Annotated in this window: 35 protein-coding genes and 1 pseudogene; 22 read left to right on the top strand and 14 right to left on the bottom strand. The window is 60.2% G+C overall.

Translation table 11 applies throughout. From position 1 onward, the window contains the following. On the bottom strand, window positions 1-611 hold a 611-nt coding region (locus NW814_RS08785; protein ID WP_414405996.1), incomplete at its 3' end, for an SNF2-related protein. Window positions 612-766: 155 nt separating this feature from the next. On the opposite strand from NW814_RS08785, the gene NW814_RS08780 reads away from it, so the two are divergent. Next, a complete protein-coding gene (locus NW814_RS08780) occupies window positions 767-1,336 on the top strand; it encodes a DUF3727 domain-containing protein (RefSeq protein WP_414405995.1) in 570 nt (189 codons plus the stop codon). An 82-nt stretch (window positions 1,337-1,418) separates the two neighbouring features. Continuing rightward, window positions 1,419-3,200, top strand: coding sequence for an NFACT family protein (locus tag NW814_RS08775; RefSeq protein WP_414405994.1), 1,782 nt, complete (start codon window positions 1,419-1,421; stop codon window positions 3,198-3,200). A 3-nt stretch (window positions 3,201-3,203) separates the two neighbouring features. On the opposite strand, the gene NW814_RS08770 is transcribed toward NW814_RS08775, so the two are convergent. Together NW814_RS08770 and NW814_RS08765 are read right to left on the bottom strand one after the other, a co-directional pair. Further along, window positions 3,204-4,496: a serpin family protein gene (locus NW814_RS08770; RefSeq protein WP_414405993.1), complete on the bottom strand. Its 1,293-nt coding sequence runs from the start codon at window positions 4,494-4,496 to the stop codon at window positions 3,204-3,206. A gap of 120 nt (window positions 4,497-4,616) precedes the next feature. Next, window positions 4,617-5,831 carry a lipopolysaccharide biosynthesis protein gene (locus tag NW814_RS08765; RefSeq protein ID WP_414405992.1) on the bottom strand — a complete coding sequence of 405 codons (1,215 nt, stop codon included), beginning with the start codon at window positions 5,829-5,831 and terminating at the stop codon, window positions 4,617-4,619. A 148-nt stretch (window positions 5,832-5,979) separates the two neighbouring features. On the opposite strand from NW814_RS08765, the gene mrdA reads away from it, so the two are divergent. The 4 genes from mrdA (at window position 5,980) to NW814_RS08745 (ending at window position 10,783) form a co-directional block, all read left to right on the top strand. Beyond that, window positions 5,980-7,872 carry a penicillin-binding protein 2 gene (gene mrdA / locus NW814_RS08760; protein ID WP_414405991.1) on the top strand — a complete coding sequence of 631 codons (1,893 nt, stop codon included), beginning with the start codon at window positions 5,980-5,982 and terminating at the stop codon, window positions 7,870-7,872. A gap of 280 nt (window positions 7,873-8,152) precedes the next feature. Then, a complete protein-coding gene (locus tag NW814_RS08755) occupies window positions 8,153-8,461 on the top strand; it encodes an HU family DNA-binding protein (RefSeq protein WP_414393879.1) in 309 nt (102 codons plus the stop codon). A 60-nt stretch (window positions 8,462-8,521) separates the two neighbouring features. After that, window positions 8,522-9,703 carry a pyridoxal phosphate-dependent aminotransferase gene (locus NW814_RS08750; RefSeq protein WP_414405990.1) on the top strand — a complete coding sequence of 394 codons (1,182 nt, stop codon included), beginning with the start codon at window positions 8,522-8,524 and terminating at the stop codon, window positions 9,701-9,703. Window positions 9,704-9,871: 168 nt separating this feature from the next. Then, window positions 9,872-10,783, top strand: coding sequence for a hypothetical protein (locus NW814_RS08745; protein WP_414405989.1), 912 nt, complete (start codon window positions 9,872-9,874; stop codon window positions 10,781-10,783). Window positions 10,784-10,803: 20 nt separating this feature from the next. On the opposite strand, the gene NW814_RS08740 is transcribed toward NW814_RS08745, so the two are convergent. Both NW814_RS08740 and NW814_RS08735 read right to left on the bottom strand, forming a co-directional pair. Next, window positions 10,804-11,280, bottom strand: a complete 477-nt coding sequence (locus NW814_RS08740) for a bis(5'-nucleosyl)-tetraphosphatase (RefSeq protein ID WP_414405988.1) — start codon at window positions 11,278-11,280, stop codon at window positions 10,804-10,806. Window positions 11,281-11,428: 148 nt separating this feature from the next. Further along, window positions 11,429-12,850 (bottom strand): DUF2079 domain-containing protein, encoded by a 1,422-nt coding sequence (locus NW814_RS08735; protein WP_414405987.1) that lies wholly within the window; start codon window positions 12,848-12,850, stop codon window positions 11,429-11,431. Between the two features lie 360 nt (window positions 12,851-13,210). Between NW814_RS08735 and NW814_RS08730 the strand changes: the two genes are divergently transcribed. From NW814_RS08730 to NW814_RS08715, 4 genes are all read left to right on the top strand, one after another. Continuing rightward, window positions 13,211-14,935, top strand: a complete 1,725-nt coding sequence (locus tag NW814_RS08730; RefSeq protein WP_414405986.1) for an electron transfer flavoprotein — start codon at window positions 13,211-13,213, stop codon at window positions 14,933-14,935. A 142-nt stretch (window positions 14,936-15,077) separates the two neighbouring features. Further along, window positions 15,078-16,484, top strand: coding sequence for a sugar transferase (locus tag NW814_RS08725; RefSeq protein WP_414405985.1), 1,407 nt, complete (start codon window positions 15,078-15,080; stop codon window positions 16,482-16,484). Window positions 16,485-16,493: 9 nt separating this feature from the next. Beyond that, entirely contained in the window at window positions 16,494-17,246 is a 753-nt protein-coding gene (gene purC, locus NW814_RS08720) for a phosphoribosylaminoimidazolesuccinocarboxamide synthase (RefSeq protein ID WP_414405984.1), read from the top strand. Window positions 17,247-17,263: 17 nt separating this feature from the next. Beyond that, window positions 17,264-18,751, top strand: coding sequence for a DUF2157 domain-containing protein (locus NW814_RS08715; protein ID WP_414405983.1), 1,488 nt, complete (start codon window positions 17,264-17,266; stop codon window positions 18,749-18,751). 976 nt (window positions 18,752-19,727) lie between these two features. On the opposite strand, the gene hemC is transcribed toward NW814_RS08715, so the two are convergent. Continuing rightward, on the bottom strand, window positions 19,728-20,714 hold the full coding sequence (gene hemC, locus NW814_RS08710) for a hydroxymethylbilane synthase (protein WP_414405982.1): 987 nt from the start codon (window positions 20,712-20,714) through the stop codon (window positions 19,728-19,730). Window positions 20,715-20,979: 265 nt separating this feature from the next. Here hemC and NW814_RS08705 point away from each other — a divergent pair, with 265 nt between their 5' ends. The 6 genes from NW814_RS08705 (at window position 20,980) to NW814_RS08680 (ending at window position 26,835) form a co-directional block, all read left to right on the top strand. Beyond that, window positions 20,980-21,441: a YlqD family protein gene (locus NW814_RS08705; RefSeq protein ID WP_414405981.1), complete on the top strand. Its 462-nt coding sequence runs from the start codon at window positions 20,980-20,982 to the stop codon at window positions 21,439-21,441. Window positions 21,442-21,619: 178 nt separating this feature from the next. Beyond that, window positions 21,620-23,047, top strand: coding sequence for a glycosyltransferase family 2 protein (locus NW814_RS08700; protein ID WP_414405980.1), 1,428 nt, complete (start codon window positions 21,620-21,622; stop codon window positions 23,045-23,047). 70 nt (window positions 23,048-23,117) lie between these two features. Further along, window positions 23,118-24,110, top strand: a complete 993-nt coding sequence (ilvC, locus tag NW814_RS08695; protein ID WP_414405979.1) for a ketol-acid reductoisomerase — start codon at window positions 23,118-23,120, stop codon at window positions 24,108-24,110. A gap of 23 nt (window positions 24,111-24,133) precedes the next feature. After that, on the top strand, window positions 24,134-25,441 hold the full coding sequence (gene serS, locus NW814_RS08690) for a serine--tRNA ligase (protein ID WP_414405978.1): 1,308 nt from the start codon (window positions 24,134-24,136) through the stop codon (window positions 25,439-25,441). A 90-nt stretch (window positions 25,442-25,531) separates the two neighbouring features. Further along, window positions 25,532-25,966 (top strand): BlaI/MecI/CopY family transcriptional regulator, encoded by a 435-nt coding sequence (locus NW814_RS08685; RefSeq protein WP_414393902.1) that lies wholly within the window; start codon window positions 25,532-25,534, stop codon window positions 25,964-25,966. After that, on the top strand, window positions 25,963-26,835 hold the full coding sequence (locus tag NW814_RS08680) for a M56 family metallopeptidase (RefSeq protein WP_414405977.1): 873 nt from the start codon (window positions 25,963-25,965) through the stop codon (window positions 26,833-26,835). Before NW814_RS08685 ends, NW814_RS08680 begins: the two co-directional genes overlap by 4 nt. Here the strand turns inward: NW814_RS08680 and NW814_RS08675 are convergent. Continuing rightward, window positions 26,788-28,971 carry a tetratricopeptide repeat protein gene (locus tag NW814_RS08675; RefSeq protein WP_414405976.1) on the bottom strand — a complete coding sequence of 728 codons (2,184 nt, stop codon included), beginning with the start codon at window positions 28,969-28,971 and terminating at the stop codon, window positions 26,788-26,790. The genes NW814_RS08680 and NW814_RS08675 overlap by 48 nt on opposite strands. 105 nt (window positions 28,972-29,076) lie before the next feature. Here NW814_RS08675 and NW814_RS08670 point away from each other — a divergent pair, with 105 nt between their 5' ends. Together NW814_RS08670 and ilvB are read left to right on the top strand one after the other, a co-directional pair. Then, complete coding sequence (locus NW814_RS08670) at window positions 29,077-29,493, top strand: thioesterase family protein (RefSeq protein WP_414393908.1); 417 nt, start codon at window positions 29,077-29,079, stop codon at window positions 29,491-29,493. A gap of 243 nt (window positions 29,494-29,736) precedes the next feature. Further along, window positions 29,737-31,533, top strand: a complete 1,797-nt coding sequence (gene ilvB, locus NW814_RS08665) for a biosynthetic-type acetolactate synthase large subunit (protein ID WP_414405975.1) — start codon at window positions 29,737-29,739, stop codon at window positions 31,531-31,533. Between the two features lie 56 nt (window positions 31,534-31,589). On the opposite strand, the gene NW814_RS08660 is transcribed toward ilvB, so the two are convergent. The 5 genes from NW814_RS08660 to tatA all read right to left on the bottom strand — a co-directional run bounded on the left by NW814_RS08660 (window position 31,590) and on the right by tatA (window position 36,237). Further along, window positions 31,590-33,203: a glycoside hydrolase family 57 protein gene (locus tag NW814_RS08660; protein WP_414405974.1), complete on the bottom strand. Its 1,614-nt coding sequence runs from the start codon at window positions 33,201-33,203 to the stop codon at window positions 31,590-31,592. Between the two features lie 123 nt (window positions 33,204-33,326). After that, window positions 33,327-34,802 carry a glycogen synthase GlgA gene (gene glgA / locus NW814_RS08655; protein WP_414393913.1) on the bottom strand — a complete coding sequence of 492 codons (1,476 nt, stop codon included), beginning with the start codon at window positions 34,800-34,802 and terminating at the stop codon, window positions 33,327-33,329. 143 nt (window positions 34,803-34,945) lie between these two features. Further along, the gene (locus NW814_RS08650) at window positions 34,946-35,377 is read right to left on the bottom strand and encodes a DUF2996 domain-containing protein (protein WP_414405973.1); all 432 of its coding nucleotides are present in this window, start codon (window positions 35,375-35,377) and stop codon (window positions 34,946-34,948) included. Window positions 35,378-35,419: 42 nt separating this feature from the next. Continuing rightward, entirely contained in the window at window positions 35,420-35,785 is a 366-nt protein-coding gene (locus NW814_RS08645; RefSeq protein ID WP_414405972.1) for an NAD(P)H-quinone oxidoreductase subunit M, read from the bottom strand. 197 nt (window positions 35,786-35,982) lie between these two features. Continuing rightward, window positions 35,983-36,237, bottom strand: coding sequence for a twin-arginine translocase TatA/TatE family subunit (tatA, locus tag NW814_RS08640; RefSeq protein WP_414405971.1), 255 nt, complete (start codon window positions 36,235-36,237; stop codon window positions 35,983-35,985). A gap of 239 nt (window positions 36,238-36,476) precedes the next feature. On the opposite strand from tatA, the gene glgB reads away from it, so the two are divergent. Together glgB and NW814_RS08630 are read left to right on the top strand one after the other, a co-directional pair. Beyond that, window positions 36,477-38,777, top strand: a complete 2,301-nt coding sequence (gene glgB / locus NW814_RS08635; RefSeq protein WP_414405970.1) for a 1,4-alpha-glucan branching protein GlgB — start codon at window positions 36,477-36,479, stop codon at window positions 38,775-38,777. A 24-nt stretch (window positions 38,778-38,801) separates the two neighbouring features. Next, complete coding sequence (locus NW814_RS08630) at window positions 38,802-40,196, top strand: TldD/PmbA family protein (protein ID WP_414393922.1); 1,395 nt, start codon at window positions 38,802-38,804, stop codon at window positions 40,194-40,196. 23 nt (window positions 40,197-40,219) lie between these two features. Here the strand turns inward: NW814_RS08630 and NW814_RS08625 are convergent, their stop codons facing one another. Beyond that, a complete protein-coding gene (locus tag NW814_RS08625; RefSeq protein ID WP_414405969.1) occupies window positions 40,220-41,569 on the bottom strand; it encodes a class I SAM-dependent methyltransferase in 1,350 nt (449 codons plus the stop codon). Window positions 41,570-41,592: 23 nt separating this feature from the next. Continuing rightward, entirely contained in the window at window positions 41,593-42,975 is a 1,383-nt protein-coding gene (gene lpdA / locus NW814_RS08620; protein ID WP_414405998.1) for a dihydrolipoyl dehydrogenase, read from the bottom strand. A gap of 111 nt (window positions 42,976-43,086) precedes the next feature. On the opposite strand from lpdA, the gene NW814_RS08615 reads away from it, so the two are divergent. Together NW814_RS08615 and NW814_RS08610 are read left to right on the top strand one after the other, a co-directional pair. Continuing rightward, entirely contained in the window at window positions 43,087-43,869 is a 783-nt protein-coding gene (locus tag NW814_RS08615) for an HAD family hydrolase (protein ID WP_414405997.1), read from the top strand. Window positions 43,870-43,952: 83 nt separating this feature from the next. Then, window positions 43,953-44,232, top strand: a pseudogene (locus tag NW814_RS08610) (RNA-guided endonuclease TnpB family protein); the annotation flags it as partial.

Raw genomic sequence — 44,232 nt, 5'->3', positions numbered from 1 at the left:
ACAGGGAAGTGTTCGTAGAGGCTGCGCCCAGGGGGGGTTTTCCGCTCCAGTTGTCCCACCGTTCCCGAGCGGAGGATCACGGGCTCCAGGTTAAACTTTTCCGCCAGCTCACTGGCCCACTGCTCGCAGAGGTAAGGGGGACACAGGACGCAAAGGCGTCGGATCTCGCCGCGATCCCAAAGCTCTCTGGCTATCAGCAGGGCCTCAATGGTTTTGCCTACCCCCACGTCGTCGGCAATCAACAGCCGCACCGGATCTAGGCGCAGGGCCATGAGCAGCGGCACAAACTGGTACACCCGTGGACGGATGGAGATGCGGCCCAGGGAGCGGAAGGGGGTGGCTCCCTCCCGTAGGATTAGCCGGGCAGCCTGCCAGAGAAGGTAAGTGCTTGTAGCGTCGGAAACATTTCTGGCACTTGGCAGGGGAAATGAGGCAGGGGTAACCCGCTCAAAGGGCAGGGTACCTCCCACCAGATGCATAAGCCGCCGGTGGACGTGAACCCCCTCCTCAGGGGTGCCAGTCAGGGGCCGGAGCACCAGGACTTCCTCGGTATCCCCCGGGAGCACCACCCACTCGCGGTGGCGAAAGCGAACAACTGAGCCAGGCTGCATGGAACCCAAAAGGCGCCACGGAACAAGCTTAAACTAGCTGTTGTCCCAGTAGAATCAAGAAGAAGCCTCGCCCTACTGCTACGGGTTTGCCTGGGTGGGCAGTGGGCTTTGGCAAGCCAGGAGGGTGGGGAGGATGTCAATCTGGGCTGTTTTCCATGGCTAAGTCTTGCGAAACCCTGGAGCTCCGCGACGAGCAAAACCAGCCTCTCAAGTGCGAGGTGCTAAGACGGGTGGTCATTGAGGATCAGGTCTATGCCTTGGCCACCCCCCTGGATGCCGTCATCAAAGTGCTGGTGTGGGAGGAGGAGGCCGGGCAGAATGGAGATGCAGAGATGGAAGGGATCCTGGATGAGCCGGATCCCGAGGAGCTCCAGGCGGCTCTCCCCACCCTCCAAGCGGTTTTGGGGGAGTTGAACCTGACCCTGCAGCAAAACGGCTTTGACATCCTGACGGTGCAGGGAGAGCTGCCCCCCGTGGAAGAGGAAGATGTGTTTGAGCTGGGCGAAAGCGAGGAGGAAGCCCAGGAGTTCCAACTGTTGGCTACTTTCTTCCACCAGGACAAACAGTACGGCGTCTTTACGCCCCTTGAGCCGCCGCTCATTTACGTCGCCCTGCCCGACGAGGGGGATCCCTACCTGCTGGATCCAGAGGACTCTCCTGCTCTTTTCAATCAGCTTAGTGCGCTGCTCTTGGATCTAGACGAGGCGGGCGAGGATGAGGAGTAGGTGACGCCTCTCTCCCTGCGGCTTTGAGCCGCTGGCGGTGGCAGGGCGCCTAGACTTTAGCTCGCCCTAAGGAGCAGCAGGGATGCAACCGGTTGACCTGACCACCCTCCGGGCGGTGCTGGCGGATCTCAAACGGGCTGAGGCCGGCGGGGATCCCTTGCTGCCTGCCCGCGTGGAGTGGATCCAGCAGACGGATCTCTGGACAGTGGTGATTGGCCTGCGCACCCTCACGGCCCGGCCTTGCTTGCTCCTGTCTTGGCATCCCCAGGCGGCCCGAGTTCACCTCTGTCAGGCTCCCCCCAAGGAGGCAGAGGACTTCCCATTTGGCCAACACCTGCAGCGGCACCTGCGGGGCTTGGCCTTGACAGAGCTGGCGCTGCTGGACGAGTGGGAGCGGGTGATTGACTTTCGCTTTGGCCCTCGCCCTGGGGATCCCCCCCAACGCCACCTTTATCTCGAAGTCATGGGCAAGTACAGCAATGCCATCCTGGTGGACGAGGGGGGCGTGATCTTGGCCTGTGGCCACGGGGTCAGCGAGCGGCAGTCGCGGGTCCGCCCCGTGCAGCCGGGTCTACTTTACGAAGCTCCCCCTGCCCTCAGCGATCCCATCCCGCACCAAGCCGAGCCCTTCTCCCAGTGGCAGGAGCGCCTTGCCTTGATCCCTGGCCCCATCAGTCAACGGCTGCTGCGCGGCTACCGTGGCCTCAGCCGGCATTTGGCAGAGGCGATGTGCCTGCAGGCCGGGATCCCACCCCAAACCCCCAGCAACCAACTCTCGCCCCAGGAGTGGCAGGCCCTGTTTTTTTGGTGGCAGGACTGGCTGGCTCGGCTGGAAACAGGCCGGTTTGAGCCGGCACTCACCCCCCAGGGGTACACTGTTCTCGGCTGGGGGGGCTCCAGCGGGGATCCCGTTCAGCCCAACTTGCACCAGCTCCTAGAAACCTACTACCAAGCCCAGCTCAACCGCGAACGCTTTGAGCGGGAGCGGCAGCGTCTGGGGCAAAAGCTAGCTGCCCTGCTGAAAAAACTCCGCCAGCGGCGCGAGCACTTTGAGAAGATGTTGGCCGACTCGGCCCAGGCCGAAGCCTCCAAGCAGGCTGCCGATCTCCTCATGGCCCATCTCCACCTCTGGCGGCCAGGGCTGAGCTCGATTGAGCTGCCGGATTTTGCCAGCGGCCAGAGGGTCAAGATCCCCCTGGATCCGGAGAAAAACGCTGTTCTCAACGCCCAGGCCTACTACCGCAAGCACCGCAAACAAAAGCGAGCCCAGGAGGCCGTCCGACCTTTGCTAGAAGCTGTAGCGCAAGAGATCCGCTACCTAGAGCAGGTGGAAGCGTCCCTGCAGCAGCTAGAAGCCTACCGCGAGCCCCAGGACTTGGCCGTCCTCCAGGAAATTGAGGCGGAGCTGATTCAGCAAGGCTACCTAGAAAGCCCCAGCCGGCTAGAGGGATCTAGGCGGGCCTCCTCAGCCAGCTTCAACCCCTATCGCTTCACTAGCCCCAGTGGCTTTTCTATCTGGGTGGGGCGCAACAACTGGCAAAATGAGCGGCTGACCTTTCGCGTCGCCCAAGACCAGGACTGGTGGTTCCATGCCCAGGAGATCCCGGGCAGCCATGTGCTGTTGCGCCTGCCTCCAGGGGCGGTGGCCGAAAGCGAAGATCTCCAAGCGGCTGCCGACTTGGCGGCCTATTTTAGCCGCGGCCGCTTCAGCGAGCAGGTGCCTGTGGTCTATACCCGCCCCAAATGCGTCTTTAAGCCCAAGGGATCCCCCCCCGGAATGGTGGTCTACAAGCACGAGCAGGTGCTGTGGGGGCGCCCCAGCCGCGCTCAGTTGCTTGTGGAAAGCCTCCCAGCCCTGTTGTAGCCTCTACTTCGGGTCTACTACGGATCCCATAAACAGCAGCGTTTGAGCCGCCGGGTTGCCGCCGGATCCCGAGGCCACAATGGCCAACCAGAAGGGGCGATCCGCTACGAATTGGAAGGGCTCTTGCCGGTCGAGAGCGGTGCGCGAGACAAGCACGCCGGTGGCGGCTGCCGCCTCGGATCCCTCTTCGTTGACTTCGAGGGCCGCCTTGTGCAAGACTCTGCTGACCCGTGTCGGCTCTGGGGTCATCTGGCTGAAATCGGCCCGACGGGAAAAGGCGATCCCCAGGCCCAACTGCTGCAAAGCCGGCCCCAGATCGGTCTCGTAGGCCAGCTTAAGCTTGGGGATCCGCACCGAGCCGGGGCGGGTGGGCAGGGATCCCGTCCATTCTTGCCACGTTTCTGGGCTGAGCTCCTGCCGCAGGGCTTCTAAGCTTACTCCCGGTTTCGGCAGCAGGATCAGCAGGGCCAGCTCCCCTTCCCCATAGGGCAGGCGCACCACCTGGAGCTGCTTGGTCTCCCGGTAGCCGTAGCGGCCGGATTGGGCCATCATCGGCACTTGGACACGGCTGCCATCCGGGCGGGTGAAGGGCTGGGGCTCTGTCAGGGCCGGATCGAAGGGCTGGGTCCACTTTCCCCTGAAATAGATGGCGTTGAGCAAAACCATCCTGTCTTCACGGCCGAGGCGGTCCACAAGGCGGTCAATCTTGCCCTGGGTGCGCTCGGCTACCCAACGGTTGATGGCCTGCACCGTTTGAGGGGATCCCAGCTCCACCCGATTGGCCACTGCTTGGTAATAGGTAGCCAGGGCTTGCAAAAAGGGAGGCCGCAAGGTGAGGGTGGTATCGACCCAAAGACCGTTGGCCATTTGCACCTGGATTGGCCCTGCTGTTTGCGATCTTTCCGCCAGCCAGCGCACCATCTGAGCCTGGGTCCAGTTCAACTCATTGAGGGAGAGTTCCTGGGCCTCCAGGACCTTGGCCATTGCCGCTTGGGTCTCTCCAGCAGCGCCGTTGTACAGCAGGCTCAAGGCTAGGCGAATGCTCAAGGGGGAGAAAAAAAGGTTCTCTCGCGGCTGCTGCCGGAGCAAGTGATCGAAGAGTTTTAGCGCAAAGCGACTTTGGGCTTGCTGGGCCACCGCCTCTTCTCCATACCCTTCCCCGTAGGTCACGGTCGGCTGGAACGGGAGCCGCAGAGGGGTTTCCTGGGATCCCATCCCGTGCGTGGGCCAAAGGCCCAAGAGCAACAGGCCAAACAGAACCAAAAGCGGGATCTGGCTTGCCGAGAATCTGCTCATTCTTGGCTGGGGAACGACTCTGAGGCTATGGTATCGGGCTAGGGGTGGAGGGCTCCTGCCCAAACTGGCCGTTGTGGCTGCGCTTGAGGAGATCCCGGCCAAACTGGCCAAGGCTTTCCTCTAGTCCTCGTTCGCGACAGCGGTGCGGCCCAATTCCCGTCGGATTAGCAGCAGCAGAGCCAGCACCAAGGTCACTTCCGAGAGCAAGGTGGCCAGGGCTGCCCCTCGCCACCCCCACGCCGGGATCCAGATCCCGTTCAAAGCTCCATTCAGGACTAGGGCTGCCAGTTGTCGGCGGCTTCGCAGCTTTTGCAGGCCAGCGCCAGTGAGCAGATGAGACAGCAGCAGGTGGAGCCCTTCTAGCAAAATGACGGGACTAAGCCAGCGCAGGATGAGAGCTGTCTCTTGGTAGGCGGATCCCAGCAGCCAAGGAATCCCGTAGGATCCCAGGGCCACCCCCAGAGTAGCCAAGCTGCCATAGCCGACCACCCAGGGGAAAAGCTGGCGGGCGTAGCGGCAGCCCTGCGGCAGGCCCTGCTGACCCTGGCGGCACAGCTCGGCAAAGTGGCTAGTGAGCAGCGCAATCATCGGCGTTTGCGAGAAGTTGATGACCCGGTAGGCGGCGCTGTAGAGCCCCCCTGTTGCGCTCGAGGCCAGGCGAGGCAAAAGCAGCTTGTCTAGGTCGGCGAAGGTTTTTGCCGCAGCCAGCCCTACGGCAAAGTCCCAACCTGCTCTCAGCCGTGGCCCTACCTCTTGCCAGTCCAGAGCCGCAAGAGAAGGAGCGCACCACCGCCGCATCCTCCAGCTCATTGCCCCCAGCACTGCCAACACCATTAGCCCGTAGAGGATAGCCCATTGGGTCAGGGATCCCCAGCCCAAAACCATCGCCAGCAGCACGGCGCTAACCCGCCCTAGGGCCATGCCGGTGTCGATGAAGGCTACCCCGGCAACTTGCTCTTGCCCAATGAGGATCCCCCTGTACACTTCGGGGAGGGCAATAAACAGCAGGTCGCTCCCCAGCAGGATGCCCACCTCAAGGGGGGAGATCCCGACCAGCCAAAGGCTCAGCAGAGGTGTTAACAGCAGCACTATCCCGCCGCAGCCCAGTCCGACCAGCCACAAGCTGGGAGCGATCTCCTGGGCAGATGCTGCGGCTCCTCGGCCGCTCAGGCGCTGGATCAGAAGTTCTGACTGGCCCCAATAGCCAAAGGGGGCAGCTAGATTGCTGCAGGCCAAGATGGCGGAGAACACCCCAAATGCTTCTGGGCCCAACAGCCGCGCCAACAGGACGAAATAGGCTCCAGACAACCCTAAGCGCAGGCCATTGCCCAGCATCAGCCAGGCTGCCTGGCGCAGTCGGTGCCTTGCTTTTCCTGGACGAGGCCTGCCAAAGCTAGAGATACTGAGTAGATGCTGAGGCTGTCCGCCTAGCTGCATCAGCGGGCCCCAAGGTCGGCTCCCATTCTTTTTCCGGCAGTTTTTCATGGCCAAACTTTACCCTGTTGCTCCTGCCCCACCCAGCTCCAGCGCCTTAGGGGAGCGGAAGCCTCAAGCCTTGTTTTCCCCCCACTCCAAGCCGGCCGTACTGCGACAAGTCCTTCCCCCACCGCCGTCCCCTAGCCCCCCTTGCCTGGGATCCCCCCCGGCCAAAACAGTAGGCCAAGGCTATCGAGCCCTTGCCTTGCTCTTGCTGGCTAGCGGGTTGCTGTGGGGAGGACTGGGATCGCGGCTGGCCTACCTGCAACTGGTGCGTGCCCAGTACTACCGCCAGTTGGCCGACACCAACCGCATTCGCCTGTTGCCCCAGCCGCCGGAGCGGGGACGCATTGTCGATCGCAACGGCGTGTTGCTGGCCGGTAGTCAACTGTCCTACTCGGTCTTTCTCTGGCCGTTGGTGCAGTCGCGGCAGGGTTGGCAGGAGACGATCCCCAAGCTGGCTCAGTACCTAAACCTGGACCCCAAAGAAATTGCCCAAAAACTGGAGCAAGCAGGTTATCGCTCCCCATTCCCTGTGCGCATCCTGCGCAACGCCAGCCCCGAGGTGGTAACTCGGCTGGAGGAGAGAAGCCGGGAACTTCCAGGGGTGATGGTGGAGGCGGAGACGGTACGCTTCTATCCCCACGGCAGCTTGGCTGCCCACCTGCTGGGCTACACTGGCGAGATCCCCCCAGAGCAGCTGCGAGCCGATCCCAGCTATCGCCTGGGGGACATTGTCGGCCTGATGGGGGTGGAGGAACTGTTTGAGAGCCATCTGCGCGGCCAGGGGGGTGGGCGCCAGGTGGAGGTGGACGCCGTGGGAAAGGTGCTGCGGGTGCTAGGCGAACAGCCTCCTCAGCCGGGCAAAACCCTGCAGCTGACGCTGGACGTGCGACTGCAGCAGGCGGCAGAGCGAGCCCTGGGCCAGCAGAAAGGAGCAGTGGTCGCCATGGATCCCCGCGACGGCTCGATCCTGGCTATGGCCAGCTATCCCACCTTTGATCCCAACCTCTTTTCTGGCCGCATCACCCAAGCGCAGTGGGAGAGCCTGCAAAAGCAGGATTTTCCCTTCCTCAACCGCGCCCTGCGGCCCTATCCCCCTGCTAGCACCTACAAAATCATCACCACTGCCGCCGGGATTGAATCGGGGGTCTTCCCTCCCGATACGGTGCTGCAGACGGCTCCCTACATTAGCGTAGGCGGGTGGCGCTTCTGGGAATGGAACCGCGTCGGCTTCGGGCGGCTGAACTACCGTCAGGCGATAGCCTACAGCAGCGACACCTTTTTCTACCAAATTGCTCTAGGCACCAAGGCCGCCCCCTTGCAAGAATGGTCGCGCCGCTTTGGGTTAGGCCAGCCTACCGGGATTGGCCTCAAAGGGGAAGCTGCTGGGCTGGTGCCCGATGCCGCGTGGAAACAGCGCCACTGGCGGGAGTCTTGGTACGTGGGCGATACGGTCAACATGTCCATCGGGCAAGGATTTGTCACCGCCACGCCGCTGCAGATGGCAGTGGTGACGGCAGCGGTAGCCAACGGTGGCTGGCGGGTTCGTCCCTTGCTCTCCCAGCAGGTGATCCCGGAAAGCCCTGTGCCCCTGCGACAGAAGGTGGGCCTCTCCCCTGCCACCCTGCAGATCCTGCAGCAGGGGTTGCGGGATGTGGTAGTTTACGGCACCGGCGGCAACGCCAACCTGGGCCCAGGCTTTCCTCCCGTAGCAGGCAAAACTGGCACCGCTGAGGATCCGCCGCGGCGCTCCCACGCCTGGTTTGTCGGCTACGCTCCCTACGATCGGCCTGAGTTGGTGGTCGTGGTTTTTCTAGAAAACAGTGGCGGCGGGGGTGGATCCCGGGCAGCCCCGATCTTCCGCGAGGTGATGCGGGCCTACTTCCAAAGCAACTAGTGATACCCCAGCTCCACCCTTTGCTAGGAGAGCATTAGCATGATCTCAGTGCTACCTTTGTGTTCAAAAAATTCTGCTCTGCTCCTCGATTGGGTTAGCACGAGGGAGTCCCTAAGCTCCTTCTCTAGCCGGCTTCTAGCCTAAGTTGGCTGTAAAATAGGTCAGTGATTTGGAGCCAAATGGCTACAATCCTATCGTCGGCAGCGGCTGTGCCCTGGCACAAGGCTAGCCCTGCTCCTACAGCCACAACTTCTCTGAGCAGCTCATTGAGGAGACCAGGATGAACAAGGCAGAGCTTGTGGAAGCCGTCGCTCATCGCGCTAACGTAACCAAAAAAGAGGCTGAGGCTGTCTTGACGGCAGCCTTGGAGATCATCGTGGAAGAAGTTGCCTCCCGCGATGAAAACGGAGAACCCAAAGGAAAGGTCACCCTGGTGGGCTTTGGTTCCTTTGAGGCCCGCAAGCGCAAAGAACGGGAAGGCCGCAACCCGAAAACCAACGAGAAGATGGTGATTCCCGCCAGCGTTGTCCCCACTTTCACTGCCGGCAAAGCTTTTCGCGATGCAGTGGCAGCTGGCCACAGGTCTTGAACCGCTGGGTTAGGCTAAGTCCCGTTCGCATAGGCGGGAGGGAGTCCTGAGGGGATTAGCGTGCAACGGCCTCGACATGGTGGCCACCGAGCTTGGGCAGCAGCGATTGCTGGTTGCCCGGTTGAGGCTATTGTGGATTTTTCCGCCAGCCTCAACCCCCTGGGCCCGCCGCCGTCGGTTGTGCAAGCCCTAGTTCGAGCGCTGGCGGCACCGGACCCAGTTGCCATCAGCTGCTACCCGGATCCCGACTATCGAGAGCTACGCGCTTGTTTGGCGCAGCGCTGGTCAGTCGACCCGGAGTGGATTTTTGTCGGCAACGGGGCGGCGGAATTGCTGACCTGGGCTGCTCGGGAGGCGCAGGGGCTGGAGGTATGGCTGCCCCGTCCCGCTTTTGGCGACTATGAGCGGGCACTGCGGGCAGCAGGTGCCGTGATCAAGCCGCTGGATTGGCTGTCTTGTTCGGGATCGCCCACTGCCGCTTTGCTGCCAGAAGGGATCCCTGGCAACAAGAGAGGCCGGGTGCTCTGGCTAAACAATCCCCACAACCCGACGGGCCAGCTGATCCCGCGGGAGGCCATTCTGCCTCTTCTACCCCACTTTGAGCAGGTGGTGGTGGATGAGGCTTTTATGGACTTTCTCCCGGGAGACGCGCCGCAAGATCCAATTGATCTCTGCGCTGCAGCTGCTTGCCCCAGCGGGTCAGTGGCCCCTTTGCCCCGCAGCCAAACCTTGATCCCCTACCTAGAGGCCCACCCTAACACCCTTGTCATTCGCTCGCTGACCAAGTTTTTTACTTTACCCGGGTTGCGCATTGGGTTTGCAGTGGGCCATCCGGAGCGCTGGCGACGCTGGCGGCAGTGGCGGGATCCCTGGAGCGTCAATGGCTTGGCGGCAGTGGCGGCGGCAGCGGCTTTGGCTGACGCGGACTTTCGCCAGCGCACCTTGATGTGGTTGCCCAGGGCCCGCGAGCATCTGCTCAGAGGTCTGCAGGCGCTGCCCGGTTGGGATCCCTGGCCCAGCCAAGCCAATTTTGTGCTGGTGCGCTGCCCCCTCTCCGCCACGCAGCTTCAAGAACAGCTGCTGCGGCAGTACCGCATCCTGGTGCGGGATTGCCTAAGCTTCCCAGAGCTGGGGGATCGCTATCTGCGTATTGGCCTAAGAACTCTGCCGGAGCAAGAGCGCCTGCTCTCGGCCTGTTGGGAGATCCTGGAAAATCTCTCTCCTATAGCACCCATTGACTGATAGGGGCTTCTTTGGGGCCAAGCTCTAGAGGCCGGCCTCAGCTCTGTGGCATGGTATTAATGGCGTTGTCTCTGTCCCTTGCCCCAGTCCTGCTGTCAAGCTGTCAACGGCTAGAGTGTGAGGTTGGCTTTGCATACTGGTTCCTAAGCGAGGGAGGGTAGGTTATCTATGGACTTTTCTCCACTTCACTCAGATCCTACTCAGCCCCTGCCGCCGCCTCAGAAAACGCAGCTGACGCCCCAACGAACGCTTTCGGAAGTCCCTAGCCGTCTGCATCTGGATCCGCCCAAAGAAGGGAAACATTTCCGTCTCTGGCCGCGTTTACAGCGCCGGGAGTCCATCTCACGGCTGCGGGGGAGCCAGTCCGCTAGCAGCCTTCCCACCCACCGTCCTTTGCCTGTGCTGATCCAAGAGGTGGTGGAAGATTTAGAGGAAGAAGAAGTGCCCCGCCCTTCTAGAGGAGTTTCGCCCCTGGCGGCTTTGCTGGTTTGGGTGCTCTCTTGGGTGGGGATTGGCTTTGGGGTGCGCTGGCTACTCTGGCCAGAGGATCTGTCGCTGCCCAAAGCTGAAAAGAAACTTGCTTTGGTGGACTTGGCCCAGCTACCCCTGATTCCCGAGGTGGGGGAAGAGTCGTATTCAGGTGGGGTGACTCCCCCTGAGTTAGCGCTGGGGTTGACCACTCCTTCGGTGGAGGAACTGCAAGTTGAGCCCCTTGAAAATGTCCCCAACCCGCTGGATGGCCTGCAAACTCCTCCCAGCCAGGAGACATGGGTGGAGAAATTGGCAGCTAGCCTGGAGCGTCCCTCCCAAGACAAGCTGCCCCGGGCGGTACCTTTGACCGGCAGCGATCCCGACTCGCTGGGGCCAAACCGCGGCGAGGGCACTTTCTTGGTGCTGACCACCTACTCTGGGGAGGAGAGCTTGGCGCAGGCTCGCCGCATTGCCCGTGACGCCTTTGTTAAAGAGGTGAACGGCCAAAAGTTTGTACAGGTAGCAGCCTTTGCACAACTAGAATATGCCCGCTACCATGCCGAGACCTTGAAAAATCAGGGCTTTAACGTCACGATTGTCGAGCAGTAGCTTGGGCCGTTGAGTTGCAATCACCTTTGGCCTCCCCACAGCTCTTCTAGATAAGCTTGGCAGCGGCGTAGAAGCTGGCGGCTTTCTTCAAAGGTCATTTGTTCCAAAGCTTCGGCGTAGGAGCACCAGCGGTAGGCAGCCACCTCCTCTGGTTGAACCTGTAGCTCAGGGGGAGGGAACTGGGTTGGCAGGAGAGCGACGTAGTAGGTAACGGTCTTGGCTACGGCATTCCCTGCGGAATCGGTGAAGGTGTAAACCTCCTGCAGCGATAGAGGCTCGGACTGGCCCGGCAACACTAGAAAGTGATACTCGGTCAGGCCGGTTTCCTCGCGCAGCTCCCGCTGGGCTGCCGCCAGCTCGCTCTCACCCTCATCTTTGTGTCCTTTGGGGAAGGCCCAGTGCCCCTTTTGGTGCTGAATGAGCAGATAGAGATGGGATCCCTGGGCAGGTGGCAGAGGAAGCACCGGGATCACGCCGTAGGCAGCGTCCGTCAGCATGAAAAGATTCTAGCTTTCCTGCCCCCCAAATCCTAGGCCTCAGCAAACAGGGAGGATGTCAGCTGCTCGTCTCCCCACCCTCTTCTTGGTCGGTGGGGTTCGGGATTCTGAGCTGAGCTTCTTGGCCCCTGAGAGCAGCAGGCTAAGCCTAAGGTTTTTCCCGTAGCCTGGAGAACAGGTACACCCCATCGCGATGGTAGAGCAGTCGAAACGAGGCTTCATTTTGTAAAGCTCGGATCAGAGCATGGGAGAACTCTAGGCTGCTGCGCCATCCCGGATGGCGGCTGTTCAGTAGCACATAATCAAAGGGATCCCATTGGTCAGGGGGGGATCCCTTAAAGCGGCTTTCGTCGGTAAAGTAAATAACCCGCCGGTGGGTGAGGTGGGGGCAGATCTCATGGGTGGTGAGAACGCCCCCTTGAGTGGTGATCTGGGCAAGGGCCTCTCGAGTGGCCTGCCAAGTGTCGAGGGACTGGAGATAGATGGATCCGAAAAAAGTGTATTTGCCCAGAGCCAGAAAAGCCAGCAGCGACCAGGTCAGGGCCGCTTTCTTGGCAAAACGAGCTTGAAAGCAAGGCGTTTTCATCCTTTCAATAATAGCCAGAAATAAGAAGGGGACAACAGGCAGCGCATACTGGTGCACCAGATCCCGATAGGCAGGATTGCTGGAGAGAATGTTCAGCCCCAAAGTTGGCAGAGCAGGGATCCAGGGATCCCAGTGGCGCCAAGAAAGCCCCCAGGCCACGGGGATAATCAACAAAAATCCATAGAATAGGGTATCGAGAGAGAAGAATTTGCCCAGGACTAATGTTGGCTTGAGCACCAAGTTTTGGATGATCTCAGAAACAGAGCTGCCCAAATAGCTATAGTGGGAGATGGCCGCCGGCTCGCTGCCGCTGAAGTGAGGGATAACCCAAAAAGTGGCTATGCCAAACCAGGCTGAACCTAAGGCTACGGCCACCCAGCCGGCCACCTGGCAGCGCTGTTGCCGGCGCTTCTGGATTCGCCTGCTTTCGAAAAGCAGTAGCCAAACTCCCAGGGCAACAACATTGAGAGACAGCACCGCTTTGCAGCCAAGGATACCGCTCAGGCACAGCAAGAACCCCCACAGGTTGGCAGAGCGAATGCAGAGTATAGTTGCCAAAAAAAGGGGAACGGCCAACACTTCTGGGTGAAAATCAAAAAGGTTGGCGTTAAAGATAGCCGGGTAGAGAAGATAGGCGGCGGCAATGGTCTTCGCCTTCCCCGGATCAATCTCGGCCCGGAGCGCAAGATGGTAAACGGCCAGCGCTCCCAAAGTTAGCGCCAGAGATTGGATGCCGAACAGCCAATAAACCGAGGGGACAATGCGGTACAAGAAACTGATGGGATATAGGATGAAGGCCGCATGATCTCCGAGGATGTGGATCCCGCGGATGGTGGAAAAAGGAACTTCTCCACGGCTAATTAGATAAATTGATTGGTCAAAAATTCCGAGGTCGTAGCCGCCCGACTGAAATAAGTGATGTCGCACAACGCTGCAGCTCAAAAGAGCCAAGAAGGCGCAGAGCAGCATTGCCAACATAGACATAGGCAGAGGACGATTCTTCGACATCCGCCAAGACTGGGGGATCCCACCGGAGCAGATCCAGTTGCTGCCAACGAACTGTCGGTTCTGCCCAGCCGAAGCCGTGTTGCTATCGCAAAAGCTAGGGATTGCTTGAACCCAGACGGCAGTGCAGACAGCTTGGCCCGAAGTCCGAGGCAAAAACCCCGACAGTCTTGCTAGAAGAGGCACCGCGACCGTCCACCGATGAGAAGGAGAGTTGGCCATTGTCTCGGCTGTGGAGGCAGCGCAGAAGCTTGAGAAGGTCTAAAGTTTTGCTTTCTTTCCACCGCCTCTCTTTAGGATACAGGCAGGGTATCCAAAGCCGCTGGGTGGGAATTCTGCATGGGTGAAGCCATTCGCTACGACCTGCTTTTGGTGGGGGGGAGCTGCTCGAACCTAATCCTGGCCCATCGCCTTCTGGATCTGGCCAAGCTCTCTGGGCTTAAAATCTCCATTGCCATTTTGGAAAAAGCCCGGCAATTTGGTGGGCACATTGTCAGTGGCGCTATCTGCAACCCCCAGGTGATTGCCAAGCTTTTCCCGGATTTTGAGAGCCAAGGATTTCCCCACGAGGGGCGGGTGGAGGTGAGCCACCTGAGCATATTGGGATCCCAGGAACGGTGGGACTTGCCAGAGGCAGTGATCCCAAAGGGGTTGCGCAAACAGGGGCAGCTCATCCTCACCCTCAGCCATGTCATTCGCTGGCTAGCCGAAACCCTACAAGAAAAGGCTAAAGGGATCCCCAACGTCACCCTGGACGTATTCCCTGGCTTTGCCGCCCATGAGATCCTCTATGAGGGGGAGCGAGTCATTGGGGTTCGGGTGAGCGACTCCGGCCAGGTTTATGAAGACTGTGTCTTTGCCGAGCTCACTTGTTTTGGCGACAAGGGGTTTATCTCTAAGGATCTGATCGAAAGATTTCACCTGCGCCCCCGCCCGCAACTGTGGTCAGTGGGGGTCAAGGAGCTGTGGCAGATTCCTGGCTCACTGCAGGGGCAGGTGTGGCATACCCTGGGCTACCCCGTTTTGGATGGCAGCTTTGGCGGCGGCTTTGTCTATGGTCTCAAAGATAACCGCCTGGCTCTGGGCCTCATCATTGGCCTCGACAGCAAAAATCCCAACCTCAACCCGCAGCAGCGCCTGCAGGAGTTCAAAGCCCACCCCTGGATCCAGTCCCTGATTGCTGGCGGCAAGTTGCTCAAGTACGGGGCGGCTGTCATTCCCGAAGGGGGCTACTACAGCTTGCCCACCCGCTTTGGCGTCGAAGGGGCCTTGCTCTTGGGCGATGCCCTGGGGGTGCTGGATGTGGGCAGCCTGGCCGGGATCAACAACGCCATGGAGACCGGCTACCTAGCAGCGGGCCTCATTCACGACGGCTTCTTGAAAGGAGATCTGCGGATCCAAGAGGCCTACCAAAAGGCGGTGATGGAGAGCTCCGTTGGCCAAGATCTCTACCGTAGCCGCTACTTCCGGGAGGCCTTTTTGGAAAACTCCCGTCTGCTGGAAGCGTACCTGCCCCAGATCTGCCGCAGCGTGGATGCCGGCCACCCTTGGCTGGGATCCCTGCGCTGGGGCCTGCAGGATCCCGTGCGTCGCGGCAGGGAACTCCTGCGTGCCTATACCCTGCTGACGGGACGGGTCAGCGCCAGCGAGCCACCCCCACGGGGATATGTGGCCCCCCATGCCGCCATCCAGGCGGACTTGGTGGCCCCCAGCGTTGTGGATCCCGAAACATTGACCACTCGAGCGGGCTATTTCTCGCGATCCGAGGCCGTCTTTTTTGCGGATCCCCGCTACCCCGAAGGCAACCGCCATATTCTCGAGTTTAGCGCCGACACCTGCCGCCAGTGCATTGCCACCTACGACAAACTTAACCGCCCTACCCCCTGCGTGGCCGATTGCCCGGCAGAAGTCCACCACATCCGGGAACGCAACGGCCTCCGCTCCCACGCCATGGCTTTGGAAAACTGCATCCAGTGCCGCACCTGCGAGATTGTCTGCCCCTATCTCAACTTGCGGGTTAACCCCAGCTACGAGGGATCCGGCCCCGATTTCTACGGGCTGTAGTGTCCTCTAGGTTGGCTAGGGCAGCTCTCTGGCCAGTTGGGACGGCCAACCACTAGAATCCCAGTCTGGACTCTAGAGGAGACAGTTCTTGGCCAATCCCTTTAGCCAGAGGCAGTCCTCTTGGAGGAGGACGGGGCCCTTTTTGGGTAGCTACACCCTGAGCCTAGATCCGCACCACCTGTGGGTGCCCTTGGCCTGTTTTGGGGATGGGCTCTGTATTTGGCTGGCCTTCGGGGCAGCTTACTGGCTGCGCAGCCTAGGCCCTCACCAACTTTTGCCGTGGGATGTTTACGCTGGCTTGGGGTTGCTGACCGTTCTCAGCTACTGGGGCGTTCAGGCCGGTTTGGGAGGATACGGCGAATCAAAGCGCCTATCTCGCTTTGAAGAATGGGCCAGCTTGCTGCTGGGGCTGGGGGTGACCTTTGGCCTGGTGCTGGCAGGGGCCTTCTTCGTGCGCTCCGTCTCGCTGTCGCGCTTGGTGGTGGGCTATGCTGGCCTACTAGCTCTGCTCGGCTTGACAGTAATGCGGGCAGCGCTGCGGCTGGGCATGGGCTGGCTATACGCCCGCGGTCAGGGGAGGCGACGGGTCATCTGGGTGGGATCCGGACTGCTTTTGGCCGAGGTGCTGGAGCGGCTAGAGCGCTGTCCGGCCTTGGGGTTCGAGATCAAGGCTTGGGCCGTGGCTGGGGATCCCTCGGCGCCAGAGCCGGGGCCTCTGCAGAAGCTGGAGCGGCTTGAGCCCGCTCATCTGGTGGCCTATGTACAGGCTCACCCTGAGATCCAGGAGGTGTGGTTTGGGCAGCCCCAGTTGGCCTCTGCGCCCCTCTTGCTGAGCTTGCAAGCCCTCTCCGTTCAAGTGCGCCTGGTGCCAGAGCTTCTCAGCTTCTTAACCGTTAACCTCCAGTTCCACTCTCTGGATGGGATCCCGCTGCTGACGCTGCGGCAGCCCCCTCTGCGCTATGCCCACAACCGTTTCCTCAAGCGCGCTGTAGATATCCTAGGGGCCTCCCTGGGTCTGGTGTTGCTTAGCCCGCTCTTCCTGGTCATCGCTCTGCTGGTGGCCTGCAGCAGCCCTGGCCCCATCCTGTATTGGCAGGAGCGGGTAAGCTTGGAGGGGCGGCGCTTTTGGATTGCCAAGTTCCGCACCATGCGAGTGGATGCTGAGGCAGCCGGCCAGCCGGGCTGGACGCGCCCTGGGGATCCGCGCCGAACCAAGATAGGAGCCTTTTTGCGCCGCACCAATCTGGACGAGCTTCCCCAGCTTTGGAACGTTTTGAAGGGGGAAATGAGCCTGGTGGGCCCTCGCCCCGAGCGGCCCTACTTCGTGGAGCAGTTTAGCCAGGAGATCCCCAAGTATCCGGATCGGCACTTGGTGAAAAGCGGCCTTACCGGCTGGGCCCAGATCCACGGCCTGCGGGGAGACACCAGCATTGCCCGCCGCACCCAGTATGATCTCTACTATGTACAAAACTGGTCTCTGTGGCTGGATCTGCGCATCCTGGCCATCACCCTCTGGCAAGGGATCCGCGGACGGTTGAACGGATATTAGGGGTTGCTCATGTCCAACTTGCCCACGCCCCAAGAGCTCCTCTACGAGGGCAAAGCCAAACGGGTCTACCGCACCGCCGATCCCCAGGTTTACCTCTGTCAGTACAAAGACGACGCCACGGCTTTTAATGCCCAAAAGCGGGGATCTATCGCCGGCAAGGGGGAGGTCAACTGCACCGTCTCTAGCCGGGTGTTTGCCTACCTGGCGCGGCAGGGCATCCGCAACCACTTTCTGGCCCAAACCGGCCCCACCGAGATGCAGGTGCGAGCCTTGCACATCCTGCCTTTGGAAGTGGTGGTGCGCAACCGTGCTGCCGGCAGCCTCTGCAAGCGCCTGGGCCTGGAGCGGGGCCTTCCCATCGAGCCACCACTGGTGGAGTTCTATTACAAAAACGACGCCCTGGGGGATCCCTTGGTGACCCCAGATCACATCCGCCTATTGCAGTTGGCCACGCCGGAGCAAGTGGAGGTGTTGGGATCCCTGGCTTTGGCAGTCAACACTCACCTTCGCGACTTCTGGAGGCGCTGCCGGCTGGAGCTGGTGGACTTTAAGTTGGAGTTTGGCTTGGACGAGGAAGGGCAGATCTGGCTAGCGGACGAAATTAGCCCCGACACCTGCCGCCTGTGGGATCTGGAGGGATCCGAGCCGCGAGTGCTGGACAAGGATCTCTTTCGCTTTGATCTGGGGGATCCAGTAGCTGGCTATCAAGAGGTGTTGCAGCGGGTGCTTCAGGCAGTGGGATCCCAATTCCTTCTCTCCTAGAGGGAGAGGAGCCAGGGGTGAGGGACTATAATCGCCTCAGCGATCCCACTCCTTTAACGCCCGAGCCTCCTTTCGCTTGTCGGGATCCCGCCATGACCTCTCCCCGCCCCCCTTACCCCGGCGAGCGTTTCCGCCGCCAACTGGCCGACCTGCTGGATGCCTGGGTGGAGCAGGGGTTGATCGAACCTGCCCAACGGGATCGCCTGCGGGAGTATTACCAACTGGAGAGTTTGCAACGCTCAGCCGGCGGGCGATTTGCCCTGGTGCTGCTGCTGTTTGGCGCAGTTCTGGTGGGCCTAGGGGTGATCTCCTTTGTGGCGGCCAACTGGGCTGCCATTCCCCGCTGGGCAAGAGCCTGGGGGTGCTTGGCCCTCATGGTAGGGCTGCAGGTGGCTGGCTTCCAGGTTTGGCAGCAGGGATCCCGACGGCTGGGCAGCGCCCTGCTGATAGCTGGTGAACTGACCCTGGGAGCCTGTATTGACCTGATGGCGCAGTGGGTTCAGCTTGGCGGATCCGCGGCAGGCCTGTTTTGGGCCTGGGGGATGGGCGGTTTGGCCATGGCCTACGGCTTGCGTCACAGCCCCAGTGGTGTACTGGCCTGCCTTCTGCTGGGCTTGGGGATGGTAGCCGACTTCGTGGATTGGGGGACTGTCAACTTCCTCTATCCTTGGTTGACCCTGGGCCTGCTGGTTCCTCTGGCCTATTGGTGTTGCTCTCGCTGGGTTTTTGCCCTGGCCGTGGTGAACTTTGGCCTGGCGTTGCAAGGGTTAGCCGAGCGTTTGGGCAGCTCTTTCCAAGGTTTAACCCTTTTGCATCTGCTTGGTGTTGCAGTTGTGTGGGGGTTGGGTCTGTGGCACCAACGCCATAAGCCTTGGCTAAGCCGGGTTTTAACTGAAGGAAGGGATCCAGAGCTTCCCGGCGAGCTGGAGCAAGGCTTGGATTTGGCCCCGACAGCCCAGAACTTGGCTCTGCTGGGGCTGGGTGTCCTGCTCTATGTCTGGAGCTTTGTCGGGACGTGGGTCGATCTTTCCGAGGATCCCCTCTGGAACGTTGGGGATCCCTGGGCGAGCTTGTCGGCAGTGGGGTTGCTGCTGCTGACGGGCTGGGGCTGGTGGCAGGGTTGGCAGGAGAAGAGATCCCAGCCCGTTTCGTCTTGGCTGAAGGATGCTGCTGTTCTGATTTCTCTGGTTGCCTTGGTGCTTTTGCTGGGGATCCGCAGCGCCCTGCCTTTGAACCTAACCGCAAAGGTAGCCTTGGCCTTCTTTGCTCCCTGGATCGTGACCCTTTTGCTCGTGGGATTGTCGGTGGTGCTCTGCTGGGAAGGGCTGCAGCAGGGGCGGCGGAGCCGCTTCTGGCAGGGGCTATTGGGCCTGACCTTGGTGGTGCTGACCCGCTTTTTCGAGTACCAGACCAACCTGATGACCAAATCGGCAGTGCTGGTGGTCTGTGGGATCGGCGTGATCTGGCTGGGGCTGAAGTTTGAGAGACGTATCTTCAATGCCTAGGAATCTTTCCTTTGGCTTTCTCAGGAGCTCAAGAGTCAATAAATCGCGACACTTAGGGAACTTACTCTTCTCTGAAAAGTCTTTGTTGGTAGAAAGTTTCTTGGAGAACGTCAATGAAAAAAACAGGCCTGGGCCTAGGTATACTGGCTCTAGTCTCTTTTGGTTTCTGGAGCTATGGCCCTTCCTCGATTGCCTCTGGTAGAGATCTGTTTTGGGGGCACTTTCCGGTAGCGCAAGCTCCAAGGCCGGCTGTGCCAGCAAGGCCCAGGACTCCAGAACCCGCGCCCTCCCCTGTTCCCGAAACTGAGGCCATCGATGAGCTGTTCCGCCAGATCCCCATTCTCCCCTCTCCAAGACCGTTGCCCACGCTCCCCTGCCCTCGGCCCATGAGGTTGCAGTCGATGAGGCTGCAGGCTCCGCCACCCAGCCCCGCTGTTCCTTTGCAGCCAGAGATTCCAGCCACCATTTGGAGCAATCTCCAGGGTCCTTATGGAACTACCAACTGGTCAGAACCAGACCCAAATAAAGTCTTTGCTCACACTTTTCAGTGGAATCCTCCTTGTAAAGCAGGCTGCCGGCTGGGAGGTACTCTGACGTTTGCCTACCGCAACAATTTGCCGGCTAGCAGCAACAGTTCTCCGGATGCGGGCAACGACAAGTACTACGTGTATAACGGCGGCACTCTAACTCAATCGGGGTTCCTATACGCTTCACCTGTTAGTTCGACAGGTCAGACTTTTACCAAAACCCTAACGCTCTCGCCCGCTGAAGTTGCCAACAACAAGGTTACGTTGGTGGTTCAAGACGACACGGCTGTCTTGGAAGCTAAGGTGGAGCTCAACTACTGCTGCTGTGAATGTGAGTTCCCTATCTGAGGCAAGTCCTTGGCAGCAGTAACGGCAGAGGGGGGGATCTAAAACTCTCCCTGCCGTTTTTCTTTCCCTTGGCCAGTTTCCCGAGAGCTAGCCAAGAGAATTTAGCAGCGAGCCCGGGCAAAGATCTCCTGCAAGATCTCGTCGGCTCCCTGCTGCTTCAGCTTCTCCGCCAGGGCCACCCCAACCGCTTCCGGATCGGCGGTGGATCCCGTCTGGGTATCGCGGATGAGCCGTCGCCCCTCTAGGTCGGCCACCATGCCGGTCAGGTGCAGCTCTTCCCCTCGAACTTGGCTGTGGACGCCGATGGGCACCTGACAGCCCCCCTCCAGCGCCCGCAGGAAAGCTCGCTCGGCCAAACAGCGGGCTGTCGCCTCCGCATCAGCCAAGGGTCGGATGAGCTCCAGAATCCGCTCGTCCCCCTGCCGGCACTCGAGCCCCAGGGATCCCTGGCCAACGGCGTACAGGGACACACTGGGATCCAGCACCTCGTGGATCCGGTCGGCTTTGCCCAGGCGCTTCAACCCGGCCACCGCCAAAATCAGGCCGTCGTACTCCCCCCGATCCAGCTTGGCCAAGCGCGTGTTGAGGTTGCCCCGCACGTCCTTAAACTGCAAGTGGGGAAAGGCGTGGCGCAGTTGGGCCAGTCGCCGCAGCGACGAAGTGCCAATCACCGTCCCTTCGGGCAGGGTGGCCAGTTGGTAGCTACGCAGCTCCTCCCGCAGCACCAGCGCGTCCAAAGGATCCTCCCTTTGCGTAATCGCCCCTAGTACCAGGCCTTCCGGCAAACGGGTGGGCAAATCCTTGAGGCTGTGCACTGCCAGATCGCTGCTGCCGTTGAGCAGACTGACCTCCAACTCCTTGGTAAACAAGCCCTTATCGCCAATTTTGGCTAGCGCCACATCTAGGATGATGTCTCCCTGAGTAGAAAGCGTGTGCAGCTCCAGCGGCAATCCTGGATGGTGGGCCTGCAACTGTCCCATTACCCAGTAGGTCTGGGCCAAAGCCAGCTCGCTTTTGCGGGAGGCGATCCGCACTGGCTGGGCAGCCCCTGCCGAGGGTTGCCAGGGAGTTGAGGCCAGTTCGCTCATGACTGCTGCAAAATCCGAGAACACCGTCTTTCACGCTAACTGACTTCGCGCCGCCGCAGGGCAGCGACCTTCAAGATCCTTAACCAAAGCTGCCATTGCCCCCAGCCCAGACTTTACTGCAGGGATCCCAGCCGGTAGGATAAAGTAGGTGAGTTCGCCGGCTCAGCAGGAGAGGATTTAGTCGGTTGAGCTTCTCTTCCCCAAGTCCAGAGTTTTTGAGGGGAGATTTCCCCGTCTGCTTGGTCATCTGCCTGGCATAGGTCTTATGGAAGAAAACAACGTCGGCAACGGCACTCAGTTACTGCTCAAGCGCACCATCCCTGTCAAGGTGGTGGTCACCCCCCTTTGGAAGAAAGAAATGCGGGAGCAATTGGAGCGGCAGATTGAAGCCACCGATGCTCAGATACAGCAACTGGAGTTTCAGGGTAAGCGGGCCATTGCCGAAATCGAAAAACAAAGCCCTAACCCTAATAGCCCTCAGGTGCTCCAGCAGGTGGAAGCGGTGAAAAGCCGCGTGAACGAGCAAAAGATTAGGCTCTTGGATCAGAAAAACCAGTTGCTCCAGCAGCTCAACCAACTGAGCGACCTGGAACTGAACCAGGAGGTGCTGCAGGGCAGCGTGGAGAGCTTCTTCTACGTGCAAAAGGGAGACAACCTGATTCAGAAAATGCAGGTGGAGATCCTGCTTGAAGATGGGGTCATTAAGGAAATTCGCGGCAACCCATGAGCTCCCCATTGGGGCAGGAGGGATCCCTTGCTGCAGGGGTGGCAGCCCAGGAGCTTAGGTTTTCAGCCCAACTCGGTGGCAACCCGGTGGTGACTATTAACGACCTCTGAACAGCCGCCAGGCCTAGGTTTAGGCAAGCCGGTTGATTTGGGCAAAGCTGTTCGACAAGATACTCCCCATGTCTGAGTTTGTCTGGTCAGAGGCGGTTCCCCTAGAGGATCTGGATCTCCCCGAGTGGTTGCTCACCTCAGCCCAGCGCCGCCGGCTTAAAGCTCTGCTAGTTTTGGCGATGGTGTGGGGGGTAGTGAGCCTGATGCATCAGGTAGCCGTGGCCCGTTGGCTTACTGTTGGCCTAGCTACCTTCATGGTTATCCACGTCAACCGCCTGTTTCGCCTGCAGCCGGCAGACCCGCCGCCTCCCTTACGGCTTCACCCCCTGGAAACCCCAGCTAGAGACGAGGTTGACAAGGGATCTCCCAACCTTCCCTCAGAGGCTTTGGCCTTGCAGGAGCCACCTCTGCCGCGGGTAACGGTGCTGATCCCGGCCAAAAACGAGAGCGCTGTGCTACCGCGGCTGCTGCACAGCCTTAGCCAGCTGGACTACCCTCGCAGCCATCTAGAGCTCTGGGCCATTGATGACGCCAGCAGCGATGCCACCCCAGACATCCTGCAGGAGGCCCAAAAATGGCTGCCGCACCTCCGAGTTTACCGGCGGCCCCCAGGGCGAGGGGGCGGCAAGTCTGGCGCCCTCAACGAGGTCCTCCCCCTGACCCAGGGAGAGATTATCCTTGTCTGTGATGCCGACGCCATTGTGCCCTCGGATCTACTGGTTCGCACCCTGCCTTTATTTGCTCAGCCTCCTCGTCCCGGTCGGCGGGCAGTAGGTGCTGTACAGGTGCGCAAAGCCCTGAGCAACCCCGACGTCAACTTCTGGACGCTGGGCCAGGTGGCAGAGATGGCCTCCGACGCCTACTTGCAACAGCAGCGGGTACTCATCGGGGGTATTGGCGAACTGCGGGGCAACGGCCAATTGGTACGGCGGGATGTTCTGGAAAAGTGCGGCGGCTGGAACGAAAGCACCCTCACTGACGACCTGGATCTCACCTTGAAGCTCCACCTGGCAGGGGTGGATATTGCCTTCCTCACCGAGCCCGCTATTGTCGAAGAGGGGGTTACCTCTTGGAAAAGCCTTTGGTACCAGCGCTGTCGTTGGGCAGAAGGGGGTTACCAGCGTTACCTTGACTATTGGCCAGGGATCCTCAGCGGGCGCCTAGGCATGGCCAAGAGCGTTGATCTCTGGGCTTTCTTTATCTCCCAGTATCTGCTGCCTATGGCTTTGGTTCCCGATACCCTCTGGGTGCTGTTGACGGGCCACTCCTCGGTGCTGCTTCCCCTGAACGCTCTGGTCATGGGATCCCTGACCCTGGCCTTCTATCGCGGCCTACGCCAGGTGGAGGGGCTACGCGGGCGGCAACTGTGGTGGCGTACGGTCCTGGGGTTGCTCTACATGCTCCACTGGCTGCCGGTTATGATTGTCACCACGGCTCGGATGTGTGTGCAACCCAAACAGCTGAGGTGGGTGAAGACCGTTCACTATGGCCACTGAACCTGCTCTGTTTTTCCCTGCCATCCTGGTATCCTAGTTCAAACGCAGCTACTCCCTACCCAGCCTAAGTATGGCTCGCCTCTACTACGATACCGACGCCAACCTAGAGTTCCTAAACGGCCAGGCGGTGGCCATCATTGGCTACGGCAGCCAGGGGCACGCCCACGCTCTCAACCTGCGCGACAGCGGTGTCAACGTCCTCGTCGGCCTCTACCCCGGCAGCCCCTCTTGGCCCAAAGCCGAGCAGGAGGGGTTGACCGTCAAGACCGTGGCCGATGCCGCTGCTGCCGCTGACTGGGTGATGATCCTCTTGCCGGATGAAGTCCAAAAGGCTGTCTTCCAAAGCGAGATTTGCCCCCATCTGCGGCCGGGCAAGGTGCTTCTATTTGCCCACGGCTTCAACATCCACTTTGGCCAGATTCAACCCCCCCCGGATATCGATGTCATCATGGTGGCTCCCAAAGGCCCTGGTCACCTGGTGCGGCGCACTTACCTAGAGGGGCAGGGGGTGCCCTGTCTCTTTGCTGTCTATCAGGATGCCTCCGGGATGGCGCGGGAGCGGGCCATGGCCTATGCCAAGGCGATTGGCGGCACTCGAGCTGGCATCCTCGAGACCACCTTTCGGGAAGAGGCCGAGACCGATCTCTTCGGCGAGCAAGTGGTGCTCTGCGGCGGCCTTACGGCCCTGATCAAAGCGGGGTTTGAGACGTTGGTGGAAGCAGGCTATCAGCCGGAGCTGGCCTACTTCGAGTGCCTGCACGAAGTTAAGTTAATTGTGGATCTCATCGTCGAGGGGGGGCTGGAGAAAATGCGCCAGAGCATCTCCAACACGGCGGAATACGGCGACTACACCCGTGGCCCCCGCCTCATCACGGAGCAAGTCCGTGCCGAGATGAAGCGCATCCTTGCTGAGATCCAAAGTGGCCAGTTTGCCCGCGAGTTTGTCCTAGAAAACCAGGCAGGTAAACCCGTGTTGACTGCGATGCGCCGCCGCGAGGCCGAGCACCCCATTGAGAAAGTGGGCAAGGAGCTGCGGGCCATGTTTAGCTGGCTGAAAAAGTAAGAAGTTCTTGCTAGGCAGGTCTTGTGCTGGATCTAAAGCTGCTGCGGGATCGCCCGGAAGAAGTGCGCCAAGCCCTGAGCAAGCGCGGGGCCGTCGCCGATTTGGACAGGATCCTAGAGCTGGATGGCAAGCGGCGCCAGTTGGAGACCCGGCGCGTTGCTCTGCAGGCCGAAAGCAACAGCCTGGGCAAGAAAGTGGGCGAGCTCATCCGGCAGGGGGCGGATCCCCAGGGAGCGGAAGTGACGGCCCTGCGGCAGCAAGGAGCAGATCTCAAGGCTGAGATTGCCCAGCTGGAACAGCGGGAGCGGGAGCTGGAGGAGGAGATACGGACTCTTCTCCTCACCCTGCCCAATCTGCCCTTACCCAACGTGCCAGTGGGCCAGGATGAGACGGGAAACGTGGAGGTGCGCCGCTGGGGGGATGCGCTAAAACCCACCCACCCCGTTCTTCCCCATGACGAGATTGCCGAGAAGCTGGGCCTCTTGGAGGTTGGCCGTGCCGTCAAGGTAGCCCAGAGCCGCTTTGTGGCCATGGTAGGGGCAGGAGCAGCTCTGGAGCGGGCTTTGATTGCCATGATGCTGGAGCGCCACATTGCCGCTGGCTACACCGAGGTGATCCCTCCTTTTTTGGTCAACAGCGCCGCCTTAGAGGGGACAGGGCAACTGCCCAAGTTTGCCTCAGAGAGCTTTCGCTGTGCCGAGGACGACCTCTGGCTAATTCCGACGGCAGAAGTGCCCCTCACGAACCTGTACCGGGATGAGGTGATCCCGGCCGAACGTCTGCCGCTTTATTTTTGTGCCTACACACCTTGCTTTCGCCGCGAAGCCGGCAGCTATGGCCGGGACACCAAGGGCCTAATCCGGCTGCACCAGTTTCAAAAGGTAGAGTTAGTCAAGATTACCCATCCCCAGCAATCGGAGGCCGAGCACGAAAAACTCGTGCAGGATGCTGAGGCCATCTTACAGATGCTGGAGCTGCCCTACCGGGTGGTGGAGCTGTGTACCGGCGATCTCGGTTTTTCGGCGGCCCGCTGCTTCGATCTGGAAGTGTGGTTCCCCTCCCAAAACCGCTACCGTGAGATCTCCAGTTGCTCCAACTGCTGGGATTTCCAAGCCCGCCGCGCCAACCTGCGCTACAAAGAGGCTGGGCAAAAGGGCACCCACTTCGTCCACACCCTCAATGGCTCCGGCTTGGCGGTGGGACGGACTCTAGCCGCTCTGTTGGAAAATCACCAGCAGCCAGACGGCTCGATCCGCATTCCCCAGGCACTGCGTCCTTTTCTAAGCCCTCGCTTCCTAACAGAAGACGGCACTCTCCAGAGTGCCCCCTGAGCCTTTCTATAGACTTCTTGTTCAGGAAGGAAGGGCGCTGCCGAGGCTTAAGCTAGCCTGGACTAAGTGCCCCTTCTCAGGCAGGGGATCATGTTGCCAAAGCATCGTCCCAAGCAACTGTCACTGGGCCCTCTGGAGTCGGAGATCCTTGAAATCCTTTGGGATCTCGGCAGTGCCAGCACTCGTCAAATCCACGAGCGCATTCTGGCCGACCCGGATCGGGAGCTGGCTTATGCCTCGGTAACTACCGTTTTGCGGCGCCTGAGCCAAAAGGGCTGGGTGAGCTGTGAGCGGCGCACCGATGCCGAGGGGCGGTCTTTGCCAATGCTGTGGCGGCCCCGTCTCTCTCGCCAGGAAGCTGCTAGCCTAAGAGCCTTTGCCCACTTGCAGCAGTTTTTGGCGGTGAGCGACCCAGACACCGTGGCCGCCTTTGCCGACAGCCTGGATCAGGCCAGTGTTTCCCAGTTGCAGGCGATTGCCGAACGGCTGCGAGCAGCCCGCCAGGCTAGGAGGGATCCCCAGTGAGCCACCTGGGCCTGTTGCTGTTGGGCTTGGCCTTCAGTTGGCTGTGGCGAGCCCAAGTGCGGCTAGATAGGGCGGGCTCCTGGGCGCAGCGCTGGCAGTGGGCCTGGATCCACTTCTTGCTGCCGCCCCTGTTCTTGCTAACAACCGCCCTGGCTTTGGCCTGGATGGGGCCACGGGGACAAATGGCTGGAGCGGGAGGGTGGTTTTCCTACGGCTGTGCGCTGTTGGTACTGGCGGCGGCCGCAGGCTTGGCCCTGCGCTGGATTGGGGAGTACTGGTGCTCCTGTCAACGCGCCCACCGGCAGGCCCTGGCGCAGGTGAATTTGTGTGGCTTTTCGGCTTACGTTTTGGACTTGGAGATCCCTTTTGCCGCTCAGGTAGGCGTGTGGAACTCGCAACTGGTAGTTAGCCGCGGCCTGCTGCAGCAGTTGGATGAAGAACACCTGCGGGCAGTGCTGATCCACGAAGAGGCCCATCGCCACTACCGCGATACCCTGTGGATGTTGGCGGTGGGCTGGCTGCGCCGCCTTAGCGCTTGGCTGCCGAATACGGAGCTTCTCTGGCAGGAGTTGCTGACCCTGCGGGAACTGCGAGCGGATCGCTGGGCAGCCCAGCGGGTGGATCCCTTGGTGCTGGGAGAGGCGCTGCTGCAGGTGGTGAGCTATGGGAGGGGACAGCAGCCGTCAAATGCCTGGGTTGGCTTTGCCCTGGAAATGGACCCCCCTCCAGGAGGGCGCCTGCAAGAGCGCATTGAGGCTTTGCTGCAGCCCAAAGGGCCTGAGGCCTCCGGGCCCTCGCCGTCTCGGGAGAGTTGGGGTTGGCTAGGGTTGGCGCTGTTGCCCCTGCTCGCTATTCCCTTTCACACCTAAAAGTCCAGGTCTGCCTACTGGCTGCTGCACAGGGGTGGGCAGTTCTTCTTGAGGGCTGAGGGTCTCCAGCGCTGGCAAGGCTGAACCTGGCATTGCCGCAGGGGCAGGGCTCGCGGCGGGATTGACAAGAGCCAACTCCTGCAGCGCCGCTTGGGCGGGCTGAAACTGGGGGTCTAGCTCTAGGCAGCGCTGCCAACTAGCCTGGGCCGCTTCCTGCTGGCCAGTCCGCAGTTGGGCTAGCCCCAAGGTATGCCAAAAGGCAGGCCGCTGGGGCTCCAGTTCTGTGGCCCGTTGGGCGTCGGCTAAAGCCAGCTCCAATTTCCCCAGCTTCAGGGCTTCCCAGGCGCGGTTGTTGAGGGCCACTGCGTCCTCGGGGGTCAGCTGCAAAACCCGCGAGTAGGCCTCCACCGCTTTTTCTGCCTCTTTCAGGTCGCCATAGACCAGCCCTAAGGCAAACCAGCCCCAGGGATCCTGCTCATTGAGGCTGGTTCTCTGCTGACTGGCAGCAAGGGCCTCCTCCAGCCGACCCAAGCGCCGCAGGCTTGTGATCTGGCCAAACCAGCAGGCTACGCTGCCAGGACGCTGCTGCAGTAGGCGTTGGAACTGCTCCAAACTAGCCTCGTACTGCCCCAACGCTTGCAGAACCGCCGCCAGGGCATAGCGGGCCGGAAAGTTCTCTGGCTGGATCTTCAGGGCCTCCTCGAAGTGGATGCAGGCCTCTTTGAGGTAGCCCAATTTCTGGAAAGCCACGCCGCGGGCATACCAGCCTTTGGGGTTGTCAGGGTCATAGCGCAGGGCGCGTTCCAGGGCTTTGCTGGCTAACCGGTACTGCCCCAGGCGCAACAGGGCCACGCCCAAGTTGTATAGCGTCACGGGATCCCGACGGCGCAGTCGCAGCGAGCGCTTGTAACACTCAATGGCTGAGCGCAGCCGCTGGCAGTGGAGCAGAGCATTCCCTTGGTAGCGCCAGACCCGCGCGCTCCTGGGATTGAGCTTCAAGACCCGGGCAAAACTGGCCGCCGCTGCACTGGGCCGCCGCAGCCGTCGCAGGGCAATCCCACGCGCCAACCAGCTGCGGGGTTGCTTGGGGTTATGTCGCAACGCCTTGTTCAAGCTGTTGAGGGCCAGCTTTGGCCGTTTGAGTTGCAGCAGACGAATGCCGCGATTGTGCCAGGCCAAGGCATCTTCGGGGTTGCTCTCCAGCACCCTGTCGTAGTTGACCACCGCCGCTTTGTACTGGCCCAGGCGCCCCAGAATTAGGGCCAAGCGCAGCCGCGTCTCCTCGTCATAGGGGTTAATGCTCAGGGATCCGTGGTAGCTGTCGATTGCCTCGCGGTAGCGGCCTAACTGCACCAACACGTCGCCGCGCCGACTCCAGGCCAGGGCAAAGTTGGGATCCATGTTCAAGGCGCGGTCGTAGGCAGCTAGAGCCTCGGTTAGGTTGCCTCGCTTGCGCCATTCCTCCGCTCGCTCAAACTGGATATCGGCGCTATTCCACTGAAACAGGCGCTGAAGAAATTGCAAAATGGCAATCTTGCGTGCCCCTTCCTCTGGTGTAGCGGAAGGCAGTTCGCCGGTGGCAATGCGCAGGATGGCTAGCTGAATGGCTCGTAGAAAAGCTTGGAACCCCCGCACTTCCTCATCCTCAGGAGGTTCCTCACGGCGGCGGTAGTGCAGCCGAAATCGCTGGAGATCCCCAGGGGCGGGAAAGCTGGGGTCCAAAAAGTGCATCAGCTCGCGGGCCCGGTACTCAAACAGCACCGGGTCTTCCTCAGAGCCGCTAAAATCCACCAGCGGCGCTTCTGCCAGGGGCTGAGGCAGCTCAGTGGGCGTGTGGAGCAGGGTCAATAGACGCTGGTTTTGCCGGGGCGGGGCGTGGGAGAAGCCACTGTAGAGCTCATCTCGGGGCCAGGGATTGGCAACAAACTCCGGCGAGGCCACCACCCCAATCCAGCGGCACTGCTCGATGGCCAGTTGCAGTTCCAGCTTGCGGTTATCCCCGGGTTGCAGCATCCAGCGATCGAACCAGACCTTGAACCCCTCTTGGTCCAGCCGCTCGGCCAGTTGCCGTACCCAGCGGGTCTGGGCGCGGTGGTAGCGCAGAAAGAGATCGAATTTGTAGGGTCCTGAGGACATGAACGCCCCCTTGCTGCCTCCTTCCAGCTTATCTTTGCTACTGCCTCAGTGGCTTGGGGCTGTAAAATATCGCGAGGACAGCGCTTCTGTGCTGCGTCTTTTTCCGTGAAACCCGTTCCCCTTGGCACCCGTGGCACTTGGCAAGGGATCCCTGGCCCTGAGCACACGGCAGAGGCCCTGGGCAACCCGGGTGTGCAGGTCATCGCCTCCCCGGCTCTGTTGGCGCTGATCGAGCGATGTGGCCACACCACCTTGCAGCCCTTCTACGAGGCAGAAGAAGCTGCCGTCGGGATCCGCTTTGCCCTGGAACACCGCTCGGCGGCGGTAGTGGGGGATCCCTTGCAGGTTGAGGTTGAAGTCGTGGCTGTGGAGGGAAGGCGCGTTCAGTTTCAGGCAGAGATCACCCAGCAGGGGCGACTGGTGATGCAGGGATCCTATACCTGTCAGGTGATTGATTTGCCCCGTTTTCTAGCCCGCTATGGATTGACGGCAGGGGATCCCAGTCGGTGCTCAAGCTCCTAGGGGGATAGCTGCTGGCCAGCTTTGCGGGAGTTTGCCTCATGGGGCAACCTCGCCAACGAGCTAGGGGGCTAGCGGCTACCTTCTTCTATCCAGAGCGCGGCAGACGCTGTCTTTACAGAGATCCACCCCCAAGCAGAGCCCCAGAGCAAACCCCTGCTAGACTGTTGAATTGAATTAAAAAGCTGGCCAGTCTTCTGATGCAGGCGCTCCAGGTTGAACGCTCGGTAGGGGGGAGAGGACATCGTGGCAACGGGGGCCTACGCACTGGTGGATAGCTTACATCGCCATGGGGTGCAGCACATTTTCGGCTATCCGGGAGGAGCAATCCTGCCCGTTTACGACGAGCTGTACAAGGCCGAATCCCAAGGGCTACTCAAGCATTTCCTAGTCCGCCACGAACAGGCCGCTGCCCATGCTGCCGATGGCTACGCCCGCGCTACCGGCAAGGTGGGGGTGTGCTTTGCCACCTCGGGGCCGGGGGCAACCAATTTGGTGACAGGCATCGCCAACGCCATGATGGACTCTGTGCCTCTGGTGGCCATTACTGGCCAGGTGCCCCGCCATTTGATTGGTACTGATGGCTTTCAGGAGACTGACATTTTTGGCATCACCCTGCCCATTGTCAAACACTCCTACGTGGTGCGCGACCCCCGGCAGATGGCCCGGATTGTGGCCGAGGCCTTCCACATCGCCAGCACGGGGCGACCCGGTCCAGTGTTGATCGACATCCCCAAAGATGTGGGCCTGGAAGAGTTCGACTACCAGCCGGTCAGTGAGGTCAATATCCCCGGCTACCGGCCCACTGTGCGGGGCAACCCTCGCCAGATCCACGCGGCAGCCAAACTGATCCTGCAGGCCAAGCGACCCTTGCTCTACGTGGGCGGCGGGGCCATCATCTCCGGAGCCCATGCTGAGATTGCGGAGCTGGCCCACACTTACCAGATCCCGGTAACCACCACCCTCATGGGCAAGGGGGCCTTTGATGAGAATGATCCCCTCTCAGTGGGGATGCTGGGCATGCATGGCACGGCCTACGCCAACTTTGCTGTTACCGAGTGCGACCTGCTCATTGCCCTTGGAGCTCGCTTCGACGACCGCGTAACCGGCAAGCTGGACGAATTCGCCAAGCATGCCAAAGTTATCCACGTCGATATCGACCCAGCGGAGGTGGGCAAAAACCGCGTCCCTGACGTGCCGATTGTGGGAGATGTGCGCACCGTTTTGGTGGAGCTGTTGGCGCAGCTAAGCAAAATGCCCTACACCCCTGGCCAAACGCAAGCTTGGCTGGCGCGGATCGAGCGCTGGAAACGGGAGTACCCCTTGCAGGTGCCCTCCTATGAGGGCGTGATCGCCCCGCAGCAGGTCATTGAGGCGTTTCGGCGCCATGCTCCCCACGCCTACTACACCACTGATGTGGGTCAGCACCAGATGTGGGCGGCCCAGTTTCTGCGCACTGGACCCCGCCGCTGGATCTCCAGCGCCGGCTTGGGCACCATGGGCTACGGCTTTCCAGCAGCCATAGGAGTCAAGGTGGCCCTGCCTCACGAGGAAGTCATCTGCATCAGTGGCGATGCCAGCTTCCAGATGAATATGCAGGAGCTGGGCACAGTGGCCCAGTACGGCATTGCCACTAAGGTGGCCATTATCAACAACGGCTGGCAAGGCATGGTGCGGCAGTGGCAACAGGCTTTCCACGGCGAGCGCTATTCTCACTCCGACATGGCGGCGGGCATGCCAGATTTTGTCAAGCTGGCCGAAGCCTTTGGTATCAAGGGCATGCGCGTCGATCACCCCGATCAAGTGGACGACGCTATCCAGGAGATGCTGCGCCATGAGGGGCCAGTAGTGGCTGATTTTGTGGTCAAGCGGGATGAGAACTGCTACCCAATGGTGCCTGCTGGCAAGGCCAACTACCAGATGATTGGCCTGCCGGAAAAGCGGCAACTGGAGCGGGCCGCCGAGTTGATCTATTGCCCCAACTGCGGCGCCAAGAACCCCAGCTCGCACAAGTTCTGCCCCGAGTGCGGCGCCAAGCTCTAGAGCCAGGGATCCCTGCAGAGATCCCCGGCTTTGGAACTCCAGCCCTTCTGGGCACTCTAGAGCGGCCGGTAAACCCGGTAGTTGATATTGGGGAAGATGTTGTCCATATATTCCACCTTGGCCAGCCACTGCTCATCTTCGGGCGTAACTTTTTCCCGCCGAAACTGACCCGCTTGAATCTTCTCGTAGAGGTGGTTGAAGCGCAGTAGGTGAGACTTGGTGCGCCGTACCGCGTAGGGAACCATCGTCCCCGTGCGCATGATAAAAGCCCAGTCCGAGGATTGAGCTAGCATCAGCTCCCGCGCCGCCTGGTTTAGGGCTCGCCACTCTAGGTCATCGGCGGGCTCACGGCGGCTCAGCTCAATCATGCGCTCGGTAGCCTTGTGGAGGTGGGGATAGATCCAGGCATTGGTGGGGTTGAGCCAGTACTCGTGGAAGCCGCGCGCCCCCCAGCTAGACTGAGCAGGTTTGCACACCTGGTGGGTAGGGTTCTCCCGCAGGTACTCCGCCAGGTGGGTCATGCGATAGGTATTTTGGTCGAAGTAGCTCTTGCGGATGAGGAAATCCAAAAACCAAGGTCCCTCATACCACCAGTGACCGAAGAGCTCGGCATCGTAAGGAGCCACCACCAACGGCGGACGCCCCATGACGCTGGACAAGTACTCGATTTGCCGTTGGCGGTTGAACATGAAGTTGCCGGCATGTTCGGCTGCTTTCTCTCGCGCCCAGTAGGGATCGTAGAGTTCCTTTTGCCCCAGATCCAGGTTGCGCCCGGTGATGCGGTGGTACTTGATGCCGGTGTTCTTCCGCTGGCCATTGGGCATGATGTAGGGCTTGATGTACTCGTAGTCGGCCTCGTACCCCAGGTCTTTGTAGAACTCGCGATAGACGGGATCCCCAGGGTAGCCCACCTCCGCCGACCACACCTGCTGGGAAGACTCGTGGTCGCGACCGAAGACGGCAACGCCGGTCTCAGTAAAGATGGGGGCGTACATGCCGTAGCGGGGCCGTGGCTTGGCATATAGCAGGCCGTGGGCGTCGGTAATCATGTAGCGCAGCCCAGCATCGGCCACCATCCGCTCCAACCCCTGGTAGTAGGCGCATTCGGGTAGCCAGACCCCCCGTGGCCATTGGCCAAAGTGCTCGTTGTAGTGCTCGCAGGCCACTATCAACTGCGCCCAGACTGCCTGGGGATACATCTGCATCAGGGGCAGGTAGGCATGGGTAGCGGCACAGGTGATGATCTCCAGGTTGCCGCTGTCCTGAAACTGCTTGAAGGCCTGCACCAGATCCCGGTCGTACCGCTCCCAGAGATCCCGCACCATGGCAAATTGCTTGATGTAGTGCTCCGCCAGGTAGCGAATGTGGCCGTTGTGGGCATTCTTGTCGTACTCCAGTTGGGCTAGCTCTTCCAACTTGCTGAGGTAGTGGTCGTAGCGCTCCTGCAGCAAGGGATCCCGCAGCATCGACACCAGAGGTGGCGTCAGGGACATGGTGAGGCGAAAGTCAATGCCATCTCTCCGGAGCCCCTCAAACATGTGCAGCAGCGGGACATAGGTCTCGGTAATGGCTTCGTAGAGCCATTCCTCTTCCAGCACAAAGTCCTGCTCGGGGTGGCGCACAAAGGGCAGGTGCGCGTGGAGTACCAGGGCAAGATAACCCAAACTCATAGGTAGAAGATAGCGGAGTAAGCTCGCCTTCCTGGGCAATAAAAAAGAGCGGGATCGCTACCTATCGTCCAGCATTTCCCCCTTGCGGTCAAGGGCGGGGATCGCTGGGGATCGCTGGCTGGATCAGCGGTGACGAATGAACTCGTAGATCTCTAGGTATTCTTTGCCGGGGTAGTTCCAGGAGTAGTCATAGCTCATGCCCTGGATTTGCAGCTGGCGAAACTGGTCGGGAGCGGTGTACCACAGGTCAATGGCCCGATCCAGCGCCGACTCCAGAGCCGCATGATCTGTGTGGTAGAACACGTAGCCATTGCGTTGCTCCGGCAATTTGCGAGTGTCGTAGTCGCGGTCGAAAACCGTATCCGCCAGGCCGCCCACCCCTCTCACCACGGGCACTGTGCCGTACTTTAAGCCAATCATCTGCGTCAGTCCGCAGGGTTCGTAGTGGCTGGGCACCACGAGGATATCTGCCCCTGCATAGATAAGGTGGGAGAGCTCTTCGTTGAAAGCTAACTCGATGTGAACATCGGGGTTGTCGTTGAGATAGCGTTTCTCATGGGCAAACCAGGCGCCAATTCCTGGCTCGGTGGCGGATCCCAGCAGGACAAACTGAGCATTTTTAAACAAGGAGCGATAGATGGCATGATGCACCAGATGTACGCCCTTTTGCTCATCTAGCCGCCCGATATAGGCCACAATAGGCTTGTCAACATCGCGTAGCCATAGCCGCTCCCGCAGGGCTTTCTTGTTTTTGGCCTTGTTTTCTAAAGTCTGTGCGGTGTATTGAAAAGGGATAAAACGGTCAATCTCGGGGTTCCAAATGTCGTAGTCAACGCCGTTTAAAATGCCGCGAAACTTGTGCTGGTGCAAGTAGAGCGTGTGTCCCAGCCCATAGCCGTAGTCGCCAAATCGTGCTTCCAGGGCGTGGGTGGGTGAGACTGTTGTTACAAAGTTGGAAAAGACAATCCCCCCTTTCATAAAGTTGAGGACAAAAGGGTTGAAGTTATCGCGCAGGCGGTCGTAGTGGAAGTAATAGGGCTCGCGATTGAGTCCCGTGGCCCACAGAATTTCCGGCCCCCCAAAGCCCTGATGCTTAAAGTTGTGAATGGTGTAGCACACCCGCTGGTTTTCCATGCCGTGGTACTTGTAAATCTCAAACAGCAGCACCGGCACCAGGCCTGTCTGCCAGTCGTGACAATGGATGATGTCGGGGCGCTTGTTGCTTTTGAGGAGAAACTCCAGGGCAGCCTTGCTGAAAAAGGCAAAGCGCATGTTGTCATCTGGGCAGCCGTAATAACAGCCGCGGTTAAAAAAGTTATCGCTGGAGTGGGGCTCAATGAAAAAGCAAAGGCGGCCATGCACCCAGCCGCAGTACACCGAGCAGTGAATAGCCCCGCCATACCAGGGCACCCAGAGGTCGCGGTAGGCGTCGTGCAGGCCCCAGATTTGGTCGTAGCGCATGACGTCGTATTTGGGCAGAATCAGCTCGACGCAGTGCCCCCGCACTTCTAGCTCCCGGCTGAGGCCGTACACCACATCCCCCAGCCCACCTGCCTTGATGACTGGGGCACATTCCGACGCAATCTGCACGATGTACATTTCGCAATCCCCTGCAGCATCGCCTTACCTTTCTTCACAAAATAATCCCTCCCCCCTTGTGAGCAGATCTCCCGCAAGGCTAAAAAAGGATCCCGCTGGCGGGATCCACGGAGAGCTACTTCCAGGGTTGGCCAGGGGCTCCCTCAATACCACTGCTGGGCGTAGAGGCGCTGCACCAAGTAGAACACCAACAGGGGCACATCGACGCGGCGCTCGTCGATCATAAAAGACTCGAGAGTGCTGGCCGGGGATCCTGCAGTAGTGCAGCGGAAGAACTTACGGCCGTTTAGGGATCCCTCGGCAAAGAGGACGCTAAACTGCTTCTGGCCGCCGGCAAAGGAGCCAATCAGCGTCTTGCCTTCCAGGCGCAACTGCAAATCGTGGACGCCGCGTTTTTGAAAAGCGGCAATGGCCGCCGGGATCACCTCTTCTGTAATCAGTTGCTCGAAGGGTTTTTCTTCTTTGACTTCTTTGGCGGGTTTTTTCGCAGCAGCTTTGGGAGGGCGGGTTGCTTCCTCAGCAGGCTTGGCGACTTCGGCGGCAGTTTCCTGGGCGGGAGTAGGTTCTCCAGACATGGGCTGGACTCCGATAACAGCTAATGGGGAAGGGGAAAGAAGCTAGCTTTTGGGAATGTACTGATCCACAACTTTTTCCGCAGGGATCTGGGGAAAGCCTAGGCTGTAGTTGAGGGTGCGCCCTTGCAGGTTGTAGGCAATCTCCCCTTGACGAAGCAGGGAGCGGATGAAGTGCTCCAGCTCAGACCCGATGCGCCGCAGGTTGTACTCCGTCAGATCCCGGCCTCGGTACTCCTCCACCAATTCCTCGAAGCGGGCATAGACCTTCTGCAGAGCAGCGTCGTTCCAGACTAGCTCGTTATCGGGATCCACATCGAGGGTCAGCACATCGTCGCGGGGCACCAAGCGGTTGTCCGCCGTCACCTCGCCAGCAAAGATGTGAACGTGGCGGGTGGTGCACTTGAGCATGGCAGTTGCTCCGGTTGTAATCCTACACTTTTCCTCAGGGTATCACTCCTAGAGGCGTGTGGGACACCTGGATCCCCGCCGCCAATGGAGGGGAAGAGGCAGGATCCCTAGAGTTCAGGTGGGGCAGGCAGGGACTTCGACGTCCAAGGGGGGATCAGCCAGCTACAAAGACAGTCATCGATGCGAATAGGTCATACCTAGGCGGCATCCTTTTCAGGCACCTTCTCTGCCTTTGGCTTCTCAGCGCTAGTAGGAGACTCCTCCTCACGGCTGGGGTTATTCATCTCTTCCTTAAAGCTGCGCAAGGCTTTGCCAAGGGCGCTGCCCAACTCTGGCAGCTTCTTGGGGCCAAACACCACCACTGCGATCAGCCCAATCACCGCCAGCTCTGGCAGGCCCATGCCAAAGATGCTAACAGCCAGGATAGGTTTGCTCAACAGCAGGATAGCCATAAATCCTCAGAACCTGAAAAACAGAACAGGCTGACCAACCCAGCTTGGAAAGGGATTGCCCGTCTCACTCTAGCAAGTTCTCCCTTCCAGGAGAAAGCGCTTGGCTCCTGCTTTCTTGGGAGCTGGTTCTCGAGGAGGATAATGTCAAGGCAAGCTGGAGAACTCCTAGCGGGGACGCTCGAGCTAGAGCGGTAGCCAGCCGTCGTTAGACTGAGATCAAGGGTCTGCTGGGGGTTGCCATGGGCTTTCTCCTGTCTGCCGAGCAAGTGGTTCAGTTTGTTACCAACCAATGGCAGGATCCCTATGCTGTTTTGGGGCCGCAGCAGATAGAGCAGGGGGAGGTGTCCTTCTGGCTGGTGCGTGCCTTGGTGCCTAACGCGCGGCAGGTTTGGCTGGTGGAACGTGCCACTGGGCAGGCCCACCCCATGCAGCCGCTGCATCCAGAAACCCTGTTTGAGCTGCGCTTCGAGCCAGGAACCCCCCTGCCAGACTACTTTTTGCGAGCGCAGCGGGTTTGGGATCCGGAGGGCCAACACCTGGAAGAATGGGAGGATCCCTATCGCTTTCCGCCGGAGAAGGTCAACCACATCGGCGAGCTGGATCGCTACCTCTTCAACGAGGGCAACCACCACCGCATCTACGAGAAGTTGGGCGCTCACCCCATAAGCGTGGAGGGGGTTCAGGGAGTGCACTTTGCCGTCTGGGCTCCCAATGCCCGCAACGTCAGTGTTATTGGCGACTTCAACCACTGGGATGGGCGCCAGCACCAGATGAAGCGCCTAGACGAAAGCGGCATCTGGGTCCTGTTTATCCCCGGCCTTGGGCCAGGAACCATCTACAAGTACGAGGTGAAGGCCCCCTGGGGGGACATCTACGAAAAGTCGGATCCCTACGGCTTCCAACAGGAGGTGCGCCCCAAAACCGGCTCCATTGTGGTTGACCTCAACACCTACACCTGGCACGACCAGGAGTGGATGGAAAAACGGGCTGCCACCGACCCGCTGCGCTCCCCCATTTCGGTGTACGAGGTCCACCTGGGATCCTGGATGCACGCCTCCACCGAAGACCCGCCCGCCGATGGCCACCTGGTGCCGGTGGAGCGCAAGCCCAACACCCGCTTTCTCACCTACCGGGAGCTGGCGGACAAACTCATCCCCTACGTCAAGGAGATGGGCTTTACCCACATCGAGCTCTTGCCCGTGGCCGAGCACCCCTTCGACGGCTCCTGGGGCTACCAGGTTATCGGCTACTACGCCGTAACCTCCCGCTACGGCTCCCCGCAGGACTTCATGTACTTTGTCGATCGCGCCCACCAGGAGGGAATTGGTGTCATTATCGATTGGGTGCCAGGGCATTTTCCCAAAGACGGGCATGGGCTGGCCTTTTTTGACGGTACCCACCTCTACGAATATGCTGACCCCCGCAAGGGCGAACACAAAGGCTGGGGCACCTTAGTTTTCAATTACGGCCGCAACGAGGTGCGCAACTATCTGGTGGCCAACGCCCTCTTTTGGTTTGACAAATACCACGTTGACGGCATTCGGGTGGATGCAGTGGCCTCGATGCTCTATCTGGATTACGACCGCAAGGAATGGATCCCCAATTGCTACGGCGGTCGGGAACACCTAGAGGCCATCGACTTTTTCCGTCAGCTCAATACCCTTATTTTCAAGTACTACCCTGGTGTTCTTTCCATTGCTGAGGAATCGACTGCCTGGCCAATGGTGACCTGGCCAACTCACGTGGGCGGTCTGGGCTTTAACCTGAAGTGGAACATGGGCTGGATGCACGACATGCTGGATTATTTCCGCATGGATCCCTGGTTTCGCCAGTTCCACCACAACCTCGTGACTTTCAGCCTCATGTATGCCTTCAGCGAAAATTACATGCTGGCTTTTTCCCACGATGAGGTGGTACACGGCAAAAGCCACATGCTGGGCAAAATGCCAGGAGATCTGTGGCACAAGTTCGCCAGCTTGCGGGCTCTCTACGGCTACATGTTCACTCACCCTGGCAAGAAAACCCTGTTCATGAGCATGGAGTTTGGCCAGTGGAACGAGTGGAATGTTTGGGCAGATCTAGACTGGGAGCTGCTGCAGTATGAGCCCCACGCTAAACTGCGCCACTACGTAGCCACCCTCAACCAGCTGCTGCGCTCGCAACCGGCTCTCTACACCCAAGACACCAAGCCAGAAGGGTTCCGCTGGATTGACTGCAGCGACCATCGGGGCATTATCTCTTTCATCCGCTATGGGGAGGATCCCAAGGAGTGGCTGGTGGTGGTCTGCAACTTCACCCCCGTGGTCTGGCCAAACTACCGCATTGGGGTGCCGGAGCGGGGGTTTTACCGGGAGCTCCTCAACAGCGACGCGGTGGAGTTCTGGGGCAGCGGCGTTGGCAACCTAGGAGGCAAGTGGACGGATGACTGGCCCTACCACAACCTGCCCTACTCTCTTGATCTCTGCCTGCCCCCCCTTTCTACCTTGGTGCTGAAGTGGCAGCCGGAGGACTCCGCCGAAAACAAAGCTATGCTGGATTGAGTACGGCCTTCCCTGCTCATTGCCATGCGAGATCTCCTGCGCGACATCCTCCGGGATTACTCCGGCTTTGTGGAGCTGCGCTACCACAGCAAAGTCTTTCGCAGCGTTACGGCGGAAAAGGGCCGCATTGAGCGCACGGCAGTTCGGCGGCGCTCGGGGGTGGGGGTACGGGTGCTAGAAGACGGCACCTGGGGCTTTGCCGCCACCGGGGATCTCTCACCCGCAGCCATTCGCAAGGCCATTGCCGAGGCCCAGCAAGCGGCCCGCGCCAGCGCCAACTGCCGCAAGCAGAAGCTGAAGGCTTTGCCCCGCGTCCAACTAGCCCAGGGGGAGTTCTGCGAGCCCGGAGTGGAGGAAGTGGTCAACAAGCCACTCGAGGCGAAGATTCAATTGGCTTTGGAAACAGAAGCCCAGGCGCGCAAGTCCTCCACTCGCATCACCTCCGCCAGTTGCACCTACAACGAGATCTACGAGGAGAAAGCCATCGTCACCACCGATGGGGCGGATGTAGCCTTCCGGCTGGTGCGCCCCGAATTGCGGGTGCAGGCGGTGGCTGAGGCCGATGGCCAACTCAGCAGCGGCACGGAGTCCATTGGCGTGACGGGGGGGTGGGATTGCCTTTTTCGGACGGATCCCTTACAGATGGCGGAGAAGGCGGCTGCCACGGCAGTGGATCTCCTCTCTGCAGGCTATGCCGAGGGGGGATGGGCCACCGTCATCCTCTCTCCTTCCATCGTGGGACTGCTGGTGCATGAAGCCATTGGCCACACGGTCGAGGCCGATTTCGTCCTCGCGGGCTCGGTGGCGGCTGGCAAGCTAGGGCAGCGGGTGGCCAGCGAACTGGTTACTCTCAAGGACTCTGGCCGTTCTGAATTTATGCCGGGGGCAGGGGGAACGCTGCCCGTGGACGATGAAGGTGTTCCTACCCAAACCACTACCATCATCCAGAATGGCATCCTAGTGAGCTACCTGCACAACCGGGAGACTGCCGCCCACTTCGGCGTCGAGCCCACCGGCAATGCCCGCGCCTGGGAGTACGCCGACGAGCCGCTCATCCGCATGCGCAACACCTACATCGAGCCGGGATCCCAGACGCTAGAAGAGATCCTTGCTAGCACCCCCGACGGCTACTTCCTGGATGGGGCCAGAAACGGGCAAGCGGACTCCACGGGCGAGTTCATGTTTGGCGTGGAGCGGGCCTACCGCATTCGCAATGGCAAGCTGGCGGAGCTATTGCGGGGAGTCACCATCACCGGCAATGCCTTTGAGGTGTTGCAGTCGGTGGATGCTGTGTCGCGAGATTTCCTTTGGGATCTCGGATCCGGCCACTGTGGCAAGGGCCAGCCAGCCAAGGTGGATGCCGGCGGGCCCTACATTCGCTGCCGCGCCATTGTGGGTGGCCGCCAGCCCGCCTCGTAGCTCCTTGGGTAGGGGGGAGTTAGTTAGGGAGCAACTCGCAGCACTAGCCGATCCGCCTCCCACTCCCGGAACAGGCGAAGGACGTGCTCGGCTCTTTCGGCGTGGTCGGCCAAGATCTCGGCGCCAGAACGAGCTTGCTTGGCCAGGGGCAACAACAGCTCCACCACCTGGTAGCGGCTGGAGGCGATCATCTTGCCGGGAATGCGAGCAATGGACCAGAAGATGTCCATTTTTTGAGCCGCGATCTGGGTCGGATCCACCTTGCCCAGCAGATCCGAAAAGGGGATGGTTTGATCCCAGTAGCGCACTTTGCCGTGCTGGACAAAGAGGGGGTTGAGCTGCCAACGGGAGCTTTGGAAAAACTCAGGGGTAAAAGGATCCCAACTGGCCACCTTTTTGCCCTGATGGCAGCACCAAAAGAGATTCTGCGTGTGGTAAAGAGGCTCCAGATACTCGATAACTCGTAGCTGGTCGAGGCGAGAAAGGGCCTCGTAGCGGCGATGGAACTCGGTGTGAGTAGCAGCAATTAAAGGCTTGGCGTTCCAGTAGTCCAAGTAGGGGGCTACATCGATAAACTCCAAGCCCGCCTGGGCCAGAAGGTCGGGGATTTCGCCGATGTCAAAAGGAATGTCGTTGGCGTGGAAGAAGTTGTCGACGATGTTCTCGTCTGCTAGGTAGTATTCCTCATGGGCCTTGGCGTGCTTGGCCAAAAGGGAGTTGGGATGAGCTGCCTTCAGCAGTTGCCGCACAAATTCGATCTTTTCCCGGGTGGCCGGTGGAGTAATCCCCAGCAGCTCCAAAGCACGGCGAATGCGGTAGACATGCCAACGGCCTGAGCGGTTGTAGAGCATCAGGGCCATTACCCCGTCGGGAGCCAGGCGCGAGGCCAAGTTCTTTAGGGCCTTGACGGGATCGGCGGTGTGGTGGATTACCCCATAGGAGCTGATCATGTCAAAGCTTCCCTCCGGCCAGGTGGAGGGATCCATGAGATCCCCATAATGCACCGAGCAGTTGCGCAGGCCGTGGTACTTGATCCGCTTCTGGGCAATTTCCAGAGCTGGGCGGCTGAGGTCGATCCCTACCACGGCGCCATATCCGGGGTTGCTGGCGGCGATGACGTGCATCTCCCAACCAGTGCCGCAGCCGGCCACCAAAAACCTGGCCCCAGTGGGCTCTTGCAAGGTGCGGGTGCGGGCGTATTGGGCCAAGGTATAGCTGCCCAGGCTGGAAAAGCCCTCAAAGGGCTGGTCGTAGGGAACAGGGGGATAGGGGAAGGTTTCGTACTGGGCTTGCACTGCCCGTGTAATCTCGGCTTCGGTAACCAAGAGGACTTCCTCCTGCGTACTTCCCTCCCAATCGTATGGCTTTCTCAAGGGCTGGAGGGGAAACCTGCTGGCTAGGCCACTGCCAAGCTGTGGGCAGCTCGCCGGTAAGCTTCTTCCAGCGTCTCTGCTAGGGTGGGGTGAACATGCACCAGGCGAGCCAGTTCTTGCACCGTGGCGCGGCGGGCAATGGCTTGGGCCGCCTCGTGGATGAGATCCGCTGCGTGGGGACCAAAGATGTGGGATCCCAGCAAAAGCCCCGTCTCCTTGTCGAAGACCAGCTTCACCATGCCCTCAGTCTCGCCAGAGGCAATGGCCTTGGAGTTGCCGCCAAAGTAGGTGCGCACCGTGCCCACGCTATAGCCCTCGGCTTTGGCTTGGGGCTCGGTTAGCCCCACAAAGCCCATCTCGGGGTGGGTGAACACTGCTGCCGGGATGCTCAGGTAATCCATGTAAGCAGGGCGGCCACAGATGTTTTCCACCGCCACCCTCCCCTGGGCTGCTGCCGCGTGGGCCAACATCATCTTGCCCGTCACGTCGCCAATGGCCCACAGGTGGGGCAACTCCGTGGCCATGCGGCTATCCACCGGCACAAAGCCGCGCTTGTCTAACTCCACCCCTAGCTCTGCCAGGCCCAGTTCCTCTGAGACCGGGATCCGCCCGGCGGCCACCAGACAACCATCCACCTGCAGCGTCTCGCCGTTGGAGAGGTGAATCGTTACTGGCTGGCCAGGGATCACCTGCTTGGCCAGAACCCCTACGTAGGTCTGGATTTGCCTGGGTTTGATCAGCACCCGCTGGGCCAGGCGGGCAATGTCGGGGTCAAAGGCCGGCATCAGGGTCTCCAGGGCCTCGATGAGGATGACCTGGGATCCCAGCGCCGTGTAGACGTCGGCAAACTCCTGTCCAATGTAGCCGCTGCCGATGATGGCCAGCCGCTCCGGGATCCACTCCAGCCGCACCGCCTCGTCGCTGGTAAACACCGTCCGGCCATCCACCTCGATCCCCGGCGGCACGAGGGGTCGAGAACCCGTAGCCAAGATAATGTCCCGCGCTGTGTAGGCCTGGGATCCTCCTTCCCCCTGCACTTCGACCGTTTGCAGCCCTGCCAGCCTGCCTCGTCCCCGCAGGATCGTTACCCCCAGCTTTTCCAGCGAGCGGGTCATGTCGGCGCGGATTTTCTCCACCACTTGGGCAGCATGATTGGCAATAGCCTCTCGGTTCACCTGAAGGGATCCCACTTGGATGCCCAGCTCAGAGCTGTGTTGCAGTTCCCGCAGGCGTCCGGAGGCGGCCAGCAGCGCCTTGGAGGGGATGCAGCCGCGGTTGATGCAGGTGCCGCCCATTTCGGCGCACTCGACGATGGCGGTTTTTAGGCCGGACTCGACGGCATGCAACGCCGCGCCGTGGCCGCCAACGCCAGCACCGATGATGATCAAGTCAAAATCGAAGCTCATGGCGAGATTGGATAACCGGTGCCTCATTTTCTCATCTTGTTGGCCTTCCTAGGAACCGGCTGAGAGGATCTAGCATAGGGTGGCTTGTCCCGTTGGCCAGAGGCTGGCCGGATGGAGCTGCAAGCTTTGATTTTCGATGTGGACGGCACGCTGGCAGATACAGAGCGGGATGGGCACCGCGTGGCCTTTAACGCGGCCTTTGCTGAGGCAGGGTTGGACTGGCACTGGTCGGTGGAGCTCTACGGCCAGCTCCTGGCTATCACAGGCGGCAAAGAGCGCATTCGCCACTTCATCGAGACCTGCCAGCCGCCACTGCCTGCTGGGGAAGACCTGACGGCCCTGATAGCTCGGCTGCACCAGGCTAAAACTCGCCACTACACGGCTCTATTGGCCCAAGGAGGGATCCCTTTGCGCCCTGGAGTCAAGCGCCTCTTGCAGGAAGCCAGGGCCGCTGGGATCCGTCTGGCCATCGCCACCACCACCACGCCGGAAAATGTAACAGCCCTTTTGGAGCACACACTGCCGGAGAGCCTAAGCTGGTTTGAAGTGATCGCTGCCGGCGATATTGTCCCCGCCAAAAAGCCCGCCCCCGACATCTACTTCTACACCCTGGAACAGATGGGGCTGCCCCCCCAGGCCTGCCTGGCCTTTGAAGACTCGGAGAATGGGCTGCGCTCTGCCCAACAAGCGGGGGTCCCCACTGTGGTGACGGTAAACGACTATACCCGGGATCAGGATTTTTCCGGGGCAGCTTTGGTGTTGGATCACCTGGGGGAGCCTGAGGATCCGTTTCGGGTGTTGGCGGGAACGGTGGGATCCCACCGCTACTTCACCCTGGAGTTGGCCCGACAGATCCATGCTCAAGTTGCCCAGTCTGGAGTGGGAAGCTCATGATGGCGTCAGCTAGAAATCGCAGGAGCCCCGCACTGTACCCGTAGGGTCAGTGTCGGGAGGAATGCGGAAGTTATGATAGAACCATGACCCAAGTCCTGACCGTCTCCTGCAAGCTCAAGGTGTCTCAGTCGCAAGCCGCAAAGTTGGATGCGACAATGGATGCCTTTGTGCAGGCGTTGAACTGGGTCAACCAAAACACACCAGAAAAAGTAGTCAACGCAGTCAAACTCCAATCCCTTTGCTATTACCAGATTCGCGCTCGGTTGGCTTGTCCAGTAACTTGGCTCAGCAGGTCTGCAGACGGCTGGCCGGTGCCCGTAAAGTTGCCCGACAGAAAAACCGTCCGGTCAAAGCGTTCAAGAG

The sequence above is a fragment of the Synechococcus sp. R65.1 genome, from assembly GCF_047461755.1.
In the GTDB taxonomy this organism is placed as follows: Bacteria; Cyanobacteriota; Cyanobacteriia; order Thermostichales; family Thermostichaceae; genus Thermostichus.
This window is presented reverse-complemented; position numbering and strand designations above follow the sequence as displayed.

What these genes read in the sequence shown, in the direction of transcription:
- NW814_RS08780 (WP_414405995.1), top strand. Translation starts at nt 767, where the DNA reads ATGGCTAAGTCTTGCGAAACCCTGGAGCTCCGCGACGAGCAAAACCAG.
- NW814_RS08775 (WP_414405994.1), top strand. Translation starts at nt 1,419, where the DNA reads ATGCAACCGGTTGACCTGACCACCCTCCGGGCGGTGCTGGCGGATCTC.
- NW814_RS08770 (WP_414405993.1), bottom strand. Translation starts at nt 4,496, where the DNA reads ATGAGCAGATTCTCGGCAAGCCAGATCCCGCTTTTGGTTCTGTTTGGC.
- NW814_RS08765 (WP_414405992.1), bottom strand. Translation starts at nt 5,831, where the DNA reads ATGCTGGGCAATGGCCTGCGCTTAGGGTTGTCTGGAGCCTATTTCGTC.
- mrdA (WP_414405991.1), top strand. Translation starts at nt 5,980, where the DNA reads ATGGCCAAACTTTACCCTGTTGCTCCTGCCCCACCCAGCTCCAGCGCC.
- NW814_RS08755 (WP_414393879.1), top strand. Translation starts at nt 8,153, where the DNA reads ATGAACAAGGCAGAGCTTGTGGAAGCCGTCGCTCATCGCGCTAACGTA.
- NW814_RS08745 (WP_414405989.1), top strand. Translation starts at nt 9,872, where the DNA reads ATGGACTTTTCTCCACTTCACTCAGATCCTACTCAGCCCCTGCCGCCG.
- NW814_RS08740 (WP_414405988.1), bottom strand. Translation starts at nt 11,280, where the DNA reads ATGCTGACGGACGCTGCCTACGGCGTGATCCCGGTGCTTCCTCTGCCA.
- NW814_RS08735 (WP_414405987.1), bottom strand. Translation starts at nt 12,850, where the DNA reads ATGTCTATGTTGGCAATGCTGCTCTGCGCCTTCTTGGCTCTTTTGAGC.
- NW814_RS08730 (WP_414405986.1), top strand. Translation starts at nt 13,211, where the DNA reads ATGGGTGAAGCCATTCGCTACGACCTGCTTTTGGTGGGGGGGAGCTGC.
- purC (WP_414405984.1), top strand. Translation starts at nt 16,494, where the DNA reads ATGTCCAACTTGCCCACGCCCCAAGAGCTCCTCTACGAGGGCAAAGCC.
- hemC (WP_414405982.1), bottom strand. Translation starts at nt 20,714, where the DNA reads ATGAGCGAACTGGCCTCAACTCCCTGGCAACCCTCGGCAGGGGCTGCC.
- NW814_RS08705 (WP_414405981.1), top strand. Translation starts at nt 20,980, where the DNA reads ATGGAAGAAAACAACGTCGGCAACGGCACTCAGTTACTGCTCAAGCGC.
- NW814_RS08700 (WP_414405980.1), top strand. Translation starts at nt 21,620, where the DNA reads ATGTCTGAGTTTGTCTGGTCAGAGGCGGTTCCCCTAGAGGATCTGGAT.
- ilvC (WP_414405979.1), top strand. Translation starts at nt 23,118, where the DNA reads ATGGCTCGCCTCTACTACGATACCGACGCCAACCTAGAGTTCCTAAAC.
- NW814_RS08685 (WP_414393902.1), top strand. Translation starts at nt 25,532, where the DNA reads ATGTTGCCAAAGCATCGTCCCAAGCAACTGTCACTGGGCCCTCTGGAG.
- NW814_RS08675 (WP_414405976.1), bottom strand. Translation starts at nt 28,971, where the DNA reads ATGTCCTCAGGACCCTACAAATTCGATCTCTTTCTGCGCTACCACCGC.
- NW814_RS08660 (WP_414405974.1), bottom strand. Translation starts at nt 33,203, where the DNA reads ATGAGTTTGGGTTATCTTGCCCTGGTACTCCACGCGCACCTGCCCTTT.
- glgA (WP_414393913.1), bottom strand. Translation starts at nt 34,802, where the DNA reads ATGTACATCGTGCAGATTGCGTCGGAATGTGCCCCAGTCATCAAGGCA.
- NW814_RS08650 (WP_414405973.1), bottom strand. Translation starts at nt 35,377, where the DNA reads ATGTCTGGAGAACCTACTCCCGCCCAGGAAACTGCCGCCGAAGTCGCC.
- NW814_RS08645 (WP_414405972.1), bottom strand. Translation starts at nt 35,785, where the DNA reads ATGCTCAAGTGCACCACCCGCCACGTTCACATCTTTGCTGGCGAGGTG.
- tatA (WP_414405971.1), bottom strand. Translation starts at nt 36,237, where the DNA reads ATGGCTATCCTGCTGTTGAGCAAACCTATCCTGGCTGTTAGCATCTTT.
- glgB (WP_414405970.1), top strand. Translation starts at nt 36,477, where the DNA reads ATGGGCTTTCTCCTGTCTGCCGAGCAAGTGGTTCAGTTTGTTACCAAC.
- NW814_RS08630 (WP_414393922.1), top strand. Translation starts at nt 38,802, where the DNA reads ATGCGAGATCTCCTGCGCGACATCCTCCGGGATTACTCCGGCTTTGTG.
- lpdA (WP_414405998.1), bottom strand. Translation starts at nt 42,975, where the DNA reads ATGAGCTTCGATTTTGACTTGATCATCATCGGTGCTGGCGTTGGCGGC.
- NW814_RS08615 (WP_414405997.1), top strand. Translation starts at nt 43,087, where the DNA reads ATGGAGCTGCAAGCTTTGATTTTCGATGTGGACGGCACGCTGGCAGAT.